Below are 52,694 nucleotides of genomic sequence, written 5' to 3' on the forward strand. Positions count from 1 at the left end.
GCCGGCGGCATCCAGCTGTAGCGCAGCCGCCCATCGGGAGAACCCCATGGGCGTCATGAAGGTAGACCGACTGAAGGAAGTCCTGCAGTCGATCAATGGTCTCGTCGCTAAGCAAGTTCTCATCGGCGTGCCGGACAGCACCGCCGGCCGCAAGGACGACGGCGAGCCGCTCAGCAACGCTGAGATCGGATACATCCAGGAAACTGGATCCCCAGCCAACAACCTGCCGGCCCGGCCGTTCCTCGTGCCAGGCGTCGCTGCTGCGCAGTCCAAGACGCTGCCGCAGCTGCAGAAGGGCGTGGAAGCGGCGCTGGATGGCGATATGGAAGCGGTGCAGCGCCGGCTCAGCGCTGCCGGCCTGGTCGCACAGGCGTCTGTCCGAAAGCGCATCAACAGCGGCATCACCCCGGCGCTGAGTGAGGCGACCCTGCGCGAGCGCGCGCGGCGTGGCCGCAAGGGTGCCAAGGAAGAGCTGGCGCGGCGCGCTGCCGGCGAGAAGCCTGGCACCGACCTGGCCAAGCCGCTGATCGAGACCGGCCAGCTGCGCAACGCGATCACCTACGTGATCCGCAAAAGGAAGTAGGCCATGGCGCTACTCGATGTCACCGACGTCCTGCTGGACCCGGATTTCATGGACACCGGCCTGGTGTGCAACCGGATGACGCAGGCGGTGGACAGCCACGGCCGGGCGACCAACGCGGTCACCAGCACCGGCTTCGCTGCGGTGGTAACCAGCGACAAGGGCGACGTCTTGCACCGCAACGCCGACGGCAGCCGGATCATCGGCTCCATTACCGTCCACACCCCATTCCGGCTCTCGGATGGCAGCGCCGGCCAGGACGCCGACGAGATCGTCTGGCAGGGGCGGACCTACACCGTGGTCAACGTCAACGACTACAGCCACTTCGGGCGCGGCTTCGTCTGCGCCACCTGTGACCTGAAACCGCTCTCGGGGTAATCCATGGCCAATACCAGTGCAACCGGCGGGTATCTGGCGCCGACGGCACCGGTACCGCCAGAAGACGACGCGCTCGACGACCTGCTGCAGGCGCTGGTGGCCGGCGTGTCGGGCCTGCCCGGGAACCTAGTGCGGCCGCGCTGGCAGCCGACCGTGCCGAAACAGCCAGAGCCCTCGGTGAACTGGTGCGCCCTGGGTGTGACCGAGCAGGAGAACGACGCCGGCCCGGCGATCCAGCACGACTCGGCCGGCGAGGGGCGCGACGACTACCAGCGGCACCAGGACATCAGGCTGCTGTGCACCTTCTACGGGCCGGCCGCAAAGGCCTACGCCCAGCGCCTGGCTGACGGGCTGGCAATCCCGCAGAACCGCGAGCAGCTGCGCCTGAACGACATGGCCTTCGTGTCCGCCGGCGAGATCCGCGCGGCGCCGGATTTCGTCAACCAGCAGTGGGTGCGGCGTTACGACCTGACTGTGCGGCTGCGCCGCAAGATCACCCGGACCTATCCGGTCCTCAACCTTCTGTCCGCTCAGGCGAGCACGGAAACCGACTCGGTACCGCCGATGGCGAGCACCACCAATATCGACCAGTAGAGGATGACCATGTCCAACGGATTGCCGGTTTCGCGGCTGATCGACGTCACCATCAACATGTCGCCTCTGGCGGCGCAGGGGGCGAATCTCAACACGGCGCTGATCCTGGGCGCTTCTGCGGTGATCGATACCAGCGAGCGGATGCGCTCGTACGGGACCATCGACGCTGTTGCAGCCGACTACGGCACCACCGCGCCCGAGTACAAGGCGGCGTTGCTGTACTTCCAGCAGACCCCGCAGCCCTCGCAACTCTACCTGGGCCGCTGGGCAAAGACCGCCACCGCCGGCTCGCTGCGCGGCGCCGCGCTGTCGGCCGCCCAGAAGGAAATGGCCGTGTGGACGGCGGTGACCTCGGGCGGCTTCAAGATCAGCGTCGACGGCGTCGAGAAGTCGCTGACCGGCCTGGACTTCTCGGGCGAGACCAACCTGAACGGCGTGGCCAGCGAGATTGACGCGGCCTTGGCCGGCGCATCGATTGCCTGGAACGGCTCGCAGTTCGTGGTGACGTCGGACACAACCGGTGTCGCCTCGACCGTGGGCTATGCCACCGCGCCGGCCGTTGGTACCGACATCTCCGCGATGCTGGGCCTGACCAGCGGCCTGGCATCGGCGCCGGTCGACGGCATCGTTGCCGAGACCCCGGACGCCGCGGTGGCGCTGTTCCTTGACCGCTTCGCGAACAAGTTCCTCGGCCTGATGTTCGCCGACACGGGCCTGACGAACGCGCAGCACACGGCGGTGGCCAGCCTGATCGAGGCGGACCAGCGCCACATCTACGGCGCGACCTCGCAAGAGCCGCAGACGCTGGATTCGACCAGCACCGCAGACCTGGCGTCGACGCTGAGGGCGATGGGCCTGAAGTATTCGTTCGTGCAGTACTCGAGCAGCAGCCCGTATGCCGCGGCGTCGATGTTTGGCCGGCTGCTGACCGTGGACTTCAACGCGAACAACACCACGATCACGCTGATGTACAAGCAGGAGCCCGGCATCGTTGCCGAGACCCTGACCAGCAGCCAGGCGGACACCCTGCAGAACAAGCGCTGCAACGTGTTCGTGGCGTACAACAACGAGACGGCGATCATCCAGTACGGCGTGACCCCCAGCGGCATCTTCATCGACTCGGTCTACAACTCGATTTGGTTCCAGAACCGCGTCCAGACCGACGTGTACAACCTGCTGTACCAAAGCCCGACGAAGATCCCGCAGACCGATGCCGGCAACGCGCTGATCGCCACCGCCATCGAAGCGGCATGCGACGCCGCGGTGAACAACGGCTACCTGGCGCCGGGCGTCTGGAATTCGGGCGGCTTCGGCGCGCTGAAGCAGGGCGACACGCTGGCCAAGGGCTACTACGTCTACGCGCCGCCCATCGCGCTGCAGTCGCAGGCGGACCGCGAGGCTCGCAAGTCGGTGTCCTTCCAGGTGGCCGCGAAAGAAGCCGGCGCCATCCATTCCGTTGACATCCTGGTCAACGTCAACCGCTGATAGGGGAAACCATGTCCGGAACGTATTCGTTCATCGATGTGCAGGCCTCCATCGTCGGGCCTGGCGGCGCATTCTCGCTGGGCTACGGCGAGGCCACGGCCGAAGAAGGCATCACCATTGCTGCGGCCAACGACAAGAACACCATGACCGTCGGCTCGGATGGCAATGTGATGCACAGCTTGCGCGCCGATGGTTCGGGTCAGATCACCTTGCGCTACCTGAAGACCGCGCCGATCAACTCGCGGCTGATGGCGCTCTACAACGCCCAGAAGATCGACAGTCGGCTGTGGGGCAAGAACATCATCACCGTTGGCCAATCGGTGGCCGGTGACATCGCCACGGGCATCCAGTGCGCCTTCAAGAAGGTGCCGGACCTGACCTACGCCACCGAGGGTGGCACGGTCGAATGGGTGTTCGACGCTGGCCGTATCGAAGAAATGCTGGGGACCTACTGACCATGGCACACGAAATCGATCTGGCGGGCAACCGCTACTCGCTGGGCCGCCTGAACGCGATGCAGCAGTTCCATGTGTCGCGTCGCATCGCGCCGATCGTGCCCACGCTGATCCCGGTCTTCCTGCGCGTGCGCGCCAGCGGCAAGCCGCTGAAGGACGATCTGGAAGGCCTGGCCGCGGCGCTGCAGCCGCTGGCCGATGGCCTGGCCGCCCTGCGCGACGAGGACGCCGAGTACGTGTTCGGCACCTGCCTGTCGGTGGTGCAACGCCAGCAGGAGACGGGCTGGGCCCGCGTCTGGAACGGCACGCAGACAATGTTCGAGGACATTGACCTGTCCGTGACGCTGCCGCTGGTGGTGCAGGTGATCAGGGCTAATCTAGGCCCTTTTATCAACGGGCTGCTTACCAGCCAAGCGAGCAGCCCGGCGGCCGCACCAGCCCCGGCTGGCTAAGGCATCTTCCCGGCGGCGAGGACTGGCTGCTGGCGCCGGTGGCCGAGGGCTGGTGCAAGTACGAATCGCTGCTCGACGGCACGCTGGGGCTTGAAGACGTCGCCCTGATGAACGACGCGATCACGGTCCGCGGCGACAACTTGGCGGCCGCCCGCCGCATGCTGGAAGAGAAGAATGTCCGATAGCACCGTCATTCGCGAGTTTCTGGTCGCGCTGGGTTTCAAGGTCGACGAGAAGGGCCTGAAGAACTTCACGACCGGTGTGGACCAGGCCACGAAGGGTGTGGTGCGGCTGGTCAGCACCATCCAGGGCGCCGCGCTGTCGATCGGGGCCGGCGTCTCTGTCTTTGCCTCGAAGCTGGAACGCCTGTATTTCGTCTCCCAGCGCACCGGCGCCGCGGCGACGAGCCTGAAGGCGCTGGAATACGCCGCGCGCAACCTGGGCGTCTCGTCGGAGGCGGCGTTCGGCACGGTCGAGAGCCTGGCCCGCTTCCTGCGCAACAACCCGGCGGGCGAGGGCTACCTTGCCACCATCGGCGTGCAGACCCGCAACGCCAACGGCGAGCTGCGCGACACCGTCGACATCTTGGCCGACCTCGGCAAGGAGCTGGCGCAGAAGCCGACCTGGCTGGCGAGCCAGTATGGCAACGTCCTCGGCATCGACGAGAACCTGCTGCTGGCCATGCGAAATGGCGACTTCGCCAAGTTCCTGCAGCAGTACCGGTCCATGTCCCGGACCACCGGGCTGGACAAGGCGACTGAGGACGCGCACGAGTTCATGATCGCCCTGCGCGATCTGGGCACGACGTTCGAGAATTTCGCCATCCGGCTCGAAGGCGCGCTGCTGCGCAAGATCGGCCCGCAGCTGGAGCGGTTCAATCGGTGGTTCGAAGAGAATTCGCCGGCTATCGCTGACCGGGTGGCGAGCATCGCCAGCGCTATCCTCGCTGCCGCGGCGGCCATGGGGCCGCCTCTCCAGTGGGTTGTGGACAAGTTCATCGAACTGGACAAGGCCACCGACGGCTGGTCGACGCAGCTCCTGCTGCTGGTCGGTGTGTTCAAGGTACTGGGCGGGTTCCAGATCATCGGCGGCATCTGGAAGATGGTCGCCGCGGTGCGTGCGCTGGGCGCCGCCAATGCGGCCGCCGCGGCTGCCGGTGGTGCCGCCGGCGCTGGCGGGGCAGCAGGTGCTGCTGGCGCCGGCGTGGCGGCGGGCTGGTTGTCCAGGTTCCTGCCGTGGCTGGCCAAGGCCGGCGGTGCCGCGGCGCTGCTGCTGCACAGCGGCAATCTGAACGAAGGCGAGGACGCCGAGCTGGAACGCCGGCGCGCGGTGGCCGGCCAGGATCCAGGCGGTAGCCTGCCCACCGGCCGGCCCGGTGGGCAGCAGGCCGGCAGCGGCCGCGGCGCGGCCATCGACGCAGTCAGCTTCTTCCAACGCATGGGCTGGACGCACGACCAGGCGGTCGGCATCGTGGCCAACCTGCGGCACGAAAGCGAAATGAACCCGCGCGCCGTGGGCGACAGCGGCCAGGCCTACGGCGTCGCCCAGTGGCACCAGGATCGGCAGGCGAACTTTGCTGCGTGGGCCGGCAAGGACATCCGCGACTCGTCGCTGATGGAGCAGCTGCAGTTCGTGAACTATGAACTGACCCAGGGTGCCGAGCGGCGCGCTGGCCAGCTGCTGCGCGCGGCGCAGAACGCCCAGCAGGCGGGGGAGATCGTGTCGCGGCACTACGAGCGGCCGGCCCGGGCCGACATGGAAGCAGCACGTCGCGGCTCTTCTGCCGTCGACCTGAAGCAGGAGACCAACATCCATATCCATGGGGTGTCAGATCCTGTTGCCGCCGGGCGGGCTGCAGCAAGCGAGCAAGGGCGCCTGAATGGCGACCTGGTGCGCAACCTCCAAGGAGCGGTGTCGTGATTCTGGACATGATCACCCTGGTGCCAAAGCGCCTCGGCGAGATCACCATCCCGGTGATGATCGAAGAGACCCACCAGGACGAGCTGCAGATCACCGAGCATCCGGTGGAGAAGGGCGCGGAGATCAACGACCACGCCTTCAAGCGGCAGCCGGAGGTCGTCATCAAGTGCGGGTGGAGTAATTCTGACCTCAAGGCACTGGCTGGCACGATCCAGGCGATCTTCACCGGGGGCGGGCTGCCGTCCGCCGACTACATCAGCACGGTGTATTCCCAGCTACTGGCCCTGCAGGAGCTGCGTGAGCCGTTCGACGTGGTGACATCGCTGCGAATGTACGACAGCATGCTCTTCAAGGGCCTGGCGGTGCTGAAGGACCAGAAGACCGGCACCGCGCTGTCGGTGACGGCCACGCTGAAGCAGCTGCGTATCGTTGACACCCAGGTCACGACACTGCCGCCGCGCGAGAACCAAGCCGACCCGGCTGCCACTGCCGAGACCCAGAACACCGGTGTCAAGGCTGCGACGCCGGCCACGCCAGCCACGCCAGCGCCAGGCGGTTCAGTACAACCGACGAGCATGTGATGCCCAACTTCTTCGAGATCCCGCTGTCGCCGCTGCCGCAGCGCTTCACGATCACGCTGGGCGCCGTGGACTACCGGCTGACGGTCCAATACCGCAAGGCGGGCGGCGCCGGGTGGGTGCTGGACATCGCGGACGTGAACAATGCCCCGATGGTGACGGGCATCCCGCTGGTCACCGGCACCGACCTGTTGGCGCAGTACAAGCACCTCGGCTTCGCTGGCCGGCTCTGGGTACAGGGTGCGGACGATCCTGACGACGTGCCGACATACGAGGATCTGGGCATCGGCTCGCATCTCTTCTGGGTGACGGACGCATGAGCACGCCGCAATTTGGCCGCAAGGTCTCGCTGATCATCGGGCAGGACAGTGGCGACGCCCTGGATCTGTCCGAGCTGCGGTTCCGCTTCGACGTCCGCCGCGGCGACCTGCAGACCCCCAACTCGGCGCGGGTTCGAGTCTACAACGTGTCGGCGGACACCGCGCGCCGCGCGCAGAAGGAGTTCACGCGCCTGGTGCTGCAGGCCGGCTACCCGGGCAACTTCGGGATCATCTTCGACGGCACCGTCAAGCAGGTGCGGCGCGGGCGTGAGAGCCAGACGGATACCTACCTGGACATCACTGCGGCGGACGGCGATTCCGCCTACAACTTCGCGGTGGTGAGCACCACGCTGGCGGCCGGTTCGACGCCGGCTGACCACGTGGCGGCCGCCTGCACTGCCATGAACCCGTACGGGGTGACGCAGGGCTACCTGCCGGAGCTGCCCAGCAACCCCCTGCCGCGCGGCAAGGTGATGTTTGGCATGGCGCGTGAGTTCATGCGCTGGACGGCACGAACGTGCCAGACGGTTTGGAGCATCCAGGACGGGAAGGCGATCATGGTGCCGGAGACGTCCTACATGCCCGGCGAGATCCCGGTCATCACGGCCGAGACGGGCATGGTCGGGCTGCCCGAGCAGACCCAGAACGGCATCACGATCAAGATGCTGCTGAACCCCAGCGTCAAGATCGGGCGGCTGATCCAGATCGACAACGCCAGCGTGCAGCAGTACGAATACAGCCTGAATGTCGGGCAGCAGGCCCAAAACGAGCGGATCGAGCAGCAAGCGAAGCTGCAGGACGACGGCTTCTACTACGTGATGATCGCCGAGCACTTCGGCGACACGCGGGGGAACGACTTCTACACCGATGTCATCTGCCTGGCGGCGGACGTGACCGTGCTGCCGGACAACTTCCGCGACAAGGCGGCTGTGCCGCCGGACAACGTCATCAAGCGGTTCGGCTAACGGCCGTAGGTGGGCAGCGCCTTGATGGTCATGGTGGTGCCATCCTTCCGCACGTCGGCGCGCGGCAGCGCGCTCAGGCTGATGGTCTTGGTCGGCATGTTCGGCACCACGATCAGGGCCTGGCCGTCGATGGTCTGGCCCCAGCAGCCGATGTCCCAGACGCCGCGGTAGGACGCAAAGGCTCGCATGTCCTTTGCGTTGACCAGCGGCAGCTCGCATTTCTTCTTCAGGTAGAGCACGGTCGGGAACGGGTTGTTCACCGTCTCACCAACCTTCATCCCGCCGAACGGGTAGACATAGGCCTCCTCGGCGGCTGCAGCGGTGGTGGCTGCCAACGCCGCGATCAGTACCAGCTTCTTCATAGCGAACACCATGGATAGACGAGAGCGGGTTGACGATCCCGAGGTAGCGCTTCGGGAGGCGTTCGACGGGCTGCGCGCGGGCATCTGGACGGCGCTGCCGGGTGTCATTCAGTCGTTTGACGCCGGCGCCATGACCTGCGAAGTGCAACCGGCGATCAAGATCCCGGTGCGCCAGCTCGACGGCAACGTCGATAGCGTGGTGCTGCCGCTGCTGGTGGACTGCCCAGTGCAGTTCCCATCTGGCGGAAATTGTAGTTTGACCTTCCCGGTTGCTCCAGGCGACGAGTGCCTGGTGGTCTTCGCCAGCCGCTGCATCGACGGCTGGTGGCAGTCCAGCGGCGTCCAGGAACAAGCTGAGCTGCGCATGCATGACCTGTCGGACGGGTTCGTGCTGCTGGGCTTCCGGTCGAAGCCGCGCGCGCTGGACGGCGTCAGCACCACCGCGGCGCAGCTGCGGACGGACGATGGGCAGGCCTTCGTCGAGGTCAATGCGGCCACCCACGCGATCAACATCCAGACGACGGCGCCGGTGAATGTGACCTCGACGGCGTCCGCCCGGGTGACCGCGCCCAGCATCAGCCTCGGTGCGACCGGGCAGTCTCTGCTGGCATTCGTGACGTCGGCGTTCCAGGCCCTGTTCAACGGGCACACGCACAACGAAACGGGCAGCGTGACCCAGCCGCCGAATCAGCAGATGGGAACCGGCCACCTGACCAGCACCGTAAAGGGCGGATGACATGCGGTACCGAAAACTCGACGCCGACGGCGACTACGTCTTCGGCGCGCAGCAGGCCGACTTCTACAAAGACAGCCCAGAGGCGGTCGGCCAGGCCGTGCTCACCCGGCTGCGTCTGCTGCGCGGCGAGTGGTTCCTCGACAAGACTGAGGGCACGCCGTGGGCGACCGAGGTGCTGGGCAAGTACACCAGCGGTACCTATGACGCCGCGATCCGGCAGCGCATTCTGGGCACGCAGGGTGTGCTATCGCTGGCCTCCTACAGCAGCACGGTCAACAGCAAGCAGCGCGCGCTGAGCGTGAACGCAACGATCAACACCATCTACGGCACCACCACCGTGCAGGCGACGCTCTAATGGCCATCACCACGACCGCACCGACCATCGATGCCAACGGCATCACGGCGCCGACCTATGCCGAGGTGCTGGAGTACCTCAAGGCGAAGTACCGATCGATCTACGGGCCCGACCTATACCTGGAAGCGGACAGCCAGGATGGCCAACTGCTGGCGGTGTTCGCCTCGTCGATCAACGACGCCAACGCAGTGGCTATCGCCATCTACAACTCGTTCAGCCCTGCCACGGCCCAGGGCGCGGCGCTGTCGAGCAACGTCAAGATCAACGGCATCGCGCGGCATGCGTCTTCCTATTCGACGGTGGACTTGCTGCTCGTTGGTCAGGCCGGTACGACGATCGCCAACGGCATTGCCAAAGACAACAACGGCGTGAAGTGGGCGCTGCCGGCTTCGGTGACGATCCCGCCGGCCGGCGAGATTACCGTGACTGCCACCTGCCAGATCATCGGCGCGGTGTCTGCCGCCGCCGGCAGCATTACACAGATCGGTACCCCGACGCTGGGCTGGCAGACGGTGACGAACTTGGCCGCCGCCGCTGAGGGCGCGCCGGTGGAATCCGACGCCGCGCTGCGCCAGCGCCAGACTATTTCCACCGCGCTTCCGTCCCTGACGGTGCTGGACGGCATCGTCGGGGCCGTCGCCAGCCTGCCAGGCGTGACGAGGTGGGCCCCCTACGAGAACGACACGGATGCGACGGACGCCAACGGCATTCCCAAGCACTCGATCTCGCTGGTGGTGGAAGGCGGCGACGCAACGGCTATTGCCGCGGCCATCGCGGCCAAGAAGACGCCTGGATCTGGCACCTACGGCACCACGTCGGTGGTGGTGCTGGACGTCTATGGCCGGCCAATCACTATTCGGTTCTACCGGCCTTCGGATGCTGCCATCACTGCGACGGTCAACGTGAAGGCACTGGCCGGCTACAACACCCAAGCCGGCGACGCAATCAAGCAGGCGATCGCCGACTACGTCAATGGCGTGGCCATCGGCGGCGGGCTGTCGGGCAGCGTGGAATGGGCGGATGCAATCACCGCGGCGAACAGCGTGGGCGGCGGCGTGACCTTCAAGCTGACCGGACTGGCTCTGAGCGGCCCGGGCGGTTCCGGCTCACCTGATGTGGCGCTCGCCTTCAATCAGGCGGCGTCCTGCACGCCGACCAGCATCACGTTGAATGTGACCTGACATGGCAGACCTGAGCAATTACACCGGGCTGATCACGTCCGAGCACAACCTGCGGCCCAAGTTCATGGCTGTGGTTACGGCGCTGGCGCAGCCGATGGTCGACTTGATGAACCTGCTCGGTGGCATGCCGGACAAGTTCGACCTGGATCAGGCCGTCGGTGTGCAGCTGGACGACGTCGGGCGTTGGGTGGGGATCTCGCGGCGCGTCGCCACGCAGCTCACCGGCGTCTACTTCTCATTCGATACCCCGGGCGTGGGCTTCGACCAGGGCAACTGGAAAGGGCCGTTCGACCCGGACACCGGCCTGACCAGCCTGGACGATGACACCTACCGGCTGGTGCTGCGCGCGAAGATCGGTGCGAACCACTGGGACGGCACGCTGGAGTCGTCGGCAGCCATCCTGAACAGCATTTTCAGCGGCGGCACCTTCGTCTTCATCCAGGACAACCAGGACATGTCGATGAACATCGGCGTGGCCGGTCAGGTGCTTTCCGCCGTATTCCTCGCGCTGCTGGAGGGTGGGTACATCCCGCTCAAGCCAGAGGGCGTGCGCATCAACTTCGTGATCGTGACTTCGGTCGACGGCGCACCCCTGTTCGGGTTCGACGTGGAAAACCAGTTTATCTCGGGCCTGGATGTCGGGGCCTGGGGCACACCTCTGTAAGGATCTTCAATGGCAACGAACGATTTTCTGGTGTTCGGTGGCGGCGCCGGCGCCAATGTCATCACGCAAGTGACCTATTCCGGCCTGGCGGCGCGCACGGCAGGCTTCTCGGCTGGCGTCGCGCAGTCTGCGCAGCTGAACAAGGTCTGGCGTCAGTCCAGCATCATGGCTGCTGTCGTGGGGCAGTTCGTCGCGGATATAACCGGCCAGGATGTTCTGGACGATGGCACCACGGCCACGCTGCTGGCTAACGTGAAGGCGGCCGTGAGTGCGCAATCGGTCGGCGTCGTCGGCTCGATGCGCAATGCCAAGATGTCCGTGGCGTCAGCATCGGCAAGCGCGACCTTCACGGCTGACGAGATCATTGTTGAAGATGCTCTCGGCGGTAAAACGTATCGCCTCGCGAACTTCAGCCAGACCATCAACTTGGCTACGACTGGCGCTGGCGGGATGGACACTGGCAGCGCGCCGGCGTCTGGCTACGTGGGACTTTACGCTGGCCACAACCCGACCACAGGCGCGCGCACGCTCTTCGCGAGAAATGCCACGTCAACAGTTCTCGGCAGCGTTTATGGGGGTGCAAACGCGCCCGCCGGCATCACCGCTTCGGCGCTGGTGAGCGTGGTGCCGACGAACGCTTCTGGTTTGATTGTTCCTCTTGTGCAGGTTGATCGTCGAGTCTCAATCAATCCTGCGACGGCACTAAACACAACCACACAACAAGGCTCTCCCACTGCGCTGTCGCTGAGTTCCATTGTTCCGCCGAATACAAAGTCTGTGTGGGGTAACGGCTCTCTGAGTGGCGGAACTGGTGCTGTCCAGTTGATCGTCTTGACCACAGCAAACATCGGTGGTCAACAAGTGCTGAACTCGGCTTTTTCTGCATCGTTCAACTACTTGATGTGCGCATTCAGCGAATTGTCTCTGATGAATCAGCAAACCATCTACTGGATCGGTACGGTTGCCTCTGGAGCTGTAACGATCTCTTTCATTATCTCTGGGTACACGTTCTAAGGATGAGTCGCAATGTCAACGATCAACGTGCAATTTACGGACGACACGCATGCGAGCATTGCGGGGTATTTTGGTTCCCCGCAGGAACTGAGTGCCTATGAGTTTTTAGGTGAAGTTGACTTGGGTGATTCGCGGTGGCGAGCATTTTATGATGCGCAGCCAGAGGCGAATCGTAAGTGCTTGCCGGCGCCACACGATGTCGGTACGTGATTCGCAGGGCGCGCATGCAGGGTGGCTGGACTAATCACCTAGAGATATGTATCGGCCGGCCTTCTCGCCACCCATGGAATCGGAAGTGGGTAGTGGGATCGATTCCGGCCGCGCGGACATCTGGGTTATCGGAGAGGTACTGCTTCTCATTAAAGCCTTGGGGAACGCTTAGCGGTTCGGTTGGATCAAGATCGCTGGGTTCGCCAGACGGGCGGGTCCGCGGGTGTAGCGTCTTCCCGTCCTTCGGTAGACAGAACGCACGCAGAACCTTCCAGCGGGTCGAGCCGGGTCTTACTGTGTTAGCCCTGCACTCCATCGCCGCCCACGTCGCGCGGACGTACTCGGGGTCCGAGGAGCGCCGCATTGAAACGAAGAATTCTCCATAAGCATCGGCGGTGTCCTGAAATCCTTCGCACGCAAAATCCACCATGCCAGTCGCTGTGATCTCGCCCATGAGCCTCGCAAAGGACTGCGGCGTGAATACCCAGCAATGAACATCATGGTACGTGCCGTTTTGCATCACGTCGCGAGCCAGTCCGATAGCTTCTTGCCAGGAGTAATGTCGATCAACCGCTTCGGGTGAGAGCGGCCCTCGCCAGGCTGCGGATCCGTCGACCTTTGCGGCGCCTAAGGCGAAATCCAAGAGCGAATGCGGCTGAGGTGCGCGCGCTTGGGTGATATAGCTGAGCATCACGTCGGACAGGCGACTCTCCTGTCGGAAGTAGTCGAAGGTAAGGCGCTTGTCTGGAACGATTAAACGCACTTCGCCGGTAGATTTCAGGATCGACGCAAGTTCTTTGAGCCACGTAATAAGGTCCGGGACATGCTCGATGACATGGGAGGCAATAACGTAGTCGACATATTTTCCTTGCACTGCGTCCTGCAGTGTGTTCTCCCCCCAAACACCGTCGACGTCTACGATTTTTGATATATCGACCTGGGGGTCGTTCTTGTATTTCTGCTTGAGGGTAGCAGTGTCGGCATGGTCGACATAAAGAACGGCGCCGTCATTCCGGCAAACAAAAGGCCGGCATAGGGCGCCGATCTCGACGCCGAGGGAGCCTGTGAGTTTTAGGCCGCTTAGCACCTTCCGTCGGCGCACCTCTCGCGAGGCTTTATATGCTGGATCGTCTTCGATGTAAGGCATGCCGGTTCCCTTGGCGAAGTCTTTTGGTTGTCTGGTGGTTGCAATCATATATGAAGCAGCATCCGAGTCACATTCCATTCGGGCCTTTCATTTCCGGAGCCAGCATGCCTTTCACCAATCCTGCAACCCTGCCGGGAGGGCAGAACATGGCCGCCTTCCTGGACATGCTGGCCTACAGCGAGGGCACGTCGACAGTCCCTGGCAGCGACGACGGCTACAACGTCAACGTCGGCCGCGCGCTATTCCACGGCTACGCCCAGCACCCCCGCATCCCCGTCATGACGCGGTGGGGATGGAGCGACGCCGCCGGCCGCTACCAGGTCATGGCCGCGATCCCGGGGCGAATCAAGACGGACACCTGGGACTGGGCCAGCTGCGCGTGCGGCGTCACGGACTTCAGCCCGGCCGCGCAGGACAAGGTGGCCGTGTACCTGATCACCCGCCGCGGGGCGCTCGCCGACATCCAGGCTGGCCGGCTGGCCGGCGCGATCACGAAGTGTCGGAAGGAGTGGGCCAGCCTGCCTGGAGCTGGCTACGGCCAGCGTGAGCACGCGTATGAGGTGCTGCGCGCCCAGTACCTGCTGCACGGCGGTACCGACATTGAGGCGTAAGCCCACCGGGGAAACGATGGACCTGAACGTATTGAATGTGCCGGGGGGCACTGGCGGCGCGCTGGGCTTCATTCTCGCCGCTGTGAGCGGGGCGGTCTGGTTCATTCGGCAGGCCTGGCGGAAGGACAAGGTCGAGGGGGCTCAGACGCAGGCCGAGATTGACATCATTGCGCGGCTGTCCGAGCAGGTCGACAAGGCCAACGCTCGCGCCGATCTGGCCGAGCAGCGGGCCGACCTCGCGTACAAGGAGCGGAACGAGGCCTACCGGGCCATCGGGACGCTCGAGGCCAAGATCTCCGCGCTGGAGATGCAGATTCAGATGATGCGGGAGCGATTCGATGGCAAAGCTTCGTGACTGGATTGCCCAGCACCGGGCGACATTCCGCCGGCTGGCACACATGTTCGAGGCGGTGACGCTAATGGCGTTGATGGTTGGCGGCGGGGCCGGTGCGGGTTATGCACTGTGCCAGTGGCAGTTCCGCGAGCTGATGGCGCAACAGCGAGACGACCACCAGGCCGAGATTGGCCGGCTGCAGGGCGCCTACAGCCAGACGCTGGAAGCGCTGACGCCGAAGGTATCGCAGGCCGCTGGCGCCGCGGCGGAGGCCGCAGAAGCATCCGCAGAAGCCGCCAAGTCGGCAAAGCGCGCCACGCGCGCCGCACCCGCGCCGGCCCGTCCGCTTAGCGAGGCGGAGCGCAACCAGGTGAATCGCGACATCGAGGCGGCGAACCGCAAGGTGAGGGAGGCACGAAAGTGAGAGCAATCCTGATCTGCATGCTGCTGGCCGGCTGCGCAGCGCCCGCGGCGCCCGGGCCGACGCGCGACTGTCCGACGTTGCCGACGCTGAAGCCGGGCGCGGGCCGGCCCGAAATGCTGGCTCACATCCGAACCACGGCGGATCTGTACGCCAAATGCGCAGGAGGGACGCCATGACTTACCTCTCGAAGATCTTGGGCGAGCCGGCACCCGGATGCCTGTGCTTCTGGTGCCCGGGCTGCGGGTATTCCCACACGATCCAGCATGGCGCCGGTCCTGGGCCGCGATGGGGGTGGAACGGGAACGCCGAGTCACCGACCCTAACGCCGAGCGTGCTTGTGCGCACCGGTCACCACGTCCAAGGGTACGACGGTGGTGGATGCTGGTGCGACTTCAATGCCGAGCTGAAGGCGAATGGTGAAGAACCGAGCGACTTCAGGTGCGAGGTCTGCCACACGTTCGTGACCGACGGGCAGATCCAATTCCTGAGCGATTGCACGCATGCGCTGGCCGGCCAGACGGTGCCGATGGTGGAGTTCCCAGAGGGCTGGGGATGCTGACGCCGGCGAGTATCCCGTGGCGCGCCGTGGGCGCTGGTGTGCTGGCTGTTGGCATATTCGTCGCGGGCTGGGCCGTCAACGGCTGGCGCCTGGGCGAGCAGATCCAGCAAATGAAAGCCGCGCAGGCCAAGCAGCGGGAAGGGCAGGCAGTCGCATTGGCCTCGGCGTCGGAAGCCGCTCGAGCCGAAGAACAACGTCGAACCGCAGAACAGAGGGGAATTGCGAATGCTGCAGCGAAAGAACGTGACCAGGCCATGGCTGATGCTCGCGCCGCTGGCGCTGTGGCTGAGCAGCTGCGCGTGCGAGCTGCCCAGCTTGCCACTGCCGCCCGCGGTGCCGGGAATACCGCCACTTCCGGCAGAAGCTCGGCAGCCGGAGACCCCCTCGATGTGCTTACCGACGTGCTCAGCCGGACTGACAAGAGAGCGGGGGAGCTGGCTGAATATGCCGACCGGGCCCGCATCGCTGGGCAGATCTGCGAGCGGAGCTACGATGCGTTGATTGAGCGGTAGCGCTCGAACTACGCGTGAAAGTTTCTCTCGAATTCCGGGTCGATGCCGATCATCGCGTTCTTGATTTCGTTCATCTCGGCGTAGAAGTCTTCCATGGTGTCGGCTTGCTGAGCGGCTTCAACCCTGATTTCGCGAAGCTTGGCAAGGGCATGAGCATGCGTAACGCTATGGTGCGTGTGGGCAGCAGCGATAGCATATACAGCGCATTCGGCAAGCACCATTGTCTCAGCGTAGGCCAAGGGCGCCTTATTGCCTCCGATGAAGGCATCAACGTTGCGTACGCCATCCTCATGACGAGCAGAATGCGCTAAGAGTGCTGATCGAAGCCGATGCAGCCCATGGTACCTTCGAATTCGCTGTAGGGCTGGTTTGGCCAGTTTGATCGTTCTTGCCACGCTGTCGTCGTTCTTGCCGAGGCCCTCCAGTTTTCCCCATTCGTGCAGAAAGGACGACACCAATATGACGATGTAGTTGCCGACGGTCCATTTGACATCTTCTGATTCAATGCCCCGTTTGATAACACGGAGGGCTGCTTCGAGATGGTTCTTTGATGCGCTGAGAAGCATCATGGATTGTTCCAGCGGCGTGAAATTCTGGTCGGTCATGTGGAGATTCTCATTGTCTGAGGTTGGGAAGCATCCGCCGCACCTTATCTATCACGCGTCGGTGCTTGTCCTCGGCTTCTTCCCAAGTCAGCGATATGAATTCCTTTTTCATGCCGCCGATTCAAAGCATCGTCCGAAACTTTGGCGGCTCGTCATTGTGCATGCTGGCCCAGCCCATGAAATAGGTCCAGACCTCGGCGTTATGCTCGGGCAGACGGTCTCGGATCTGATAACCCTTCCCCTCGAAGCTCGCCCATCGCGCGTGCACTCCGTGGTCATACACGCGCTCAGGCTTGCCGTCGTTATCCAGGATGTAGCAGCGATCCCAGTTCGGATCTATCGGGGACGGGGCGTAGCCGTCAGGCGGCCCAGCAGGGCGCGGCGATGCTGACAATCTGGGCATGGCTCTCTCGTAGCGCTACCGCCGCGCGAACTTCACGGTGATCGGCCCGAGTTCGACCCACCGGCCGACTTGGTGCCTGCGTACCTGGCCAGCGGCTTCGAACGAAAGGTAGTCGGGCGTCCAGCGCAGCGCGCGCACGTGGCGCACATCAAGGCCGTGGACGACGATCCCGTCTCGGGCCTCGCTGACACCTTCGCAGGCCAGCCGCTCTTCGACCTGGTCGTCGGCAAAGAACCGCGCCTCGAGGAACACGCTCGTTGCTGCCGGTTCAGTGGACATGCTGCCAGGCCTCTACGATGATGCTGAAGGTCACGGCTACCGCGCCGTCCTTGCTGAAGTCGGCGACCTCGTCGGTCTTCGGATAGCCCATCAGGGGCGAAGCGCGCAGCATGCGCAGGAGGCTAGGTTCGACCTTTCGGGTTGCTGCGACGGCGGCGACAACCTCGTCCTCGATCTGGTGCAGTAGACGCCAGGACAGATGCCCGGCGCCGCGGTGGCGCGTTACGATGGCGGGTGCTGCTTCCCGGATGGCTGCTTCGGCGGCGCGGATGATGTCCATGTCCATAGCGGTTCGATATACTGTATGGATATACAGTATATCGAACCGCCAACGCGGGCAGCAAACTATTTTCGGGGCACCGTAAGGGGCACCAGATATTTCACAATCTCATAATCCCGTGCCAATAAATGGTTTCCGGCAGATTTATGAATCCTGTCGGCGGGACCAGTCCACAGTACCTTCTGCTGTGGTTCTCAGCAGTGCCTCCTCCCCAGCTCAATCCAGACATTCCCAGGAATTTCAGTCCAAGAGGATGACGCCAGCCTCGCCGTCGAGGGTCTGGATTGACAGGTGCTTCATGCTACGATCCTCCAAACTCCGGAGCGCTCGCCATGGAACTGAAATACAAAGGCCGAGAGATCTCGATCCAGGCCAAAAAGGACGCGAGCGGCCAGTGGGACTGGTCGTATGGCATCCGCGGTCACGGACACCGGCACAACACCGGGGCGCTTGCTCCCACGGAATCGGTCGCGATTGATAACGCCTATGCGTCCGCGAAACGGGAGATTGACCAGGCCACTTCAGGCGACGCCAACGACTGACACTTCCTGAACGCCACTAGTGGAGAAAGACATGGATCTCCAAGGGTTCACGTATTACCGCGACCACTGGTATGAAGCTTCGGCAACGTCCCTTGGCGTTGGCGGCCCCTGGCAAGGTGAGGTGACCATCTGCGCGAAAGCGGCGGATGGAGCGCCACTCAAGGTCTTCGATCACCATCTTGTTCCGGGCCAGTTCTTCAGCGAAGGCGAGGCATGGCAGCATGCCTCGGACTGGGCCAGGAAGCAGATCGATGCGCGCTTTGGCTAGCACGCGCGCCAGTCGCGCTGCGCCAGGGCTTATGCCGCGCTGCATTCGGCGATCAGCACGTTCGCGGGAATCTTCAGGTCACGGTGCAGCCGCCGGATCATGGCCAGACTCAGGGCGCGCTTGCCATTCAGCACTTCATATACGCGATTGAGGTTACCCAGGTACGGTTGCATGTCACGTGGCGTGAGGCCAGCTTGTTCCATGCGAAAGCGGATCGCGGCGATCGGATCCGGCAGGTCCATCGGAAAGTGCCCGGCTTCATACCGTTCCACCAGCATGGAGAGGATTTCCAGCTTGTCGCCCTCAGGCGTGTCGGGCGCCGGGTCTGCATCGACCAGGGCGGAGACCGCGGCCAGCGCTTCCTGGTAGTCGGCTTCAGTGTGCAGGGGGCGGATATCCATGGTGATCACTCCATTTCCACGGTGGCGGCGTCAATGCGGTCATAGTCGAGATGGGTGCCGATGAACTTCACGTAGACGACGCCCAACCGGTATGCGACAGCGACGATAAGCCGGTACTTGTTCCCGCCGAGATTGAAGACCACGCGGTTGTTGCCAACGAAGCTGGCACTGGCGTAGCGCGCCTTGATGTCCCTGGGCGCGGTCCAGGCCGCGCAGCGGGCTTCTTCATGCCAGGCAAGCAGCGGTTGCCTGGCTTCGGGGTGGAACTTGCTGAACTGAAGCAAAGACCTCTTCGCTATGATTCGCATATGGGCAATGCTAGTCCCAAAATGGGACTGCGGCAAGAGTGGATGAGGGGTCAGCCACTGCCGAGCATACCTACGATCAATGCGCGCTAGTCTTCGAAAACAGCTGAATGACGGCGACGCCGGTAATAATCAGACCAATCCCGGCGCAAGCCGCCAGGTCCGGCACCTGCCGGTACAGCACCACCGCGATCAGTGACACCAGTACGATCCCGGCCCCGCTCCAGATCGCATAGGCAATTCCCACCGGCACTGTCCGCATCACCAGCATCAGCAAATAGAACGCCGCCACATAGCCGGTCACGACCAGCACGCTGGGGACCAGCCGCGTAAAGCCCTGCGACGCCTTCAGGCTGCTGGTGGCGATGACTTCGGCGACGATGGCGAGGGCGAGGAGCAGGTATCCGTTCATGGGAGTACAAGTGGGTGGGCCGAAACGGGCCGAAGCCGGCATCTTAGCGCTCCCGCATGTTGCGCCAAAGCCGCGTCCCTCCGTTGCGGTGGTTGTGCAAAGCGGTGATGGAGGATTGAATGTGGCTATAACGACGAAAGCAAGCGGGCGCATGGCCGGCCCGCGGCACAAGCCCTATAAGGCAGTCGCGGTAGTTGGCCCGACCAAGCCGGCACGAACCCAACGATGCCGGCGGCGGGCATGGGTAAGGGGAGCGGTATGCATCACAATGGCATCGACGGCACGTCCGCCGGGACGTCTTCGCAGCCCGGGGACGGGGAGCCCGCGCCGGACGCGAATCCGTGGCAGGACACCATCGCCGCGGCGGACCAAGCACTGGAAGAGGCTTCGCGCATCCAACGCGGCGTGCAGCACAACCTGAAGCTGTTGCAGGAGGTGCGGTCGCTGCGCGAAGAGTTGCGCAAGGCCCATGCGGAGGTCGATCGCTACCGGGGCATGCATGTCCGGGTGGTGGTCAGCATGCGTCAGCTGGACGAAGACCATGTGGGGGAAATGAGCCGGCTCCAGGCGGCGAACGAGATGCTGCAGGTGCGCCATCGCGTCTACAAGCTGATGGCCGAGCACTACGCGCGCGCGGCGTTGAACCTGGATCCGGAAACCTTCGCGGCCCACCGCGACCGCGTGCTGCAGCATGTCTTGTTCCAGCGCCGCAGGGGCGCATCGTCCGACGATATCGGCTACGCGGACGTGGCTTTCCTGATGCTCTAGCGGCGATGCTCAGGCGGCGCGCCGGCGCAGCACGTGGAACGCCAGCAGGCCGCCCACCACGCCCCAGAACGCAGAGCCGACACCCGCCAGGGTCATGCCGGACGCCGTGATCATGAAGGTCAGCAGCGCGGCTTCGCGCTCGGCCGGGATTTGCATGGCCACGGTCAGGCCGTTGGCGATCGAGCCCATCAGCGCGAACGCGGTCACGCCCACCACCAGCGCTTGCGGAAAGGCCGCAAACAGCGCCGCGATGCTGGCCGCCAGCGTGCCCGCGACCAGGTAGCCCACGCCGCAGACCACGGCCGCGGTATAGCGGCGGTTGCGGTCGGGGTCGGCCTGCGGGCCGGTGCAGATGGCGGCAGTGATCGCCGCCAGGTTGACGCCGTGCGAGCCGAACGGCGCCAGCACGGCCGAGGTCAGGCCGGTGAGCGAGATCAGGCGCGAGGCCGGCACGTGGTAGCCGTCGGCTTGCAGCACGGCCAGCCCGGGGATGTTCTGCGAGGCCAGCGCCACGATGAACAGCGGAACCGCCATGCTGACCAAGGCTGACAGCGAGAAGGCCGGCGTGGTCCAAACCGGCACCGCCAACGCCAGCCGCACGCCCGAGAAATCGAGCTGGCCGAGCACGCCGGCGACTACCGCCCCGGTCAGCAGCACCCCTGGCACCGCATAGGCCGGCCACAGGCGCCGCCCGAGCAGGTAGGCGGCGAACATCGCCAGCAGCAGCACGGTCTGGTGCTGCGCCTGCACGAACACATCCACGCTGATGCGGAACAGGATGCCGGCCAGCAGGGCTGACGCGATGCTGGCGGGCAGGGCGCGCATCAGCTTGTCGAACCAGCCGGTCATGCCGGCCGCGGCCATCATCAGCCCGGCCAGCAGGAAGGCGCCGATGGCTTCCGCGTAGGGCACGCCGGGCAGGCTGGCGATCAGCAGCGCCGCGCCGGGCGTGGACCAGGCCACCACGATCGGCACGCGCAGCGCCAACGACAGGCCGATGGTGGTGATTCCCATGCCCATCGACAGCGCCCAGATCCAGGACGAAATCTGGGCATCGGTCAGGTGGGCGGCGTGGCCGGCCTGGATCATCAGCACCAGCGAACTGGTATAGCCGGTGAGCGTGGCGACCAGCCCGGCGACCAGCGCGGACACGGACAGGTCGGACAATTTCAGTGAAGCGGTGGTCATGAGGGTGGCAGCAGGCCATTGGCACGGCCGACATCTTCGCATGAGTGCCTTGGCCGTACCAATTTGCCGCGGCGGCGTCCAGAAATCGCGGTTGACGGGGCTTTCCCTTACGGACTTTTCCGACTGGAGCGGGCAAGGGGGCGTTGTTATGCTGGCTTCGTGCCTTGCGAGCAGGGCACCGAGGAGAGACTCTTGGGCCCGCAGTGCGCGGGCCCTTCTTTTTTGGGGCCAGCCTTGGCCCGGCCCCGGTCGTCTACAATGCGGGCTGCCGTGCCACGCCAGCCCTGGCTGCCAGGCCGTCCCTCCTTTCTCTCGTCGTCTCGTCTTTCTCCCATGGCCCTGTTTTCCATTACCGACGCCCAGCTTGCCTTCGGGCACGTGGCCCTGCTCGATCACACCGACTTTTCGCTGGAGGCCGGCGAGCGCGTGGGTTTGATCGGGCGCAACGGTTCGGGCAAGTCCTCGCTGCTGAAGATCGTGGCGGGGCTGTCGGCGCCCGACGATGGGCTGATCGCGCGCCAGAGCGGCGTGACCAGCGCCTACGTGCCGCAGGAGCCGCAGTTCGAGGCGGGCATCACCGTGTTCGACGCCGTCTCGCAGGGCATGGGCGATGCGCACGACTTGCTGGTGCGCTACGAGGCCGCCGCCGACCGCGTCGCCGAGAACCACGACGACGAAGCCGCGCTGGCCGAATTGCACCGGCTGCAGTCCGAGTTGGACGCCGCCGATGCCTGGCAGCTGCGCACCCGCGTGGAAACCACGCTGGCGCGCCTGGGGCTGGATTCGCACACGCGCGTCGAGGCACTGTCCGGTGGCCTGCAGAAACGCGTGGCGCTGGCGCAGGCGCTGGTGGCCGAGCCCGACATCCTGCTGCTGGACGAGCCCACCAACCACCTCGACGTGGAAGCGATCCGCTGGCTGGAAGACCTGTTGCTGGGCTTCCGCGGCAGCGTGCTGCTGATCACCCACGACCGCGCCTTCCTCGACCGTGTCGCCACCCGCATCATCGAACTGGACCGCGGCCGGCTGGTGTCCTTCCCCGGCAACTTCGCCGCCTACCAGGCGCGCAAGGAAGAGATGCTGGCGGCGGAGCAGGTCGAGCAGGCCAAGTTCGACAAGCTGCTGGCGCAGGAAGAGGTGTGGATCCGCAAGGGGGTGGAGGCGCGCCGCACGCGCAGCGTGTCGCGCATCCAGCGCCTGGTGGCGATGCGCAACGAGCGCGCCGCGCGCCGTGAAGTCCAGGGCAACGTCAAGCTGGAGGTGTCGCAGGCCGACCGCTCCGGCAAGATCGTGGCCGAGCTGACCGACGTCAGCAAGGCCTATGGCGACAAAGTGGTGGTGCGCGACTTCACCGCCACCATCATGCGCGGCGACAAGGTCGGCCTGATCGGTCCCAACGGCGCCGGCAAGACCACGCTGCTGCGGTTGATCCTGGGCGAACTGGCGCCGGACAGCGGCACCGTGCGCAACGGCAGCAACCTGCAGGTGGCGTACTTCGACCAGATGCGCACCGCGCTGGATCTGGAGCGCTCGCTGGCCGACACCATCAGCCCGGGCAGCGACTGGGTCGAGGTCAACGGCCAGCGCAAGCATGTGATGAGCTACCTGGGCGACTTCCTGTTCGCGCCGGAGCGCGCGCGTTCGCCGGTCAAGTCGCTGTCAGGCGGCGAGCGCAACCGGCTGCTGCTGGCGCGCCTGTTTGCGCGCCCGGCCAATGTGCTGGTGCTGGACGAGCCGACCAACGATCTCGACATCGATACGCTGGAACTGCTGGAAGAACTGCTGCAGGACTATGGCGGCACCGTGTTCCTGGTCTCGCACGACCGCGCCTTCCTGGACAACGTGGTGACCTCGACCCTGGCCGCCGAGGGCGATGGCGTGTGGCGCGAATCGGTGGGCGGGTATTCCGACTGGGTCGAGCAGTCGGCCCGCAGCGCGGCGCTGCAGGCGGCGCGCAAGCCGGAGCAGAAGGTGGCAGAGCCGGCAAAGGGCAAAGATTCGCGCGAGGCGCGCGGCGCCAATCGTACGGTCAAGCTGTCGTACAAGGAGCAGCGCGAACTGGACGGCCTGCCGGAGCGCATTGCCGCGCTGGAAACCGAGCAGAAGACGATCTCGGCGCAGCTCGCGGACGGCTCGCTCTATGTCAGCGATGCGCCCAAGGCCGCGCAGCTGGGCACGCGGCACGATGAGATCGAGATGGAACTGCTGGAAGCGCTGGAGCGCTGGGAAGTGCTGGAGGCGAAGTCGAAGGGCGAGGGGGCCTGAGGGTCAGGCAAGCCGGCCCTCACCCGCACCACGCCAGCACCATATTGGTCAGGTCGACCATGAACCCCGGCCGCAGGTAACCCACGAACCCAAGCGCCAGCACCCCGGCCAGCACCGCCAGCCCGGCTGCCTTCATCACGCGCGCCTGGGTCGTGCTCATCATGCCGCCGCCGGCTGCACGCGCACCAGCGCCTGCTCGCGGATCGGCAGGTTCACCAGCGCGGCCACCACGCCCAGCGCGATCGCGATCAGCCACACCGTGTTGTAGCCGCCGGTACGGTCGTAGAGGAAGCCGCCCAGCCAGGCCCCCAGGAAACTGCCGATCTGGTGCGAGAAAAACACCACGCCCGACAGCATCGACAGGTATTTCACGCCGAACACCTGGGCGATGATGCCGTTGGTCAGCGGCACCGTGGACAGCCACAGGAAGCCCATGACCGCCGCGAACACCCAGGTGCTGGCCACCGTCAGCGGCAGCAGCAGGTAGCCGGCGATCACCACCGAACGCGTCACGTAGATGGCGGACAGCAGGTAGCGCTTGGGCAGGCGCTGCCCCAGCGCGCCGGCGGTATAGGTGCCGAATACATTGAACAGCCCGATCAGCGCCAGCGCCACGACGGCGACTTTCGGGTCAGTCAGGCCCTGGTCCTTCAGGTAGGGCGCCAGGTGCACGCCGATAAACACCACCTGGAAGCCGCACACGAAGTAGCCCAGTGTCAGCAGCTGGAAGTTGCGGTTGCCGAAGGCTTCATGCACGGCCTGGCCGATGGTCTGGTGGTGGCCGCCGGTGTGGGCCGCTTCGCGCGGCTCGCGCAGCGTCAGCGCCAGCGGCAGCATCACGCAGGCCATCAGCGCCATTACATAGAGGGCGTTCTGCCAGCCCAGCCCGGAGATCAGGCCCTGTTCCACCGGGATCATCAGGAACTGGCCGAAGGAGCCGGCCGCGGCGGCGATGCCCATGGCCCAGACCCGCTTCTCGGGCCTGGCCACGCGGCCGATCACGCCGTAGACGATGCTGTAGGTGGTGCCGGACTGGGCGATGCCGATCATCACGCCGGCACCGGTGGCAAAGGCGGTGCCGCTGGTGGCCAGCGCCATCACCACCAGCCCGGCCACGTACAGCCCCACGCCGACCAGCATGATGCGCAGCGCGCCGAACTTGTCGGCCAGCGCTCCGGCAAAGGGCTGGCTGGCGCCCCACATCAGGTTCTGCAGCGCCAGCGCGAAGGCGAAGGTCTCGCGGTTCCAGCCATGGGCCTGGGTGATCGGCAGGTTGAACAGGCCGAAGCCGTGCCGGATGCCCATTGAAAGGGTCACGAGCAGCCCACCGCACACAAGTACGGTGGTCAGGGAGAGTTGTCGGTTCTGCATGTCTTGGCTCGATGTGCGGCAGTCCCGCCGGGTAAGCGCGGTGCCGACAGGGATTGTGTGTGCTTGTTGTTGCCCGTGCCGGGACGGCAATCGGGCTTGCCGGGGCCGGGTGCTGGCGAGTTTACTCCGGCTCGGGAAAACGCGTACGGCGCTGCCCGCGCTGCCGGCGCCCTGGCAAAAAGTGGCGGCGGCCCGGCAAACCGGCGCCAGCGCGGGTCGGCAGGCCAAGCGCTTTTTTGGCGGGATTGCCGTCGCCCGCTTCCATTACAATGCAGTGCCCGGTGCCCCGGCGCGTGCACAGTTGTGCGCCTCATGGCAGCCGGGACCATCACTTTCGTAGCGACTCCATGGCGAGCAAAACCAGTCAGTACAGCGAATCTTCCATCCGGGTCCTGAAGGGCCTGGAGCCGGTCAAGCAGCGTCCCGGCATGTACACCCGGACCGACAACCCCCTGCATATCGTGCAGGAGGTGATCGACAACGCCTCGGACGAGGCCCTCGGCGGCCACGGCTCCGAGATCCTGGTGACCCTGCATCGCGACGGCAGCCTCAGCGTGGAGGACAACGGCCGCGGCATCCCGGTGGGCATCCACCCGGAAGAAGGCGTGCCGGTGGTCGAGATCGTCTTCACCCGGCTGCACGCCGGCGGCAAGTTCGACAAGGGCAAGGGCGGCGCCTATGCCTTCTCGGGCGGCCTGCACGGCGTGGGCGTGTCGGTGACCAATGCCTTGTCGACGCAGCTGGACGTGACCGTGTGGCGCGACAGCATGTGCTCGACGCTGACCTTCTCCGGCGGCGACGTGACCGTGCCGCTGGCCTCGCGCAAGATCGAGCGGGGCGAGAAGAAGAGCGGCACCCGCGTGCAGGTGTGGCCGGACGCCAGGTATTTCGACTCGGCCGCGATCCCGCTGGCCGAGCTGCAGCGCCTGCTGCGCAGCAAGGCGGTGCTGCTGCCGGGCGTCAAGGTCACGCTGGTGACCGAGAAGACCGGCGAGCGCCAGACCTGGCAGTACGACCAGGGCCTGAAGGGCTACCTGGTCGAGGCGCTGGCGCAGGGCAGCGGCGCGGAATTGGTGATCCCGATGTTCGAGGGCGAGCACTTCGCCGACCCCGACGCCAATCCCGGCGAAGAAGGCTTTGCCGACGGCGAAGGCGCCTCCTGGGTGGTGGCATGGACCGAAGACGGCGCGCCGGTGCGCGAGTCCTACGTCAACCTGATCCCGACGCCGGCCGGCGGCACGCATGAATCCGGCCTGCGCGAAGGGCTGTTCCAGGCGGTCAAGAGCTTTATCGAGATGCACGCGCTGCAGCCCAAGGGCGTCAAGCTGATGAGCGAAGACGTGTTTGCGCGCGCCTCGTTCGTGCTCTCGGCCAAGGTGCTGGATCCGCAGTTCCAGGGCCAGATCAAGGAACGCCTGAACAGCCGCGACGCGGTGCGGCTGGTCTCCACCTTCAGCCGCCCGGCGCTGGAGCTGTGGCTGAATCACCATGTCGAGTACGGCAAGAAGCTGGCCGAGCTGGTGATCCGCCAGGCCCAGGCGCGCACGCGCGCGGCGCAGAAGGTCGAGAAGAAAAAAGGCTCCGGCGTGGCGGTGCTGCCCGGCAAGCTGACCGATTGCGAGTCCACCGACGTGACCCGCAACGAACTGTTCCTGGTCGAGGGTGACTCGGCCGGCGGCTCGGCCAAGATGGGCCGCGACAAGGAGTTCCAGGCCATCCTGCCGCTGCGCGGCAAGGTGCTCAATACCTGGGAGACCGAGCGCGACCGCCTCTTTGCCAACAACGAAGTGCACGACATCGCGGTGGCGATCGGCGTGGACCCGCACGGCGCCAACGACGAGCCCGACCTGTCCAACCTGCGCTACGGCAAGATCTGCATCCTGTCCGACGCGGATGTGGACGGCGCGCATATCCAGGTGCTGCTGCTGACGTTGTTCTTCCGCCACTTCCCCAAGCTGATCGAGACCGGCAACGTCTGTGTGGCGCGTCCGCCGCTGTTCCGCGTCGATGCGCCCGCGCGCGGCAAGAAGCCGGCGCAGAAGCTGTACGCGCTGGACGAAGGCGAGCTGCTGGCCATCCAGGACAAGCTGCTCAAGGACGGCGTCAAGGAAAACTCGTGGCAGATTTCCCGCTTCAAGGGCCTGGGCGAAATGAGCGCCGAGCAGCTCTGGGAAACCACCATGAACCCCGACACGCGGCGCTTGCTGCCCGTGTCGCTGGGCGAATACGACCTGCCGCAGACCGTCGAGATGATGAATATGCTGATGGGCAAGGGCGAGGCCGCACAGCGCCGCAGCTGGCTGGAAGAGAAGGGCAACGAGGTCGAGGCCGATATCTGAGCGATACCTGAGCGGAAAGCGGCGGCCGGTGATTGGGTAGATAATCGCCCAGTCTGCCTGGCCGTCATTCCCGACGGCCGCCAACGGACAGTAATCTGGAACGCACGATGACGACGAGAACTCCCGGCAAACCATGGCGCAAGGCGGCGGCAGCCGTCGTGGCGCTGGCCGGGCTCGCCTTCGTGCCGGCGGCGCATGCCGAGCTGTGGGGCTTTATCGATGCCGACGGCGTGGCGCATTTTGCCGACCAGAAGCTGGACGCGCGCTACAAGCTGTTCATGAAGGACGGCGGCAAGCTGGATACCGCGCGCCTGGCGGCGCGGCAATCGCAGGCGGCCGCTGGCGCGGACATCGACCTGGAGCAGCACAAGCTGTACCGCTACGTCGTCAACCATCCCAATATCAAGACCGTCGAACCGTTGATCCACCAGATCGCCGGCAAGCAGGATGTCGATCCCGCGCTGGTCAAGGCGGTGATGGCGGTCGAGTCGGGTTTCAACCCGGGCGCGGTGTCGCCCAAGGGCGCGATCGGCCTGATGCAGGTGATCCCCGACACCGGCGCGCGCTTTGGTGTGAGCGCCGATGCGCGCCGAAGCATCGAGCAGAAGCTGGCCGATCCACGCACCAATATCACCGCGGGCGTGCGCTACCTGAGCTGGCTGATGCAGCTGTTCCCGAACAACCTGGAGCTGGTGCTGGCTGCCTATAACGCCGGCGAGGGCGCGGTGCAGCGCTACAACAACCGCATTCCGCCTTACCCGGAGACCCGGCAGTATGTCAGCACCGTGCTGCAGTTTTACCGGCTGTACCAGCCGCAGCAGGGCGCGGTGCTCAAGCGCGCCAGCGCCAGCGCGGACGGCCCGCGCGTGAAGATGGTCATCGGCGGGCGCCGCCCCATGCCCTGACCGGCATACCCGAACAACAAGCAACCCGGCGCGCCGGCAGTTCAACGTGGCGCGCCGAATTCTTGCCTACCCATGGAACAACAAGACATCACGTTTCAACCTGAAGAGCCGGCCGATTCGCTGACGCTGGCGCGCTACGCCGAGCGCGCCTACCTGGACTACGCCGTCAGCGTGGTCAAGGGCCGCGCGCTGCCCGAGGTGGCCGACGGCCAGAAGCCGGTGCAGCGCCGCATCCTGTTCGCGATGCACGAGATGGGCCTGCGCGCCGACGCCAAGCCGGTCAAGTCCGCGCGTGTGGTCGGCGATGTGCTGGGCAAGTTCCACCCGCATGGCGACCAGTCCGCCTATGACGCGCTGGTGCGCCTGGCGCAGGACTTCTCGCTGCGCTACCCGCTGATCGACGGCCAGGGCAACTTCGGCTCGCGCGATGGCGACGGCGCGGCGGCGATGCGCTACACCGAAGCGCGCCTGACGCCGATCTCGCGGCTGCTGCTCGATGAGATCGATGAAGGCACGGTCGATTTCGCCCCCAACTACGACGGCTCGATGCAGGAGCCCAGGCTGTTGCCGGCGCGGCTGCCGTTCGTGCTGCTCAACGGCGCCTCGGGCATCGCGGTGGGCATGGCGACCGAGATCCCGCCGCACAACCTGCGCGAAGTCGCCGCGGCCACCGTGGCGATGATCCGCAATCCCAATATCACGCTGGCCGAGCTGCTGGCGCTGATGCCCGGGCCGGACTATCCGGGCGGCGGCCAGATCATCTCGCCGGCGTCCGATATCGCCCAGATCTACGAGGGCGGCCGCGGCAGCCTGAAGGTGCGCGCGCGCTGGACCATCGAGGAGATGGCGCGCGGCCAGTGGCAGCTGGTGGTGACCGAGCTGCCGCCGAACACCTCGGCGCAGAAGGTGCTGGAAGAGATCGAGGAAATCACCAACCCCAAGATCAAGACCGGCAAGAAGGCGCTGACGCAGGACCAGCAGCAGCTCAAGGCCACCGTGCTGGCGGTGCTGGACGCGGTGCGCGACGAATCGGGCAAGGATGCGCCGGTGCGGCTGGTGTTCGAGCCCAAGAGCAAGAACGTCGGCCAGCAGGAGTTCATCCATACGCTGCTGGCGCATACCAGCCTGGAGTCGGGCGCGCCGATCAACCTGGTGATGATCGGCACCGACGGGCGCCCGCGCCAGAAGGGCCTGCGCGAGATCCTGTCGGAGTGGATCGCGTTCCGCTTCGAAACCGTCACGCGCCGCACGCGCCACCGCCTGGGCAAGGTCGAGGACCGCATCCATATCCTCGAAGGCCGGATGCTGGTGCTGCTCAATATCGACGAGGTGATCCGCATCATCCGCGAGAGCGACGAGCCCAAGCCGGCGCTGATCGAGGCCTTCGGCCTGAGCGACCGCCAGGCCGAGGACATCCTGGAAATCCGGCTGCGCCAGCTGGCGCGCTTGGAAGCGATCCGGATCGAGAAGGAACTGAAGGAACTGCGCGAGGAACAGGCCGACCTGGACGTGCTGCTCAAGTCCGAGACCATGATGCGCCGCCGCATCATCAAGGAGATCGAGACCGACGCCAAGCAATACAGCCCGGAAGACAAGGACCCGCGCCGCACGCTGATCCAGGAAGAGCGCCGCGCCGCGGCCGAAGTGCGCGTGATCGACGAGCCGGTGACGGTGGTGATGTCGCAGAAGGGTTGGGTGCGCACGCGCCAGGGCCATGGCCACGATGCGCAGCAGTTCACCTTCAAGGCCGGCGACGCGCTCTACGGCACCTTCGAATGCCGTACCGTCGACGTGCTGCTGGTGTTCGGCACCAACGGCCGGGTCTATTCCGTGCCGGTCGCCAGCCTGCCTGGCGGGCGCGGCGACGGGGTGCCCATCACCACGCTGATCGAGTTGCAGTCCGGCAGCCAGGTCGCGCACACCTTTGCCGGCAGCGCGGAGCAGCGCATGCTGATCGCCACCGCGGGCGGCAATGGCTTCCAGACCAGGGTCGGTGACATGATCAGCCGGCAGAAGGGCGGCAAGTCGTTCCTGACGCTCGATGACGGCGACACGCCGCTGGCGCCGGCGCCGATCGGCGACGAGGCCACGCATGTGGCCTGCCTGTCCGGCAACGGCCGCCTGCTGCTGGTGGGGCTGGACGAGGTCAAGGTGCTGTCGGCCGGCGGGCGTGGCGTCATCCTGATCGAGCTGGAACCCAAGGAGAAGCTGCTGCAGGCAGTGGGCGTGGGCGCCCCGGGGCTGATGCTCTCGGGCGCGGGGCGCGGCGGCAAGCTGACCTCGCAGAAGCTGGCAGGCGTGGCCTTGCAGGCCTACGTGGGCAAGCGCGCGCGCAAGGGCAAGGCGATCGAGGCCAAGCTCAAGGAGCCGCGCATCGATCCGGTGCGCGTGGAGCCGCCGGCTGGCAACTGAGTGCCCTACCGGTTTGCCCCCCTCTCCCGCTTGCGGGAGAGGGGAGCCCCCAATCTGGCGGGCAATATCTCAATCCACTCCCACAAATCCCCCGGTCTGATGCGCCCACAGCCGCGCATACAGCCCGCCGTGCGCCAGCAATTGCGCGTGCGTGCCGCTTTCCACGATATGGCCGTTGTCCAGCACCACCAGCCGGTCCATGCGCGCAATCGTCGACAGCCGGTGGGCGATGGCGATCACGGTCTTGTCCTGCATCAGCGTTTCCAGGCTTTCCTGGATTGCCGCTTCCACCTCCGAATCCAGCGCCGAGGTGGCTTCGTCCAGGATCAGGATCGGCGCGTTCTTGAGCAGCACGCGCGCGATGGCAATGCGCTGGCGCTGGCCGCCTGACAGCTTCACGCCGCGCTCGCCGACCTGCGCCTCCAGCCCGGTATTGCCGTGGGCGTCGACCAGGTGCGGGGTGAATTCGTCGGCGCGGGCGCGGTGCAGGGCTTGCTGCAGTTCAGCCTCGGTACTGGAGGGCTTGCCGTAGAGCAGGTTCTCGCGGATCGACCGGTGCAGCAGCGAGGTGTCCTGCGTGACCATGCCGATCTGTGCGCGCAGGCTTTCCTGCGTGACCGCGGCGATGTCCTGGCCGTCTATCAGGATGCGGCCGCGCTCGACGTCGTAGAGTCGCAGCAGCAGGTTGACCAGCGTCGACTTGCCGGCGCCGGAGGGGCCGACCAGCCCGATCTTCTCGCCCGGGCGCACCGTCAGGTCCACGCCTTCGATGACGCCTGAGCCCTTGCCGTAGTGGAATCCCACCCGCTCGAAGCGGACCTCTCCATGCGTTACGCGCAACGGCTTCGCGTCGGCGCGGTCGGTCACCACGCGCGGCACGACAATCGTCTTCATGCCGTCCTGCACCTGGCCGACGTTTTCGAAGATGCCGTTGACCACCCACATGATCCAGCCGGACATATTGTTGATGCGGATCACCAGCCCGGTGGTGAGCGCAATCGCGCCGGTGGTGACGTGCCCCTCGCTCCACAGCCACAGGGCCAGCCCCGTGGTGCCGGCAATCAGCGCGCCGTTCATGGCGGTGATGGTGATGTCCATGCCGCTGATCATGCGTCCGGCCAGCCGCGACTTCTCGGTCTGCTCGGACATGGCGTCGCGCGCATAGTCTTCCTCGTGACGGGTGTGGGCGAACAGCTTGAGTGTGGTGATATTGGTGTAGCCGTCGACGATGCGTCCCATCAGGCGCGAGCGCGACTCCGTGGCCACCACCGAGCGCTGCTTCACGCGCGGCACGAAATGGAGCAGGGCAGCCACATAGCAGACGATCCACAGCAGCAGCGGGATCATCAGCCGCAAGTCGGCCTGTGCGAACAGCACCAGCGAGCTGACCGCATAGATCACCACGTGCCAGATCGCGTCCACCGCCTGCACCGCGGAATCGCGCAGCGAGTAGCCGGTCTGCATGATGCGCTGCGCGATGCGCCCGGCAAAGTCGTTCTGGAAGAACGACAGGCTCTGCTTGAGCACGTAGCGGTGGTTCTGCCAGCGGATCAGGTTGGCCAGCCCGGGGTTGATGACCTGGTGCACCAGCACATCGTGCAGCCCGAAAAAGATGGGACGCAGCAGCAGCGCCACCACCGCCATCCACAGCAGTTCATTGCGATGCCGGCTGAAGAACTCCGCGCCCGGCGTGGTCTGTGCCATGTCGACCAGCCGGCCGAGGAAGCTGAACAGCGCCACCTCGATCAGCGCTCCGACCAAGCCCACCAGCAACAGCAGCGCGAACACGCCCCACACTTCGCGCAGGTACCAGGCATAGAAGCGCCAGACCTGGCCGGGCGGCTCGTGGTCGGGCATGCCCCGGAAGGGGTCGATCAGTCTTTCCAGGCGACGCAACATGGCAGGTTTCCCGTTGTGCCCGGCGCAACCCGGCGTCTTCGTGGGAGGTGGGGGCGCGCGTGCGGCGGATCAGACACAACATGATACGCGCCTTGCACAATGGAAAAGCCCCGCCAGGGGGCGGGGCCTTGTCAGAACCGCAGCGCGGAAACTTCTGAATGGTCAGGGGTGGTGGATCACCATATGCGTGAACGGCGGCACATAGGCCTGCAGTGTCACGAACAGGCCCACCAGGATCGCCAGCACGATCGAGTGGAAGAACACATAGCGCAGGATGTCGCCTTCGTGGCCGTACCACTTGGTCGCGGTCGAGGCCACCACGATGGATTGCGCATCGATCATCTTGCCCATCACGCCGCCCGAGCTGTTGGCCGAGGCCATCAGCACCGGCGACAGGCCCAGCTGCTCCGCCGTGGTCTTCTGCAGGCCGCCGAACAGCACGTTCGAGGCCGTGTCCGAACCGGTCAGCGCCACGCCCAGCCAGCCCAGCATGGTGCCGAACAGCGGGTAGAACACGCCGGTGTGGGCGAAGGCCAGGCCCAGCGTGGCATCCAGGCCCGAGTAGCGGGTCAGGTAGCCGACGCCGAACATCGCGCAGATGGTCAGCAGCGAGTAGCGCACCAGCTTGATGGTTTCCCAGTATTCCTTGAACAGGCGCGGCACCGAGTAGCCCATCAGCAGGCCGCCGGCGATGGCCGAGACAAAGATGCCGGTGCCGGCCATCGACAGCACGTTGAAGTTGAAGACCGCGCCTTCGATGACTTCCTTGGGCACGACCGGCGGCACCTTGACGATGGCCTTGTCCAGCCCCGGGATCGGGAATTTCCACGCCCACAGGCTATCCATCAGCTTCTTGAACTCGGGCACGCCCCAGACAAAGACGAACACGGTCAGGATCACCCACGGCATCCAGGCCTTGGCCACCGAGATGCCGGCCGAGGCGGCGCTGGCGCGGGCATCGGCTTCCAGCGCTTCGGGATGGTCGACCTTGGAGTCGTCGTGGCGGCCCAGGATCCTGGTCGAGGTCCAGATCTCCTTCGGATGCCAGACCTTCAGGAACAGCGTCAGCGAGCCCATCGACACCAGCGCGGCGATCACGTCCACCAGCCACGGTCCGTGATAGTTCGACACCAGGAACTGCGGGATCGCAAAGCTCACGCCCGCCACCAGGATCGCCGGCCAGATCGCCAGCATGCCGCGGAAGCCGGCAAAAGCCCAGATCAGCCAGAACGGCACGATCACCGAGAAGAACGGCAGCTGGCGGCCGATCATGGCCGACAGGTCGAGCAGGTCCAGCCCGGTCACCGACGCCAGGCCGATGATCGGGGCGCCCAGCGCGCCGTAGGCCACCGGCGCGGTGTTGGCGATCAGCGCCAGGCCCGAGGCGGCCAGCGGCGAGAAGCCCAGGCCGATCAGGATGGCGCCGGTCACGGCCACCGGCGTGCCGAAGCCGGCCGCGCCCTCGAAGAAGGCGCCGAAGCTGAACGCCACCAGCAGCAGCTGCAGGCGGCGGTCCTCGGTGATGCCGGAGATCGAGTTCTGCAAGACTTTGAATGACCCGTTAAGGGTTGTCAGCCGGTGCAGGAAGATGATGTTCAGCACGATCCAGCCGATCGGGAACAGCCCGGACACGATGCCCAGCCCCGCTGCCTTGCCGGCCATTGCCGCCGGCATGCCGAACACCGTGGAGGCGACCACGATGCCGATCAGCAATGCCAGCCCCGCCGCCAGGTGGGCCTGCATATGAAAGAACGCCAGCGCTGCCAGCAGCACGGCGACGGGAATGCCCGCGGCAATGGTCGACAGCGCCATATTGCCTAGCGGGTCATAGACTTGACTCCACACGATCGATGTCCTCCTCAGGTTGGCTCAGGCGCCGGGACGATCTGCGTGCCCTCGGCGCCGTGCATGCGCTTTGCACCGGCGAACGGCATCCGCCGCGCGCGGGAAAGAACCAGCGATTGTAGGAACGGGTTCCGTGTTCGCTGTCGTATATTGCGTCATGCCTGGCATGAGCCACATTCAGGGATCAGGGTTTCCCTGGGGGCATTGCGGCGCACGTGGTGCCTTCCAGGCACTCTGGCGAGAGTACTCTAAACGGCGCCTGTTGCAAAAGCCTGCGTGCCTGCCACCGGCTTGCATGACCGGCCCGGCAGCCATGCCGGGACTGGCGCAAGCGCCGGCGCTCGGCGCATACTGGCGGGCGTCATGCCGCGGGCGCGCTGCCGCCCGCATCCAACCATTGAATGAGGCTGCCCATGACCGAATTCCTTCCCCCCTGGCCTTTGCTGACCGCATTCGTGCTGGCCAGCCTGGCGCTGGCCATCACGCCCGGCCCGGCCGTGGTCTATATCGTCACGCGCACGCTGGCGCAGGGCCGGCAGGCCGGGCTGGCCTCGATCGGCGCGGTGGCGCTGGGCAACCTGGGCAACGCGATCGGCGCCTCGCTTGGGCTGGCGGTGCTGTTCTCGGTATCGGCGCTGGCGTTTTCGGTGGTCAAGTACGCGGGGGCGGCCTACCTGATCTGGCTGGGCATCCGCGCCTTGCGTGGCGGCGCCGCGGCGGCTGACGGCGGCACGGTTGAAGTAGCGCCACGCAGCCTGCGCCAGGTGGTGCGCGACGGCTTCGTGGTGGCACTGCTCAATCCCAAGACCGCGATCTTCTTTGCTGCTTTCCTGCCGCAGTTCATGAACCCGGCAGGCTCGGCGCTGACGCAGAGCCTGGCACTGGGCGTGGCCTTCGTGCTGATCGCCGCGACCACGGACGCCTGCTACGTGATGGCCGCCGCCGCGGTGATGCCGGCACTGCGCCGCGCCGGCAGGGCGCGAGCGCTCGGCCGCTACCTGACCGGCGCGGCGTTTATCGGGCTGGGGGTTTTTACCGCGGCGTCGGGCTCGCGCGCGGCGAAGTAAGGCAGGACGGCAGGAAAGAAAAAACTGCCGCGGCTCAGCGCAGCGGCAGTTCCAGGATGCCGTCCGCGGCGGGGCGGGCGCGCATCGCGCTCAACCAGCGCTCCAGGTTGGGGCGCGGCTGGTGCTTGAGCGGCAGCCCCATCCAGCGGTGCGCGGCGCAGGCCAGCGAGATGTCGGCCATGGTGAAGCGGTCGCCGCCGATGAACTCGCGCCCGGTCAGCGCCTTGTCCAGCAGCGCGGCCAGCGGCTCGGTGCGCTCGCACGATGCCTTGATGGCAGCCTCGTCGCGCTCCGCCTTTGGCTTGCGCACCAGGTTCAGGAACGCCGTCACCATGGCCGGGCTGAAGGCGGTGGTCTGCCAGTCCATCCAGCGGTCGGCCGAGGCGCGTGCCTTGACGTCCTCGGGCCACAGCGTGCCTTCGCCGTAGCGCGCGCACAGGTACCGCACGATCGCATTGGATTCCCACAGCACGAAGGGCTCGCCGCCGACATCGGTGCCGCGGAAATCCTCGATCACGGGGATCTGGCGGTTCGGGTTCAGGCGCACATAGGCCTCGGTGTCGAGGTCGCCCTTGGTCACGCCGATATCCACGCGCTCATGGTCCAGGTGCAGCTCGCGCGCGCACCAGACCACTTTCTGCACGTTGATGGAGGAGAGTCGGCCCCAGATACGCAACATTTCGGCTCCAGTGGTGATGCGCGCCCGGGCTTCAGGCCGCGCGCGGTTGCCTGGCGGCGGCCGCGGCGATGGCTTCGCGGAACAGCTCGCCAAGGATGGCCACGCCCTGCTCGATGCGCTCGGCCGACACCGTGACGAAGGCCAGGCGCAGCGCGTTGCGCTTCGGGTTGCTGGCGTAGAACGGCGCGCCCGGCACATAGGCCACGTTGCGCTTCACGGCTTCTTCCAGGATCACCATGCTGTCCAGGCCCTCGGGCAGCTCCATCCAGATGAACATGCCGCCTTCGGGCGCGTTCCAGGTCACGCCCTCGGGCATATGGCGCTTGAGCGCGTCCAGCATGTACTGGCACTGCTTGCCGTAGAGCTCGCGGATGGTCGGGATATGCGTGTCGAGCAGGCCGTCGCGGATGGTCTCGTAGGCCACGCGCTGGGTGAAGGTCGGCGTGTGCAGGTCAGACGCCTGCTTGGCCTGGCACAGCTTGAAGTGCAGCTCGGGCGGGGCGATCACGTAGCCCAGGCGCATGCCGGGGGCCAGGATCTTCGAGAACGAACCCATGTAGATCACGCCGTCCGGGTTCATCGACAGCAGGCTGGGCAGCTGGTCGCCGGTGTAGCTGAGCGCGCCGTAGGGATCGTCCTCGACCAGCAGCACGCCCTGTTCCTTGGCGCGGGCCACCAGCGCTTCGCGGCGTTCCAGCGGCAGGCGGCGCCCGGTCGGGTTCTGGAAGTTGGGCAGGGCGTACAGGAAGCGCGCGCCGGCGGTCAGCTCGGGCGTCAGCGCCTCGGGCAGCAGGCCCTTGTCGTCGCTGGGGATCGAGACGAACTCAGGTTCGAACAGCGAGAACGCCTGCAGCGCGCCGAGGTAGCTGGGGGTTTCCACCAGCACCTTGCTGCCCGGGTCGATCATCACCTTGGCGATCAGGTCCAGTGCCTGCTGCGAGCCGGTGGTGATCAGCACGCGCTCGACCGGCGCGCCATGGCGCCTGGCGACGAACTCGCGCAGCGGCAGGTAGCCTTCGGTCGCTGCGTATTGCAGCGCCGCCTGCGGGTTGTCGGCGAATACGCGGGCCGTCGCTGCCTCCATGGCCGCTACCGGGAACGAGGCCGGCGACGGCAGGCCGCCGGCGAACGAAATGACTTCCGGACGCTCGGTGACCTTCAGGATTTCGCGGATGGCCGAGCTGGTCAGTTGCTGTGCCCGGCGGGAGATGGCCCATTTCATGATGTGTCTCTTGTGGTCTGGGGGAGTTCTGGGCTGAGCGGCAAGCCTGCCGCTCAGTCAACGATAAATAGTCGTGCGCCCTTCGGCGAGGACGAACGGTGCGCTTCCGCCTGGTCGGCTACCTGGTAGCTGGTGCCCGCGCCGAGCACGAACTGCCGGCCGTCTTCCAGCTCGGTATGGAGCTCGCCGTCCAGCACGAACAGGATATGGCCCTTGCTGCACCAGTGGTCGGCCAGGTAGCCGGGCGAATATTCGACCATGCGCACGCGGATGTCGCCGAACTGGCGCGTGCGCCAGGTGGCCTCGCCCTGCTCGCCGGGGTGGCGGGTCGGCGCGATGGCCGACCAGTCGGTGGTGCCGAAGGGCAGGTTGTCGATGCGCATGCGGGCCTCAGGCCGCCTTCACTTCGGCGATCATCTCGATCTCGACGCAGGCGCCCAGCGGGACCTGCGCCACGCCGAAGGCGCTGCGCGCATGCTTGCCGTTGTCGCCGAACACTTCGGCCAAAAGCTCCGAGGCGCCGTTGGTGACCAGGTGCTGCTCGGTGAATTCGGGAGTCGAGTTGACCAGGCTCATCACCTTGACGATGCGGGTGACGCGGTTCAGGTCGCCCACATGCGCGTGCAGCGTGGCCAGCAGGTCGATGGCGATCGCGCGCGCTGCGGCCTTGCCGGACTCGGTGTCGATGTCCTTGCCCAGCTTGCCGGTCCATACCTTGCCGTCCTTGCGGGCGATATGGCCCGACAGGAATACGGTGTTGCCGGTTTGCGCGGCCATTACATAGGCGGCGGCGGGGGCGTTGACGGCCGGCAGTTCGATGCCGAGGCGGGCAAGGGTGTCGTAGACGGACATGTAGGCTCCAGTCAGTGAATGCGTCCAGGGAGGATCGGTGGCGTTTCCGGGGCGGGGGCGGGTGCGCTTTGCTGCACGGCGGCGCGGCGGCCGAGGGCCACGACGGCGATCACCGCCACCGCGAAGGTGATGGTAGGGGCGTCAAGCGGCTCGGCCAGAATCAGCGCACCGCCCGCCAGCGTCAGGAACGGCTGCAGCAATTGTATCTGGCCGACGCGCGCCACGCCGCCTTTTGCGAGGCCGGCGTACCAGAAAAGGAAGCCGACAAACATCGAGAACACCGACACATAGGCCATGCCGCCCCAGGCGCGCGGCGACGCCGCGGCAATCGCCGGCAGGTCGCGCAGGGTCAGCCAGGCCACCACCGGCACCAGCACCGGCAGCGATACCGCCAGCGCCCAGCTGATGGTTTCCAGCCCGCCCAGCTCGCGCGACAGCTTGCCGCCCTCGGCATAGCCCAGCGCGCCCAGCACCACGGCGGCGAACAGGTACCAGTCCGCATGCTGCAGGCCGCCGGCACCCTGCCAGACGGCAAAGCCCACCACCAGCGCGCTGCCGGCCACGGCCGACAGCCAGAACGCCGGCGACGGCCGCTCGCGCCCGAACCAGGCGGCGAACACCGCGGTCGCCAGCGGCAGCAGGCCGATCACGATGGCGCCGTGGCTGGCCGGCACCTCGCGCATCGCCAGCGAAGAAAACAGCGGGAAACCTGCCACCACGCCCAGCGCGGTCACGGCCAGCCGCGGCCACTGGCCGCCGCGCGGGCGGCGGCTGGCGGACAGCGCGCCGCGCCAGGCCAGCAGCGCCAGCGCCAGCAGCGCGGCCAGCACGGCGCGCGCCAGTGCCACAAAGATCGGGTCCAGCTCGGCCACCGCCATGCGCGTGAACGGCAGCGTCTGGCTGAAGATCGCCACGCCGACAAAGCCGAGCAGCATGCCGCCGGAGGCCGGCGGGGCAGACGTCAGTGGCGAAGCGGGGCGGCTGGCGGCCATGGTCGGGGTCTTGGTTGTCATCGGCTCGGAATCGGATCGGCGGGTCTCAGTGCGCGCCCGGGCTGGCACTGACCGCAATCCACAGCGCGGTCAGCGCCAGCGCCGCGCCCATGGCGCGGTTGAACCAGCGCACGCGCTGCCCTTGCTGCAGCCATTGCCGCAACGACGCGCCCAGCACACCGTACACGCCGTTGCTGACAAAGCCCAGCGCGGCGAACACGCCGCACACCAGCAGCACGCGCTGCACCGGCGAGGGCGCGCCAGTCATGTAAGAGGCCGCGACCGCCAGCGCCAGCATCCACGCCTTGATGTTGGCGTACTGCAGCACCGCCGACTGCCACACGCTCAGCGGGCGCAGCACCTGCTTCTGCGCCAGCGCCGCGCTGCGCGCGATCTTCCACGCCAGCCACAGCAGGTAGGCCACGCCGGCCAGGTGCACGCCGGCGGCCAGCGCCGGCTGGCCCAGGACCAGCGCGCCCACGCCCAGCGCGCACAGCGCCAGGATGCTGGCAAAGCCGAAGGCCACGCCCACGCAGTGCGGCAGCGTGGCGCGCAGCCCGAAGTTGGCGCCGGTGACCGCGGCGATGGTGGTGTTGGGCCCGGGCGTGAACAGGCCCACCGTCAGCAGGGTCAGCAGGGCCAGGAACTGCGCGGCCGTCAGGCCGGTGAGCAAGCCGGACGCCATCACGCGAACGCGACCACCACGCGCCGGTTGGTGCGGCTCTTCTTCTCGATCTTGGTCACCACCACCGTGCCGATCTCGCTGGTGTTGGCCACGTGGGTGCCGCCGCAGGGCTGGCGGTCCACGCCGGGGATCTCGATGATGCGGATGCTGGCGGTGCCCGCCGGCGGCGCGGCGCCGATGGTGCGCACCAGCTCGGGCTGGGCGGCCAGTTCCTGCGGTGTGATCAGCGTGGTGCGCACCGCGGTGTTGGCATGGATCAGCGCGTTCAGGCGCTCGGTCAGGTCGGCCTTGTCCAGGGTCGATTCCGGCAAGTCGAAGTCGACGCGCGCCGACTCCGGCGAGATGCCGCAGCCGGTCACCGGCACCGGGATCAGCGAGCCCAGCAGGTGCAGGCAGGTATGCAGCCGCATCAGCTTGTGGCGGCGCGCCCAGTCGATGGTCACGGTGACGCGCTCGCCCACGCGCGGCAGCGGCGCATCCGGTGCTGCCACATGCAGGATGCGGCTGCGGTCGTCGGCGTAGACAGTGTCGACGATGGCCACCGCGCGCCCGTCGGCCAGCGCCAGTGTGGCGGTGTCGCCGGCCTGGCCGCCGCTGCGCGCGTAGCACACGGTTTCGTCGAGTTCGATCCCTTCGGCGCCGGCCGCCACCACGGTGGCGGTGCAGTGGCCAAGATAGGGGTCTTCGTCGAAGCGCTTGCGGGTGGCGGACATCGGGGTCTCCTGGTGGGCTTGTTCCGGGTGTGGCTAGCGCAGGGTGCGGATGCCCTGCGCGGTTTCGATTTCGGCGCTCAGTTCGGGCGGGCCGTCGGCCTGCTCGATGGCGATGAGGTGGTCGGCACCCAGCCAGGCCAGCCCCTGGCGCAGCAGCTCGGCGCGCGGGTGGCGCCCGGACAGCCTGCGCAGCGCCAGGTCCTGCCGCGGCAGGCTGACGCCGGGGTAGCTGGCCACGTCCCACTGGATCAGGCTGGGCAGCAGGCCATCGCCGGCGCTGTCGGCTTCGCCCGGCCAGGCGGGCAGGCTGCCGTCCTCGGGCACGGTGATGCGCCAGTGCAGGCCGCCGCGGGTCATCGGGATGACCGGGGCGATGCGCTCCGGGTACTGCGCCTGCCACCGGCCCAGGTCGGCGGGGCGTTCCACGCGCGCGGCCCAGTGCAGCAGGAAGGGGCCGTCGCGCAGGCGCTGCTGCACGGCCTCGGTGTCCAGGCCGAACCAGCGCGCCCGGGCCGGTGCCGTTGCCGCCGGATCGACCGCGATCACTTCCAGGTAGACGCCGCCGAACATGCCCAGCACACGGTTGTGCGTGCCCATGGCCGTGTGCGCACCGCCGCCCTGGGGCGCAATGCCCAGCAGGCCGGCAACATGGTCCGTGCCGGCGTCCAGGTCGGGCGCGGCGATGACAAGGTGATCGAGGGCGAGCTTCATCTTGGCTTGATGGTAGACAAGGTAGTCGGTACAGTACCGGTACAGTTGAGCGGATCGTATTCAGTACAGTTGCAGGAGCAGCACATGGATGCCAACAGCAGGGATGGCGACGCCGGCGGCGAGCCCGCCACCGTCACCCGTCATAAGGATAGCGGCGGCGACGCCCACAGCACATCGGGGCAGACCTCCGGCCGCGCGCTGCGGCTGGTGGTGCCGCCCACCGAGCGCTTCCCGGATCCGATCCCCTCGGCGCAGATGACGCTGGTCGAGCAACTGACCGAATGGGCCCGCATGCGCATCGACGAGCGCGTGTTCCGCTCCGGCATGCGCATGCCGTCGATCCGGCAACTGGCCCAGGAGAAGGGCATCTCGCGCTTTACCGTGGTCGAGGCCTATGAGCGGCTGGTGGCGCTGGGCTACCTGGAATCGCGCCGCGGCTCCGGCTTCTACGTGCGCGAGCGTGCCCCGGCCGCGCCCGCGGCGCCGGTGTCCGGCGACGTGGCGGTGGCGCGCAATATCGACGTGACCTGGCTGCTGCGCAGCATGTTCCATACCGCCGAGGCGCACAAGGCGCCCGGGCTGGGCTTCCTGCCCAATGACTGGCTCGACGGCGAGCTGATCGCCAGCGCGCTGCGCGGCCTGGGCCGCCAGCCCGGCAACCATTTCCTGGCCAGCGGCACGCCGCAGGGCTTCCTGCCGCTGCGCCAGCAGCTGCGCACCCGGCTGGAAGAACTGGAGATCGGTGCCAGCGCCGAGCAGATCGTGCTGACCTCGGGCATCACCCAGGCCCTGGACCTGATCGCGCGGCTCTACCTGCAGCCCGGCGACACGGTGCTGGTGGGCGACCCGGCCTGGTTCGTGATGTTCGGCCGCTTTGCCGCGCAGGGCGCCCAGGTGACCGGGGTGCCCTACACCGCCGAAGGGCCGGACCTGGAGGCGCTGGAGCGCATCGTGCAGGCACGGCGGCCCAAGCTGTTCGTGATCAACTCGGTGCTGCACAACCCCACCGGCACCTCGCTGTCGGCGGCCAAGGCCTTCCAGCTGCTGCGCCTGGCCGAGCAGTACGACTTCCTGATCGTCGAGGACGATATCTACTGCGACCTGTGCCCGCCCGGCCACGCCGCCACCCGGCTGGCCAGCCTGGACCAGCTGCGCCGGGTGATCTACCTGGGCAGCTTTTCCAAGACCCTGGCGGCCAACCTGCGCGTGGGCTTTATCGCCGCGCACCCGGAGATGGCGTCGGCGCTGACCGACAGCAAGCTGCTGGCGGGGCTGGCCACGCCGGAGATCAACGAGCGCGTGCTGTACAAGGTGCTGACCGAGGGCCACTACCGCAAGCATGTGGAGCGCGTGCGCACCCGGCTGGACCGCGCCCGCGACGAGACCCGGCGCGAGCTGGAGCGCCTGGGCCTGCGGCTCTTTCCCGGCCAGCACGCCGGCATGTACCTGTGGGCCGATACCGGCCGCGACACCAACGCGATCGCCACCGCGGGGCATGAGGAGGGCTACCTGTTCGCCCCGGGCAGCCTGTTCTCGCCGTCGCAGATGCCGTCGGGCTGGATGCGCTTCAACGTTGCCAGCAGCGGCCACCCGGACATGCTGGCCTTCCTGGCGCACCAGCTAGAGCGACTGTAAGTCACATCCCGGCAGCACCCGGGCCTTGAAAAATGGCCCGGGCGGCCCTATGTCTGGCGGCACCGGCCACAGGACCGTGGCCACACCCACTTTCCAGATTCGCCTGTTTCCAAGAGGAGAACCATGACCGCACCGCACGAGACGATGAGCTTCCAGGCGGAAGTGAAGCAACTGCTGCACCTGATGATCCACTCGCTGTACAGCAACAAGGAAATCTTCCTGCGCGAGCTGGTCTCGAATGCTTCGGACGCTACCGACAAGCTGCGCTTCGAGGCGATCGCGAATCCGTCCCTGCTGGAGAACGACGCCGACCTGGCCATCCGCATCGAGGCCGACGCCAAGGCGCGCACGCTGACGATCACCGACAACGGCATCGGCATGAGCCGCGACGAGGCCATCCACAACCTCGGCACCATCGCCCGCTCGGGCACCAAGGAATTCTTCCAGCAGCTTTCCGGCGACCAGCAGAAGGACGCCGCGCTGATCGGCCAGTTCGGCGTGGGCTTCTACTCGGCCTTTATCGTCGCCGACAAGGTCACGGTGGAAACGCGCCGCGCCGGCCTGGGCGCAGAAGACGCAGTGCGCTGGGAAAGCACCGGCGACGGCGAGTTCACCATCGATGCCATCGCCCGCAACGAGCGCGGCACCACCATCACGCTGCACCTGCGCGAGGGCGAGGACGACTTCCTCTCGGCCTGGCGCCTGAAGGGCATCATCCAGAAGTACTCGGACCATATCTCGCTGCCGATCCGCATGCCCAAGGAAGTGTGGGACGCTGAATCCAGCACTTACCAGCGCACCGCCGAGTGGGAAAGCGTGAACCAGGCCAGCGCGCTGTGGACCCGCGCCAAGTCCGACATCACCGACGAGCAGTACACCGCCTTCTACCAGCACATCGCGCACGACAACGAGGCGCCGCTGGCCTGGACCCACAACCGCGTGGAAGGCCGCAGCGAATACACCCAGCTGCTGTATATCCCGGCGCGCGCCCCGTTCGACCTGTGGGATCGCAACCACAAGGCCGGCCTGAAGCTGTACGTCAAGCGCGTCTTCATCATGGACGATGCCGACCAGCTGCTGCCGGGCTACCTGCGCTGGGTCAAGGGCGTGGTCGACTCCGCCGACCTGCCGCTGAACGTATCGCGCGAACTGCTGCAGGAAAGCCGCGACGTCAAGGCCATCCGCGAGGGCTGCACCAAGCGCGTGCTGTCGATGCTGGAAACGCTGGCCGACAGTGAAGAAGAAGCCGAGCGCGCCAAGTACACCACCTTCTGGCAGCAGTTCGGCCAGGCGCTCAAGGAAGGCATCGGCGAAGACCAGGCCAACCTGGAGCGCGTGGCGAAGCTGCTGCGCTTTGCCTCCACCCACAACGACACCGCCGAGCAGAATGTGGCGCTGGCCGCCTACGTCGGCCGCATGAAGGAAGGCCAGGACAAGATCTACTACGTCACCGCCGATACCTGGTCCGCCGCGAAGAACAGCCCGCACCTGGAAGTGTTCCGCAAGAAGGGCATCGAAGTGCTGCTGCTGACCGACCGCGTCGACGAATGGATGCTGTCATTCCTGCGCGAGTTCGACGGCAAGGAACTGGTGTCGGTTGCGCGCGGCGACCTGGACCTGGGCAAGCTCGCCGACGAAGCCGAGAAGGCCGAGCAGGAAAAGGCCGAGGCCGACTGGAAGGACGTGGTCGAACGCGCCAAGGGCGTGCTCGACGGCAAGGCCAAGGACGTGCGCGTGACGCTGCGCCTGACCGCGTCGGCCTCGTGCCTGGTCTCTGACGAAGGCGACATGAGCGGCTACCTGCAGCGCCTGCTCAAGCAGGCCGGCCAGAAGGCGCCGGACGCCCAGCCGATCCTGGAACTGAATCCGGAACACGCGCTGGTGCAGAAACTGCGCGATCTCCCCGAGGGCGATGCCTTCAGCGACCGCGTGCAGGTGCTGTTCGACCAGGCGCTGCTGGCCGAAGGTGGCATGCTGGACGATCCGGCTGCCTACGTGCAGCGCGTCAACAAGCTGCTGGCCTGACGGCCCGGCTGCCCCCGCCGCGCAGGCGGCGGGGGATTCCCATCTCAAGGTGTTGTAACGGAGCGCGTGACCGATGACACTGAAGCGGTGCTTCCCGCCTGTCGTTGACGCCGGCACGCGCATCCTTATTCTCGGCAGCCTGCCGGGCGAGGCGTCACTGGCGCAAAGCCAGTATTACGCGCATCGGCAGAATCAGTTCTGGCGCCTGACCGGCGAGGTTCTGGGTGAAGACCTGGTCCACATGGACTATGCCGCGCGGCTGCAAACGCTTCTGGCGCATCACGTCGGTCTGTGGGACGTGGTGGCGCAAGCGAAGCGTGAGGGCAGCCTGGACAGCAACATCCGGGATCACGCCGGCAACGACCTGGTGAGCCTGATCGAATCACTACCCAGGCTGGCTGTCATCGCCTTCAATGGCGGCACTGCTGCGCGTATCGGTTTGAAGGCCCTTGGGCAGCATGGCGACCATCACCGGATCATCAGGCTTCCTTCCAGTAGTCCCGCTCATACCTTGCCCTACATGGAAAAGCTGGGCGCCTGGCAGGCATTGCAAGAGTGGCTGCCTGTAAGCCAGCGTCTGGCATAGCTCGTTCACGCACCCACGTTACCTGGGCATCCCTTCATACATGCCGGTGACGTCATCCATCACCTGAAGAATGCGCTCGCTGGTCGTGGCGATGTTTCTCAACTGTTCCGCGCGACTGACCCCGGTCTGATTGAGTGCCTCTTCAAAGAACAGCCACTGAGAGCCGGCCAGCAGCAGTTCGCGACGGATTGCCTCGGTGTTCTGCGGCGCCGAGGCGAGAAGCTCCTGCGCGGCTGCGAATTCCCTGGTAGCCGCGTCCAGATCCTGCGCCATCTGGGGGGAGGTAATGCCCCAGGCGCGGAACATGCTGATCTTGGCGATTCTCTGCGAGAGCATCCGCTGGCGCCCCGCAACGTTGATCAGCTTGCCCGTCGCGGTGTCCGAATGTTTCTCGAGCAGGAGGGTTCCTTGTTGCGCAAGCTTCAGCACGTCCTCGCTCATTCTTGCGATGGTTTTCGCGCTATCGGGATTCGGATCGCCGCCGGACAGCAACTGCCTATAGGGAATCCATGTCTGCTCGAGCCTGGCGTAGGTGTCCCTGATCTCCTGCGTGGGCGCGAACACCTTCAGCTCCATGAGCTGCTTGTCGAAGAGCGCCACGGACTGCTCGAGAATCTTCTTCGAACGTTCGACTTCAACGCCGAGGCCAGCCTGGCAGTAAGCCTTGGCCATGCGCTGAGACAGCATGCGCTGGCGGCCCGCCTTGTTGATCGCCGCGTTGATCGTCAGCGTTTCGGCGCAAGCGGTCCCGGCCAGGGCCAGCGCCAGGACGCTGCAGACAATCAGGCAGAAGGAACAGAGGTCACGTTTCAAGGGCGTCTCCGCATCAAGTTCTGGTTGATCCTTTGGGCGCATCGTTCGAGCCGACGACGTGGCGGATCAGCTGATCCATTTCCTTGATGATGTCTGCAAGCGCCTGCGTGATCACCGAGAACTCCCTGCCGTACTCTCCCGCCCGCGCCGCCGAGATGCGCGCATTCATTGCGACGATGTTGGCTTGCATCGAAATACCGCTGAGGCGATCGGCGAGGTCGGTCTGGCGTTTGCGTACTGCGAGTTCGCAACGGTGCATTTCCTCCTGGTAGGCCTGCGTGACGGTCTGCAGCAGCTCAAGTATCGGCGTGGCCTGCGTCACAAGCACATCGAGGGATGACGCTCGCCGGCTGGTGTCGGCCAGTGGTGTGTCTATCGCTGTTCTGACCCGGGCGATGAATTCACGGATGCGAGCGTCAGCGCGCGCACTGCCAAAGTACAGTCGCTGCAAGGCGCCGGAGAATATGCCCGGGAAACGCTCATTGCCCGTCATGAGATCCGAATGCGCCGACTCGAACATTGACAGGCACTTGCGTGCGATATCGAGCGCGGCAGTGTCTCCCCGCGAAGCGAGCAACAACTGGAGGACGATCCGTTGCGACAGCATGCGCTGCCTTCCGGAAAGGTCGATCAATGCGCCGATGGTTTCGGCGGACACTTCGGTCTCGGGTGACTGAGCAGAGAGAGCGTTCATGCCATGCCTTGCAGGTAGTGTCGACGCCGACGCGCACCGCGCTGACCGGCGAAGCAAAAGCGCCCCGAAGCGAGATGCCTGCGAACCGGTTGTCCGGTTCGTGGTCCATTCGCTTCGGGGCGTCGTTGCCCGGGATGCTCCTGTTCGGAGCATGTCATCGCGACTTGCCAGCTTGTTTCAAGGCCGCCGTTGGCCTGTGTGACCGCTGTGCAATATCTATGCCATGGCTCACACGGTCCCATCCAATAAACAAAGAAGACATGTGACGCATCCCGACAACCTGAGGTGCCTGGCGCCCATCCGGCGGCGCCCCCGCCGCTCTACTCACGGCCGCGCAAGACGTTCCTGCTCGCGGTGGCATCGGCCCGGCGGCGACGGTGGACTTCATGGCAAAGATCGTGCGCAGCACCAGCGCCGCAAAGGACCAGGACCACATCAAGCTGCTGGTTGAGCAGAACCCGCAGATCCCTGACCGCACCGCCCATCTGCCGCACCAGGCGGACCACCCGACGCTTGCGCTATACGCCACCTGCCGGCGCCTGGAAGCGGACGGCGGGAGGCCCTGCGCGATGCCTTCAGCGAGAAGTCCGTCGAGTTTGCCGGCTTGCTCAAGCTGGGCCGCACGCAGCTGCAGGACGCGGTGCCGATGACCCTGGGCCAGGAGTTCTCCACCTATGCCGTCATGATCGATGAAGACATGGCGCGGCTGCGCGAAGTGTCGGCCCTGGCGCGCGAGGTCAACCTCGGTGCTACCGCGATTGGCACCGGCATCACCGCGCACCCGGAGTACGCGGACAATGCCGTGGCTGCCCTGAGCCGCATTTCCGGCATTGCACTGAGCGGCGCCCCCAACCTGATCGAAGCCACGCAGGACTGCGGCGCCTTTGTGCAGATTTCCGGCGTGCTCAAGCGCATCGCGGTAAAGCTCTCAAAGATCTGCAATGACCTGCGCCTGCTCTCCAGCGGCCCGCGCGCGGGCTTTGGCGAAATCAACCTGCCTGCCATGCAGGCGGGCTCGTCGATCATGCCGGGCAAGGTCAACCCGGTGATTCCGGAAGTGGTGAACCAGGTGGCATTCGCATTCGAAGTGTTCGGCAATGACGTGACCGTGACCTCCGCCGCCGAGGGTGGCCAGCTGCAGCTGAATGCCTTCGAGCCGGTCATCGCTGCCAGTCTGTTCCGCAGCTTCCGCCACCTGACCAACGACTGCGCGACGCTCACGGAACGGATTCCGCAAAGATCCGGCGCGAGCCCGGTCGGGCCTGACGCGGCCCGCAGCCAGCCAACGGCTTCGCAAATCGCCCGTATTGAATCCACCCGTGCGCATGTGACGCATGCCGGATTGCCGTGGGCCATGGCGCACCTATACTGGAGTCGGGCGACGAATCATTCGAAACCGGGGGTATCGGTCGCTCCTTGTAGTGCGCCTTGCGGGCTCGCACTTTCGGACGCATGGCGATGACGCATCGGAAGTGAGCGCCTTAGCCGGCAACCATGCTGGCAAGGAGGCAATCATGTTCAAGCATCTCCTGCTGGCGGTCGATGGCTCCGACCTGTCTGAATCGGCATTCCGCAAGGCCCTGACGCTGGCGCGGGACATGGGGGCGCGTGCCACCGCGGTGCGCGTCTGTCCGAACTACCACGTCCTGACCTACCAGGTCGAGATGCTGGAGGACACGCGCGAAACCTACGTGAAGGAGGCCTGGGAAAACGCGACCCGCTACCTGCGCGGACTGGCCGACGAGGCCGGCGCCGCGGGCGTGGCCTGTGACACGGCATACGTCGTTAACGACCATCCCTACGAGGCCATCATCAAGACGGCCGAGGAAAAAGGCTGCGACCTGATCGTGATGGCTTCGCACGGGCGGCGCGGGGTCCAGGGCATGCTGATCGGCAGCGAAACCCTGAAGGTGCTGACCCACAGCAAGATCCCGGTGCTGGTGTACCGCTAGGCGACGCCTAGCGCCGCCGGCGCGGCGCGCCCGCCTGCACGCATTGCCGCATCCGCGCCGCCAGGCGCGGCAGCGGGCCTGTGCGCCAGCGGCTGCGCAGGTCGTCGCTCAGCGGCACTGCGATCAGCGCCAGCAGCAGCGCGGCCAGCGGCAGCGTGGCGCTGAAACCCAGGTGCTTGAAGCCCAGCGCGCCGGTGATGCCGCCGGCAAAGAACAGCGTGACCAGCACCACCAGCAGGCGCAGCTTGCGCCGGTTGGCGAGCACGCGGGGCAGTGGGCGCGCTTGTGTGCGTGATGGCGTGTGCGCCGGCGCGGCTGCGTTCCAGTAGCACAGCTTGCCCAGCTCGATGCCGATATCGGTGACCATGCCAGTGAGGTGGGTGGTGCGGATCTCGGCGTTCGAAAGCTTGGTGATCATGGCATTCTGCAGCCCCATGATGAAGCACAGCAGCATCACCGTGGCTGGCACGAACAGCCACTGGTGCTGCCCCAGGTTGCCGCCGATCAGGCCAAAGCACAGCAGCAGCCCCGCCTCCAGCGCCAGCGGCAGCGCGTATTCACTGTGCAGCCGCTCGCGCCGTCCCCAGTTGACCAGCACCGCCGAGCACGCGGCGCCGCCGAGAAACGACAGCAGCGCCCCGACCCCATCCAGCACCAGCGCGAAGCTGCCCAGCGCCAGGTTGTCAGCCATGGCCGAGACCACGCCGGACATATGCGAGGTGTATTGCTGCACGGCCAGGAAGCCGCCGGCATTGATGGCGCCGGCGACAAAGCAGAGGTAGCCGGCCAGGTGCCGGTTGGCGTGGGGGCTGCGCCGCTTCCCGGTCAGTTTGCGCAGGTACAGGATCGGCATGGCGATGGGGCGGCGTCTGGCGGATTGGGAAGGGCGGCGGCGGACCTGCGTTGCCGCTACAGGGTGTCCCGGGGCCGGGCAAGGGCGTGCCAGGCGTCGGGGTCGGCGGCAACCGCCTCGCCGCGCTTCATGCGGCGGGCAGTCGGTGTCAGCTTCAATGCATGCACGGCTTCCAGCGCCCGTGCGCGTGCCAGCAGCGTCTGCAGCGACGGCAGCCGGGGCGGGCCTTTCCAGGCAAACAAGGTGTAGTTGCAGCTGTCCTCGGCGCGTGCGACCGACATCGAGGCCCCGAACACGGCGCGCACGGCGCCCAGGTAGTGCGGCATGCCGCGGTCGCTTGCCAGGAAGTTGGCGACCAGCACGCCGTCGTCGGCCAGCCGCGCGTGGCAGGCCGCGTAGAAGCCGGCAGAGCCAAGCTGCAGCGGCATGCCGTCAGCCAGGAAGCCGTCGACGAGAATGACCTCGGGGCGCGCTTCCCGCCCCCTGACGTACTCGGCGCCATCGGCGCAGACCACCTGCAGGCGGGCATCGTCGGGCGGAATGCGGAAGCGCTCGCGCAGTGCGATCACCGCCGGGTCGATCTCGACAGCGACCACCCGCGTGGCAGGCAGGTGCCGGTAGCAATACTTGACCAGCGAGCCTCCGCCGAGCCCGATCACCGAAATTCGTGCCGGCGACGGATGCAGCAACAGGAATCCCATCATGGTGCGCGTGTAGCCCAGCACCAGCCGGTCGGGATCGCGCCGCGACATGAAGCTCTGCGTGGCCAGCACGTCGAAGTGCAGCGACAGGGCGGTCTCGGTCTCCAGCACCACGGGCGTGCCGTCGCGCGGGGCTTCGGCCAGGAACCGCATATAGGACTCAAAGGAGGTGCGGCGGCTATCCGCGGCGATGCCGGTGCCGGCGTCCGGTTTGCGTTCGTTCATGGCTGGCCGTCCCCTGGTCCGAGAAGTTGTGCGATGGCCCTGACCGCGGCGACTTCGTCCGGGCCGTCGGCCTGGATGCGCAGCACGGTGCCAGGCGGCGTGCGCAGGCGCATGACGGCCATCACGTCGTGCGCATCGGCCGAGCCGGAGTCCGTGATCAGCACGATGCGGCTGGCAAAGCGGCTGGCCACCAGGGTCACTCGCGCCGAGCCGCGTCCCTGGAAACCCTTGCCGGCGGCGATGTTGAGGGTCGCCTCGATCACGGCAGCCTTGCGCAATGCAGGACCCGGGAGGCGGACCCGGTGGGCTGGCTGGGGCGGGCAAGGCGGCGGGTCGCGCGCCCGGGTATCGCGGACATCGGGGACATCTGTTGCAGTCACATATGATGTTAATCGTATTATCATAGCTCAGCACCCGCAGCCGGTGGCTGCATCCGGCCAGGAAATGCCATGCCCGGTGCCGCGGTTGTGGAGAAACCGCCCTTTGCGGGCTGTGCCGGGCGCCTGCTCATCCCGGAAACTGGATTTGGGGCGTGCGCTTCTGGCATCCTGACGGATCTGTCCTGATGTCCGGCCCGCCCGGAACGCTGCCATGCCCCTTTCCGACTGGACCCATGAGGCCATCCGCAAGATCGATGCGGATTTCAACCGCTCCGCCGACACCCACCTGATCCCGCTGGACCTGCCGGGCTACCCGGACATCCGCGTCTATTTCAAGGACGAGTCCAGCCACCCGACCGGCAGCCTCAAGCACCGGCTGGCGCGGTCGCTGTTCCTGTATGCGCTGTGCAACGGCTGGCTGCACGAGGGCAGCACGGTGGTGGAGGCATCCAGCGGCTCGACCGCGATCTCCGAGGCTTACTTTGCGCGGCTGCTCGGGCTGTCGTTCGTGGCGGTGATCCCGGCGGGGACCTCGCGCGCCAAGATCGAGGCGATCGAGTTCTACGGCGGGCACTGCCACCTGGTGGGCAGCCCGTCCGAGATCTACGCCGCCTCGCGCCGCATCGCGCAGGAGACGGGCGGGCATTTCATGGACCAGTTCACCTACGCCGAGCGCGCCACCGACTGGCGCGCCAACAACAATATCGCCGAGTCGATCTTCAAGCAGATGGCGCACGAAGAGCATGCGGTGCCGGCCTGGCTGGTATCGAGCGGCGGCACCGGCGGCACCATCGCCACGCTGGGGCGCTATGTGGCCTATCGGCGCCACAAGACCCGCGTGCTGTGCGCGGACCCGGAGAACTCGGTGTTCTTTGACTACTTCCGCAGCTGCCTGGACGGCAAGCCGCAGCCGGACCTGTCCCTGGCGGAGGGCTCGCGCATTGAAGGCATCGGCCGGCCGCGCGTGGAGCATTCGTTTATCCCGACCTGCATCGACGCCATGCTGAAGGTGCCGGACGCACTCTCGTTCGCGGCCATGCGCTACCTCGCCGGGCGCTTCGGGCGCCGCGTGGGCGGGTCCACCGGCACCAATTTCGTCGGCGTGCTGTACCTGGCCCAGCAGATGAGCGCGGCGGGGGAGGGCGGCGCCATCGTCAGCCTGCTGTGCGACAGCGGCGAGCGCTACGGCAACACCTATTACGACGATGCCTGGTACAGCGCGCAGGGCATTGCCATCGAGGCGGCCGATGCGCTGGTGGCGCGCGCGGTCAATGGCGAGGCCGTGCTGACGCCGCAGGCGGTGGCCGGGCTGCAGCCGGCCGGCGCCGGCATTGCGGCGGGCGGCTGAAACCCGTGGCCCCGCCTTTCTGTCACAATGCCGGCGGCTGGCGCGCCGGCCATTGATTTCAAGGTGAATTCCCTATGCGTATCTTCGGCATCAGCATCCATATCATCGTTGCACTGTTCTTTGCGGTGCACGCGGTGCGCACGCACCAGAACATGTACTGGCTGCTGATCCTGTTCCTGTTCCCGGGGCTGGGCAGCGTGGTGTATTTCTTCGCGATCTACCTGCCCGAGCTGCGCCA

63 protein-coding genes and 3 pseudogenes (2 of these 66 running past the window's edge) are annotated in these 52,694 nt (G+C 66.2%); 39 read left to right on the forward strand and 27 right to left on the reverse strand.

Annotation, left to right across the window (positions count from 1 at the left end; genetic code table 11):
• The 12 genes in view from AC3WLE_RS26780 to AC3WLE_RS26835 are tightly spaced (at most 38 nt apart) and all read left to right on the forward strand, a layout consistent with a single transcriptional unit that may run on beyond the window.
• On the forward strand, window positions 1-21 hold the 3' end of the coding sequence (locus AC3WLE_RS26780; RefSeq protein ID WP_492356614.1) for a DUF4054 domain-containing protein. It extends 363 nt beyond the left edge of the window; the window shows 21 of its 384 coding nt (coding positions 364-384); the start codon falls outside the window, past its left edge; its stop codon occupies window positions 19-21.
• 25 nt (window positions 22-46) lie between these two features.
• Window positions 47-583, forward strand: coding sequence for a hypothetical protein (locus AC3WLE_RS26785; RefSeq protein WP_492356613.1), 537 nt, complete (start codon window positions 47-49; stop codon window positions 581-583).
• A gap of 3 nt (window positions 584-586) precedes the next feature.
• Window positions 587-958: a hypothetical protein gene (locus AC3WLE_RS26790; protein WP_492356612.1), complete on the forward strand. Its 372-nt coding sequence runs from the start codon at window positions 587-589 to the stop codon at window positions 956-958.
• Between the two features lie 3 nt (window positions 959-961).
• Window positions 962-1,552 carry a phage neck terminator protein gene (locus AC3WLE_RS26795; protein ID WP_492356611.1) on the forward strand — a complete coding sequence of 197 codons (591 nt, stop codon included), beginning with the start codon at window positions 962-964 and terminating at the stop codon, window positions 1,550-1,552.
• 9 nt (window positions 1,553-1,561) lie between these two features.
• Entirely contained in the window at window positions 1,562-3,037 is a 1,476-nt protein-coding gene (locus AC3WLE_RS26800; protein ID WP_492356610.1) for a DUF3383 domain-containing protein, read from the forward strand.
• Window positions 3,038-3,048: 11 nt separating this feature from the next.
• The gene (locus AC3WLE_RS26805) at window positions 3,049-3,492 is read left to right on the forward strand and encodes a tail tube family protein (protein WP_492356609.1); all 444 of its coding nucleotides are present in this window, start codon (window positions 3,049-3,051) and stop codon (window positions 3,490-3,492) included.
• Between the two features lie 2 nt (window positions 3,493-3,494).
• Window positions 3,495-3,944, forward strand: a complete 450-nt coding sequence (locus AC3WLE_RS26810) for a phage tail assembly chaperone (protein ID WP_492356608.1) — start codon at window positions 3,495-3,497, stop codon at window positions 3,942-3,944.
• Window positions 3,945-3,982: 38 nt separating this feature from the next.
• Entirely contained in the window at window positions 3,983-4,129 is a 147-nt protein-coding gene (locus AC3WLE_RS26815; protein ID WP_492356607.1) for a DUF6889 family protein, read from the forward strand.
• Window positions 4,119-5,864 carry a phage tail tip lysozyme gene (locus AC3WLE_RS26820; protein ID WP_492356606.1) on the forward strand — a complete coding sequence of 582 codons (1,746 nt, stop codon included), beginning with the start codon at window positions 4,119-4,121 and terminating at the stop codon, window positions 5,862-5,864. Before AC3WLE_RS26815 ends, AC3WLE_RS26820 begins: the two co-directional genes overlap by 11 nt.
• The gene (locus AC3WLE_RS26825; protein WP_492356605.1) at window positions 5,861-6,445 is read left to right on the forward strand and encodes a phage baseplate protein; all 585 of its coding nucleotides are present in this window, start codon (window positions 5,861-5,863) and stop codon (window positions 6,443-6,445) included. Before AC3WLE_RS26820 ends, AC3WLE_RS26825 begins: the two co-directional genes overlap by 4 nt.
• The gene (locus AC3WLE_RS26830) at window positions 6,445-6,762 is read left to right on the forward strand and encodes a phage baseplate plug family protein (protein ID WP_492356604.1); all 318 of its coding nucleotides are present in this window, start codon (window positions 6,445-6,447) and stop codon (window positions 6,760-6,762) included. Before AC3WLE_RS26825 ends, AC3WLE_RS26830 begins: the two co-directional genes overlap by 1 nt.
• Window positions 6,759-7,727 carry a phage protein gene (locus AC3WLE_RS26835; RefSeq protein WP_492356603.1) on the forward strand — a complete coding sequence of 323 codons (969 nt, stop codon included), beginning with the start codon at window positions 6,759-6,761 and terminating at the stop codon, window positions 7,725-7,727. The genes AC3WLE_RS26830 and AC3WLE_RS26835 overlap by 4 nt, the downstream gene beginning before the upstream one ends.
• Here AC3WLE_RS26835 and AC3WLE_RS26840 read toward each other — a convergent pair.
• Window positions 7,724-8,089: a hypothetical protein gene (locus AC3WLE_RS26840; RefSeq protein WP_492356602.1), complete on the reverse strand. Its 366-nt coding sequence runs from the start codon at window positions 8,087-8,089 to the stop codon at window positions 7,724-7,726. The genes AC3WLE_RS26835 and AC3WLE_RS26840 overlap by 4 nt on opposite strands.
• Before the next feature lie 10 nt (window positions 8,090-8,099).
• Between AC3WLE_RS26840 and AC3WLE_RS26845 the strand changes: the two genes are divergently transcribed.
• Genes AC3WLE_RS26845 through AC3WLE_RS26870 form a run of 6 tightly spaced genes read left to right on the forward strand, consistent with a single transcriptional unit; the run spans window position 8,100 to window position 12,249 of the window.
• Window positions 8,100-8,825, forward strand: coding sequence for a Gp138 family membrane-puncturing spike protein (locus AC3WLE_RS26845; protein WP_492356601.1), 726 nt, complete (start codon window positions 8,100-8,102; stop codon window positions 8,823-8,825).
• 1 nt (window position 8,826) lies between these two features.
• Entirely contained in the window at window positions 8,827-9,180 is a 354-nt protein-coding gene (locus AC3WLE_RS26850; RefSeq protein ID WP_492356600.1) for a contractile injection system sheath initiator, read from the forward strand.
• Window positions 9,180-10,361, forward strand: coding sequence for a baseplate J/gp47 family protein (locus AC3WLE_RS26855; RefSeq protein WP_492356599.1), 1,182 nt, complete (start codon window positions 9,180-9,182; stop codon window positions 10,359-10,361). Before AC3WLE_RS26850 ends, AC3WLE_RS26855 begins: the two co-directional genes overlap by 1 nt.
• 1 nt (window position 10,362) lies before the next feature.
• Window positions 10,363-11,025: a DUF2612 domain-containing protein gene (locus AC3WLE_RS26860; protein ID WP_492356598.1), complete on the forward strand. Its 663-nt coding sequence runs from the start codon at window positions 10,363-10,365 to the stop codon at window positions 11,023-11,025.
• Between the two features lie 9 nt (window positions 11,026-11,034).
• Window positions 11,035-12,039 (forward strand): hypothetical protein, encoded by a 1,005-nt coding sequence (locus AC3WLE_RS26865; RefSeq protein ID WP_492356597.1) that lies wholly within the window; start codon window positions 11,035-11,037, stop codon window positions 12,037-12,039.
• A 12-nt stretch (window positions 12,040-12,051) separates the two neighbouring features.
• On the forward strand, window positions 12,052-12,249 hold the full coding sequence (locus AC3WLE_RS26870) for a hypothetical protein (protein WP_492356596.1): 198 nt from the start codon (window positions 12,052-12,054) through the stop codon (window positions 12,247-12,249).
• A 34-nt stretch (window positions 12,250-12,283) separates the two neighbouring features.
• Here the strand turns inward: AC3WLE_RS26870 and AC3WLE_RS26875 are convergent, their stop codons facing one another.
• The gene (locus AC3WLE_RS26875) at window positions 12,284-13,444 is read right to left on the reverse strand and encodes a methyltransferase domain-containing protein (protein WP_492356595.1); all 1,161 of its coding nucleotides are present in this window, start codon (window positions 13,442-13,444) and stop codon (window positions 12,284-12,286) included.
• A gap of 56 nt (window positions 13,445-13,500) precedes the next feature.
• On the opposite strand from AC3WLE_RS26875, the gene AC3WLE_RS26880 reads away from it, so the two are divergent.
• The 5 genes from AC3WLE_RS26880 (at window position 13,501) to AC3WLE_RS26900 (ending at window position 15,836) form a co-directional block, all read left to right on the forward strand.
• Window positions 13,501-14,007 (forward strand): glycoside hydrolase family 24 protein, encoded by a 507-nt coding sequence (locus tag AC3WLE_RS26880; protein WP_492356594.1) that lies wholly within the window; start codon window positions 13,501-13,503, stop codon window positions 14,005-14,007.
• Between the two features lie 16 nt (window positions 14,008-14,023).
• Window positions 14,024-14,362 (forward strand): hypothetical protein, encoded by a 339-nt coding sequence (locus AC3WLE_RS26885; RefSeq protein ID WP_492356593.1) that lies wholly within the window; start codon window positions 14,024-14,026, stop codon window positions 14,360-14,362.
• Window positions 14,346-14,765 carry a hypothetical protein gene (locus tag AC3WLE_RS26890; RefSeq protein WP_492356592.1) on the forward strand — a complete coding sequence of 140 codons (420 nt, stop codon included), beginning with the start codon at window positions 14,346-14,348 and terminating at the stop codon, window positions 14,763-14,765. The genes AC3WLE_RS26885 and AC3WLE_RS26890 overlap by 17 nt, the downstream gene beginning before the upstream one ends.
• A gap of 172 nt (window positions 14,766-14,937) precedes the next feature.
• Entirely contained in the window at window positions 14,938-15,324 is a 387-nt protein-coding gene (locus AC3WLE_RS26895; RefSeq protein WP_492356591.1) for a ubiquitination-like system serine protease family protein, read from the forward strand.
• Window positions 15,318-15,836 (forward strand): DUF2514 family protein, encoded by a 519-nt coding sequence (locus AC3WLE_RS26900; protein WP_492356590.1) that lies wholly within the window; start codon window positions 15,318-15,320, stop codon window positions 15,834-15,836. The genes AC3WLE_RS26895 and AC3WLE_RS26900 overlap by 7 nt, the downstream gene beginning before the upstream one ends.
• A gap of 8 nt (window positions 15,837-15,844) precedes the next feature.
• On the opposite strand, the gene AC3WLE_RS26905 is transcribed toward AC3WLE_RS26900, so the two are convergent.
• The 4 genes from AC3WLE_RS26905 to AC3WLE_RS26920 form a co-directional block, all read right to left on the reverse strand.
• The gene (locus AC3WLE_RS26905; protein ID WP_492356589.1) at window positions 15,845-16,441 is read right to left on the reverse strand and encodes a hypothetical protein; all 597 of its coding nucleotides are present in this window, start codon (window positions 16,439-16,441) and stop codon (window positions 15,845-15,847) included.
• 121 nt (window positions 16,442-16,562) lie between these two features.
• Window positions 16,563-16,844, reverse strand: coding sequence for a hypothetical protein (locus tag AC3WLE_RS26910; protein WP_492356588.1), 282 nt, complete (start codon window positions 16,842-16,844; stop codon window positions 16,563-16,565).
• 15 nt (window positions 16,845-16,859) lie between these two features.
• Complete coding sequence (locus AC3WLE_RS26915; protein ID WP_492356587.1) at window positions 16,860-17,123, reverse strand: hypothetical protein; 264 nt, start codon at window positions 17,121-17,123, stop codon at window positions 16,860-16,862.
• Window positions 17,113-17,409: a DUF2471 family protein gene (locus tag AC3WLE_RS26920; RefSeq protein WP_492356586.1), complete on the reverse strand. Its 297-nt coding sequence runs from the start codon at window positions 17,407-17,409 to the stop codon at window positions 17,113-17,115. The genes AC3WLE_RS26915 and AC3WLE_RS26920 overlap by 11 nt, the downstream gene beginning before the upstream one ends.
• Window positions 17,410-17,735: 326 nt before the next feature.
• On the opposite strand from AC3WLE_RS26920, the gene AC3WLE_RS26925 reads away from it, so the two are divergent.
• Both AC3WLE_RS26925 and AC3WLE_RS26930 read left to right on the forward strand, forming a co-directional pair.
• Window positions 17,736-17,945: a hypothetical protein gene (locus AC3WLE_RS26925; protein WP_035816994.1), complete on the forward strand. Its 210-nt coding sequence runs from the start codon at window positions 17,736-17,738 to the stop codon at window positions 17,943-17,945.
• A gap of 31 nt (window positions 17,946-17,976) precedes the next feature.
• A complete protein-coding gene (locus tag AC3WLE_RS26930; protein WP_010813577.1) occupies window positions 17,977-18,213 on the forward strand; it encodes a hypothetical protein in 237 nt (78 codons plus the stop codon).
• Between the two features lie 29 nt (window positions 18,214-18,242).
• Here the strand turns inward: AC3WLE_RS26930 and AC3WLE_RS26935 are convergent, their stop codons facing one another.
• The 3 genes from AC3WLE_RS26935 to AC3WLE_RS26945 form a co-directional block, all read right to left on the reverse strand.
• Window positions 18,243-18,614, reverse strand: a complete 372-nt coding sequence (locus AC3WLE_RS26935) for a helix-turn-helix domain-containing protein (RefSeq protein ID WP_492319787.1) — start codon at window positions 18,612-18,614, stop codon at window positions 18,243-18,245.
• A 5-nt stretch (window positions 18,615-18,619) separates the two neighbouring features.
• Window positions 18,620-18,922: a type II toxin-antitoxin system HigB family toxin gene (locus AC3WLE_RS26940; protein ID WP_492319788.1), complete on the reverse strand. Its 303-nt coding sequence runs from the start codon at window positions 18,920-18,922 to the stop codon at window positions 18,620-18,622.
• A gap of 76 nt (window positions 18,923-18,998) precedes the next feature.
• Window positions 18,999-19,331 carry a DMT family transporter gene (locus AC3WLE_RS26945; protein WP_492319789.1) on the reverse strand — a complete coding sequence of 111 codons (333 nt, stop codon included), beginning with the start codon at window positions 19,329-19,331 and terminating at the stop codon, window positions 18,999-19,001.
• A 258-nt stretch (window positions 19,332-19,589) separates the two neighbouring features.
• Between AC3WLE_RS26945 and AC3WLE_RS26950 the strand changes: the two genes are divergently transcribed.
• Window positions 19,590-20,099 (forward strand): hypothetical protein, encoded by a 510-nt coding sequence (locus AC3WLE_RS26950; RefSeq protein ID WP_492356585.1) that lies wholly within the window; start codon window positions 19,590-19,592, stop codon window positions 20,097-20,099.
• A 9-nt stretch (window positions 20,100-20,108) separates the two neighbouring features.
• Here AC3WLE_RS26950 and AC3WLE_RS26955 read toward each other — a convergent pair whose 3' ends face one another.
• On the reverse strand, window positions 20,109-21,287 hold the full coding sequence (locus AC3WLE_RS26955; protein WP_492319791.1) for a benzoate/H(+) symporter BenE family transporter: 1,179 nt from the start codon (window positions 21,285-21,287) through the stop codon (window positions 20,109-20,111).
• 333 nt (window positions 21,288-21,620) lie between these two features.
• Between AC3WLE_RS26955 and AC3WLE_RS26960 the strand changes: the two genes are divergently transcribed.
• The gene (locus AC3WLE_RS26960) at window positions 21,621-23,552 is read left to right on the forward strand and encodes an ATP-binding cassette domain-containing protein (protein WP_492356584.1); all 1,932 of its coding nucleotides are present in this window, start codon (window positions 21,621-21,623) and stop codon (window positions 23,550-23,552) included.
• 19 nt (window positions 23,553-23,571) lie between these two features.
• On the opposite strand, the gene AC3WLE_RS26965 is transcribed toward AC3WLE_RS26960, so the two are convergent.
• Both AC3WLE_RS26965 and AC3WLE_RS26970 read right to left on the reverse strand, forming a co-directional pair.
• The gene (locus AC3WLE_RS26965) at window positions 23,572-23,715 is read right to left on the reverse strand and encodes a hypothetical protein (RefSeq protein ID WP_155737093.1); all 144 of its coding nucleotides are present in this window, start codon (window positions 23,713-23,715) and stop codon (window positions 23,572-23,574) included.
• Entirely contained in the window at window positions 23,712-24,923 is a 1,212-nt protein-coding gene (locus AC3WLE_RS26970; protein WP_492356583.1) for an MFS transporter, read from the reverse strand. The genes AC3WLE_RS26965 and AC3WLE_RS26970 overlap by 4 nt, the downstream gene beginning before the upstream one ends.
• A 347-nt stretch (window positions 24,924-25,270) precedes the next feature.
• Between AC3WLE_RS26970 and AC3WLE_RS26975 the strand changes: the two genes are divergently transcribed.
• The 3 genes from AC3WLE_RS26975 (at window position 25,271) to parC (ending at window position 30,579) form a co-directional block, all read left to right on the forward strand.
• Window positions 25,271-27,262: a DNA topoisomerase IV subunit B gene (locus tag AC3WLE_RS26975; protein WP_492319794.1), complete on the forward strand. Its 1,992-nt coding sequence runs from the start codon at window positions 25,271-25,273 to the stop codon at window positions 27,260-27,262.
• 107 nt (window positions 27,263-27,369) lie between these two features.
• Complete coding sequence (locus AC3WLE_RS26980; RefSeq protein WP_492319795.1) at window positions 27,370-28,167, forward strand: lytic transglycosylase domain-containing protein; 798 nt, start codon at window positions 27,370-27,372, stop codon at window positions 28,165-28,167.
• Window positions 28,168-28,239: 72 nt separating this feature from the next.
• Window positions 28,240-30,579, forward strand: coding sequence for a DNA topoisomerase IV subunit A (gene parC, locus AC3WLE_RS26985; RefSeq protein WP_492356582.1), 2,340 nt, complete (start codon window positions 28,240-28,242; stop codon window positions 30,577-30,579).
• A gap of 69 nt (window positions 30,580-30,648) precedes the next feature.
• On the opposite strand, the gene AC3WLE_RS26990 is transcribed toward parC, so the two are convergent.
• The gene (locus AC3WLE_RS26990) at window positions 30,649-32,478 is read right to left on the reverse strand and encodes an ABC transporter ATP-binding protein (RefSeq protein ID WP_492319797.1); all 1,830 of its coding nucleotides are present in this window, start codon (window positions 32,476-32,478) and stop codon (window positions 30,649-30,651) included.
• Between the two features lie 162 nt (window positions 32,479-32,640).
• On the reverse strand, window positions 32,641-34,323 hold the full coding sequence (locus AC3WLE_RS26995; RefSeq protein WP_439670816.1) for an L-lactate permease: 1,683 nt from the start codon (window positions 34,321-34,323) through the stop codon (window positions 32,641-32,643).
• A 413-nt stretch (window positions 34,324-34,736) separates the two neighbouring features.
• Between AC3WLE_RS26995 and AC3WLE_RS27000 the strand changes: the two genes are divergently transcribed.
• Window positions 34,737-35,390, forward strand: a complete 654-nt coding sequence (locus AC3WLE_RS27000) for a LysE family translocator (protein ID WP_492319798.1) — start codon at window positions 34,737-34,739, stop codon at window positions 35,388-35,390.
• 34 nt (window positions 35,391-35,424) lie between these two features.
• On the opposite strand, the gene AC3WLE_RS27005 is transcribed toward AC3WLE_RS27000, so the two are convergent.
• From AC3WLE_RS27005 to AC3WLE_RS27040, 8 genes are read right to left on the reverse strand one after another with little or no spacing between them, the layout of a single operon-like run.
• Entirely contained in the window at window positions 35,425-36,069 is a 645-nt protein-coding gene (locus tag AC3WLE_RS27005) for a glutathione S-transferase family protein (RefSeq protein WP_492319799.1), read from the reverse strand.
• A 31-nt stretch (window positions 36,070-36,100) separates the two neighbouring features.
• Window positions 36,101-37,291, reverse strand: coding sequence for an aminotransferase-like domain-containing protein (locus AC3WLE_RS27010; RefSeq protein ID WP_492319800.1), 1,191 nt, complete (start codon window positions 37,289-37,291; stop codon window positions 36,101-36,103).
• 53 nt (window positions 37,292-37,344) lie between these two features.
• Entirely contained in the window at window positions 37,345-37,674 is a 330-nt protein-coding gene (locus tag AC3WLE_RS27015; protein WP_010813560.1) for a DHCW motif cupin fold protein, read from the reverse strand.
• 7 nt (window positions 37,675-37,681) lie between these two features.
• On the reverse strand, window positions 37,682-38,143 hold the full coding sequence (locus tag AC3WLE_RS27020) for a RidA family protein (RefSeq protein WP_492319801.1): 462 nt from the start codon (window positions 38,141-38,143) through the stop codon (window positions 37,682-37,684).
• Window positions 38,144-38,154: 11 nt separating this feature from the next.
• Entirely contained in the window at window positions 38,155-39,135 is a 981-nt protein-coding gene (locus tag AC3WLE_RS27025; RefSeq protein ID WP_492356657.1) for a DMT family transporter, read from the reverse strand.
• A 46-nt stretch (window positions 39,136-39,181) separates the two neighbouring features.
• Entirely contained in the window at window positions 39,182-39,820 is a 639-nt protein-coding gene (locus tag AC3WLE_RS27030; RefSeq protein ID WP_492356581.1) for a LysE family translocator, read from the reverse strand.
• On the reverse strand, window positions 39,820-40,533 hold the full coding sequence (locus tag AC3WLE_RS27035) for an alanyl-tRNA editing protein (protein ID WP_492319803.1): 714 nt from the start codon (window positions 40,531-40,533) through the stop codon (window positions 39,820-39,822). The genes AC3WLE_RS27030 and AC3WLE_RS27035 overlap by 1 nt, the downstream gene beginning before the upstream one ends.
• A 33-nt stretch (window positions 40,534-40,566) precedes the next feature.
• Complete coding sequence (locus AC3WLE_RS27040; protein WP_492356580.1) at window positions 40,567-41,244, reverse strand: VOC family protein; 678 nt, start codon at window positions 41,242-41,244, stop codon at window positions 40,567-40,569.
• Between the two features lie 84 nt (window positions 41,245-41,328).
• Between AC3WLE_RS27040 and AC3WLE_RS27045 the strand changes: the two genes are divergently transcribed.
• From AC3WLE_RS27045 to AC3WLE_RS27055, 3 genes are all read left to right on the forward strand, one after another.
• Window positions 41,329-42,879, forward strand: coding sequence for an aminotransferase-like domain-containing protein (locus AC3WLE_RS27045; protein ID WP_492356579.1), 1,551 nt, complete (start codon window positions 41,329-41,331; stop codon window positions 42,877-42,879).
• A gap of 123 nt (window positions 42,880-43,002) precedes the next feature.
• The gene (htpG, locus tag AC3WLE_RS27050) at window positions 43,003-44,904 is read left to right on the forward strand and encodes a molecular chaperone HtpG (RefSeq protein ID WP_492356578.1); all 1,902 of its coding nucleotides are present in this window, start codon (window positions 43,003-43,005) and stop codon (window positions 44,902-44,904) included.
• A gap of 73 nt (window positions 44,905-44,977) precedes the next feature.
• On the forward strand, window positions 44,978-45,490 hold the full coding sequence (locus tag AC3WLE_RS27055) for a DNA-deoxyinosine glycosylase (protein ID WP_492356577.1): 513 nt from the start codon (window positions 44,978-44,980) through the stop codon (window positions 45,488-45,490).
• 18 nt (window positions 45,491-45,508) lie between these two features.
• On the opposite strand, the gene AC3WLE_RS27060 is transcribed toward AC3WLE_RS27055, so the two are convergent.
• A complete protein-coding gene (locus AC3WLE_RS27060; protein ID WP_492356576.1) occupies window positions 45,509-46,303 on the reverse strand; it encodes a type IV pili methyl-accepting chemotaxis transducer N-terminal domain-containing protein in 795 nt (264 codons plus the stop codon).
• Window positions 46,304-46,316: 13 nt separating this feature from the next.
• Window positions 46,317-46,997 carry a methyl-accepting chemotaxis protein gene (locus tag AC3WLE_RS27065; RefSeq protein ID WP_492319809.1) on the reverse strand — a complete coding sequence of 227 codons (681 nt, stop codon included), beginning with the start codon at window positions 46,995-46,997 and terminating at the stop codon, window positions 46,317-46,319.
• A gap of 353 nt (window positions 46,998-47,350) precedes the next feature.
• Between AC3WLE_RS27065 and AC3WLE_RS27070 the strand changes: the two are divergent.
• The 3 genes and pseudogenes from AC3WLE_RS27070 to AC3WLE_RS27080 form a co-directional block, all read left to right on the forward strand.
• Window positions 47,351-47,572 (forward strand): annotated as a pseudogene (locus AC3WLE_RS27070) (aspartate/glutamate racemase family protein); the annotation flags it as partial.
• A pseudogene (locus AC3WLE_RS27075) lies at window positions 47,560-48,252 on the forward strand (lyase family protein); the annotation flags it as partial. The pseudogenes AC3WLE_RS27070 and AC3WLE_RS27075, both read left to right, overlap by 13 nt.
• Window positions 48,253-48,511: 259 nt before the next feature.
• Window positions 48,512-48,949 (forward strand): universal stress protein, encoded by a 438-nt coding sequence (locus tag AC3WLE_RS27080; protein WP_492352891.1) that lies wholly within the window; start codon window positions 48,512-48,514, stop codon window positions 48,947-48,949.
• A gap of 43 nt (window positions 48,950-48,992) precedes the next feature.
• On the opposite strand, the pseudogene AC3WLE_RS27085 reads toward AC3WLE_RS27080, so the two are convergent.
• The 3 genes and pseudogenes from AC3WLE_RS27085 to AC3WLE_RS27095 all read right to left on the reverse strand — a co-directional run.
• Window positions 48,993-49,802, reverse strand: a pseudogene (locus AC3WLE_RS27085) (YoaK family protein); the annotation flags it as partial.
• A gap of 56 nt (window positions 49,803-49,858) precedes the next feature.
• The gene (locus tag AC3WLE_RS27090) at window positions 49,859-50,728 is read right to left on the reverse strand and encodes a fused MFS/spermidine synthase (RefSeq protein ID WP_492356575.1); all 870 of its coding nucleotides are present in this window, start codon (window positions 50,726-50,728) and stop codon (window positions 49,859-49,861) included.
• Entirely contained in the window at window positions 50,725-50,991 is a 267-nt protein-coding gene (locus AC3WLE_RS27095; RefSeq protein WP_492319812.1) for an HPr family phosphocarrier protein, read from the reverse strand. The genes AC3WLE_RS27090 and AC3WLE_RS27095 overlap by 4 nt, the downstream gene beginning before the upstream one ends.
• Window positions 50,992-51,319: 328 nt before the next feature.
• On the opposite strand from AC3WLE_RS27095, the gene AC3WLE_RS27100 reads away from it, so the two are divergent.
• Window positions 51,320-52,456 (forward strand): PLP-dependent cysteine synthase family protein, encoded by a 1,137-nt coding sequence (locus AC3WLE_RS27100; protein WP_492319813.1) that lies wholly within the window; start codon window positions 51,320-51,322, stop codon window positions 52,454-52,456.
• A gap of 74 nt (window positions 52,457-52,530) precedes the next feature.
• A protein-coding gene (locus AC3WLE_RS27105; protein ID WP_492356574.1) for a hypothetical protein crosses the window boundary here: on the forward strand, window positions 52,531-52,694 show its 5' end (the start). Its footprint extends 589 nt past the window's final position; only the first 164 of its 753 coding nucleotides appear in the window; the start codon lies at window positions 52,531-52,533; its stop codon lies beyond the right edge, outside the window.

The organism is Cupriavidus sp. FW306-1B-F12B, assembly GCF_058781795.1.

Coding starts and splice junctions, on each gene's coding strand:
- AC3WLE_RS26785 (WP_492356613.1), top strand. CDS start 47: ATGGGCGTCATGAAGGTAGACCGACTGAAGGAAGTCCTGCAGTCGATC.
- AC3WLE_RS26790 (WP_492356612.1), top strand. CDS start 587: ATGGCGCTACTCGATGTCACCGACGTCCTGCTGGACCCGGATTTCATG.
- AC3WLE_RS26795 (WP_492356611.1), top strand. CDS start 962: ATGGCCAATACCAGTGCAACCGGCGGGTATCTGGCGCCGACGGCACCG.
- AC3WLE_RS26800 (WP_492356610.1), top strand. CDS start 1,562: ATGTCCAACGGATTGCCGGTTTCGCGGCTGATCGACGTCACCATCAAC.
- AC3WLE_RS26805 (WP_492356609.1), top strand. CDS start 3,049: ATGTCCGGAACGTATTCGTTCATCGATGTGCAGGCCTCCATCGTCGGG.
- AC3WLE_RS26810 (WP_492356608.1), top strand. CDS start 3,495: ATGGCACACGAAATCGATCTGGCGGGCAACCGCTACTCGCTGGGCCGC.
- AC3WLE_RS26820 (WP_492356606.1), top strand. CDS start 4,119: ATGTCCGATAGCACCGTCATTCGCGAGTTTCTGGTCGCGCTGGGTTTC.
- AC3WLE_RS26830 (WP_492356604.1), top strand. CDS start 6,445: ATGCCCAACTTCTTCGAGATCCCGCTGTCGCCGCTGCCGCAGCGCTTC.
- AC3WLE_RS26835 (WP_492356603.1), top strand. CDS start 6,759: ATGAGCACGCCGCAATTTGGCCGCAAGGTCTCGCTGATCATCGGGCAG.
- AC3WLE_RS26840 (WP_492356602.1), bottom strand. CDS start 8,089: ATGAAGAAGCTGGTACTGATCGCGGCGTTGGCAGCCACCACCGCTGCA.
- AC3WLE_RS26845 (WP_492356601.1), top strand. CDS start 8,100: ATGGATAGACGAGAGCGGGTTGACGATCCCGAGGTAGCGCTTCGGGAG.
- AC3WLE_RS26850 (WP_492356600.1), top strand. CDS start 8,827: ATGCGGTACCGAAAACTCGACGCCGACGGCGACTACGTCTTCGGCGCG.
- AC3WLE_RS26855 (WP_492356599.1), top strand. CDS start 9,180: ATGGCCATCACCACGACCGCACCGACCATCGATGCCAACGGCATCACG.
- AC3WLE_RS26860 (WP_492356598.1), top strand. CDS start 10,363: ATGGCAGACCTGAGCAATTACACCGGGCTGATCACGTCCGAGCACAAC.
- AC3WLE_RS26865 (WP_492356597.1), top strand. CDS start 11,035: ATGGCAACGAACGATTTTCTGGTGTTCGGTGGCGGCGCCGGCGCCAAT.
- AC3WLE_RS26870 (WP_492356596.1), top strand. CDS start 12,052: ATGTCAACGATCAACGTGCAATTTACGGACGACACGCATGCGAGCATT.
- AC3WLE_RS26875 (WP_492356595.1), bottom strand. CDS start 13,444: ATGATTGCAACCACCAGACAACCAAAAGACTTCGCCAAGGGAACCGGC.
- AC3WLE_RS26880 (WP_492356594.1), top strand. CDS start 13,501: ATGCCTTTCACCAATCCTGCAACCCTGCCGGGAGGGCAGAACATGGCC.
- AC3WLE_RS26885 (WP_492356593.1), top strand. CDS start 14,024: ATGGACCTGAACGTATTGAATGTGCCGGGGGGCACTGGCGGCGCGCTG.
- AC3WLE_RS26890 (WP_492356592.1), top strand. CDS start 14,346: ATGGCAAAGCTTCGTGACTGGATTGCCCAGCACCGGGCGACATTCCGC.
- AC3WLE_RS26895 (WP_492356591.1), top strand. CDS start 14,938: ATGACTTACCTCTCGAAGATCTTGGGCGAGCCGGCACCCGGATGCCTG.
- AC3WLE_RS26900 (WP_492356590.1), top strand. CDS start 15,318: ATGCTGACGCCGGCGAGTATCCCGTGGCGCGCCGTGGGCGCTGGTGTG.
- AC3WLE_RS26905 (WP_492356589.1), bottom strand. CDS start 16,441: ATGACCGACCAGAATTTCACGCCGCTGGAACAATCCATGATGCTTCTC.
- AC3WLE_RS26910 (WP_492356588.1), bottom strand. CDS start 16,844: ATGCCCAGATTGTCAGCATCGCCGCGCCCTGCTGGGCCGCCTGACGGC.
- AC3WLE_RS26915 (WP_492356587.1), bottom strand. CDS start 17,123: ATGTCCACTGAACCGGCAGCAACGAGCGTGTTCCTCGAGGCGCGGTTC.
- AC3WLE_RS26920 (WP_492356586.1), bottom strand. CDS start 17,409: ATGGACATGGACATCATCCGCGCCGCCGAAGCAGCCATCCGGGAAGCA.
- AC3WLE_RS26925 (WP_035816994.1), top strand. CDS start 17,736: ATGGAACTGAAATACAAAGGCCGAGAGATCTCGATCCAGGCCAAAAAG.
- AC3WLE_RS26930 (WP_010813577.1), top strand. CDS start 17,977: ATGGATCTCCAAGGGTTCACGTATTACCGCGACCACTGGTATGAAGCT.
- AC3WLE_RS26935 (WP_492319787.1), bottom strand. CDS start 18,614: ATGGATATCCGCCCCCTGCACACTGAAGCCGACTACCAGGAAGCGCTG.
- AC3WLE_RS26940 (WP_492319788.1), bottom strand. CDS start 18,922: ATGCGAATCATAGCGAAGAGGTCTTTGCTTCAGTTCAGCAAGTTCCAC.
- AC3WLE_RS26945 (WP_492319789.1), bottom strand. CDS start 19,331: ATGAACGGATACCTGCTCCTCGCCCTCGCCATCGTCGCCGAAGTCATC.
- AC3WLE_RS26950 (WP_492356585.1), top strand. CDS start 19,590: ATGCATCACAATGGCATCGACGGCACGTCCGCCGGGACGTCTTCGCAG.
- AC3WLE_RS26955 (WP_492319791.1), bottom strand. CDS start 21,287: ATGACCACCGCTTCACTGAAATTGTCCGACCTGTCCGTGTCCGCGCTG.
- AC3WLE_RS26960 (WP_492356584.1), top strand. CDS start 21,621: ATGGCCCTGTTTTCCATTACCGACGCCCAGCTTGCCTTCGGGCACGTG.
- AC3WLE_RS26965 (WP_155737093.1), bottom strand. CDS start 23,715: ATGATGAGCACGACCCAGGCGCGCGTGATGAAGGCAGCCGGGCTGGCG.
- AC3WLE_RS26970 (WP_492356583.1), bottom strand. CDS start 24,923: ATGCAGAACCGACAACTCTCCCTGACCACCGTACTTGTGTGCGGTGGG.
- AC3WLE_RS26975 (WP_492319794.1), top strand. CDS start 25,271: ATGGCGAGCAAAACCAGTCAGTACAGCGAATCTTCCATCCGGGTCCTG.
- AC3WLE_RS26980 (WP_492319795.1), top strand. CDS start 27,370: ATGACGACGAGAACTCCCGGCAAACCATGGCGCAAGGCGGCGGCAGCC.
- parC (WP_492356582.1), top strand. CDS start 28,240: ATGGAACAACAAGACATCACGTTTCAACCTGAAGAGCCGGCCGATTCG.
- AC3WLE_RS26990 (WP_492319797.1), bottom strand. CDS start 32,478: ATGTTGCGTCGCCTGGAAAGACTGATCGACCCCTTCCGGGGCATGCCC.
- AC3WLE_RS27000 (WP_492319798.1), top strand. CDS start 34,737: ATGACCGAATTCCTTCCCCCCTGGCCTTTGCTGACCGCATTCGTGCTG.
- AC3WLE_RS27005 (WP_492319799.1), bottom strand. CDS start 36,069: ATGTTGCGTATCTGGGGCCGACTCTCCTCCATCAACGTGCAGAAAGTG.
- AC3WLE_RS27010 (WP_492319800.1), bottom strand. CDS start 37,291: ATGAAATGGGCCATCTCCCGCCGGGCACAGCAACTGACCAGCTCGGCC.
- AC3WLE_RS27015 (WP_010813560.1), bottom strand. CDS start 37,674: ATGCGCATCGACAACCTGCCCTTCGGCACCACCGACTGGTCGGCCATC.
- AC3WLE_RS27020 (WP_492319801.1), bottom strand. CDS start 38,143: ATGTCCGTCTACGACACCCTTGCCCGCCTCGGCATCGAACTGCCGGCC.
- AC3WLE_RS27025 (WP_492356657.1), bottom strand. CDS start 39,135: ATGGCCGCCAGCCGCCCCGCTTCGCCACTGACGTCTGCCCCGCCGGCC.
- AC3WLE_RS27030 (WP_492356581.1), bottom strand. CDS start 39,820: ATGGCGTCCGGCTTGCTCACCGGCCTGACGGCCGCGCAGTTCCTGGCC.
- AC3WLE_RS27035 (WP_492319803.1), bottom strand. CDS start 40,533: ATGTCCGCCACCCGCAAGCGCTTCGACGAAGACCCCTATCTTGGCCAC.
- AC3WLE_RS27040 (WP_492356580.1), bottom strand. CDS start 41,244: ATGAAGCTCGCCCTCGATCACCTTGTCATCGCCGCGCCCGACCTGGAC.
- AC3WLE_RS27045 (WP_492356579.1), top strand. CDS start 41,329: ATGGATGCCAACAGCAGGGATGGCGACGCCGGCGGCGAGCCCGCCACC.
- htpG (WP_492356578.1), top strand. CDS start 43,003: ATGACCGCACCGCACGAGACGATGAGCTTCCAGGCGGAAGTGAAGCAA.
- AC3WLE_RS27055 (WP_492356577.1), top strand. CDS start 44,978: ATGACACTGAAGCGGTGCTTCCCGCCTGTCGTTGACGCCGGCACGCGC.
- AC3WLE_RS27065 (WP_492319809.1), bottom strand. CDS start 46,997: ATGAACGCTCTCTCTGCTCAGTCACCCGAGACCGAAGTGTCCGCCGAA.
- AC3WLE_RS27080 (WP_492352891.1), top strand. CDS start 48,512: ATGTTCAAGCATCTCCTGCTGGCGGTCGATGGCTCCGACCTGTCTGAA.
- AC3WLE_RS27090 (WP_492356575.1), bottom strand. CDS start 50,728: ATGAACGAACGCAAACCGGACGCCGGCACCGGCATCGCCGCGGATAGC.
- AC3WLE_RS27100 (WP_492319813.1), top strand. CDS start 51,320: ATGCCCCTTTCCGACTGGACCCATGAGGCCATCCGCAAGATCGATGCG.